The following is a 57,671-nucleotide window of genomic DNA, read 5'->3' as shown; positions in this document are numbered from 1 at the left end:
GACGCACGTTCCGCGGTCGGTTCGCGCGCGCGCGCGAGCGGCTGCGCGGCGGCAAATCTTGCCGCTCCGATAGGCCATTTTTTCCTACCCCGTGTGTTCAAGAAATGCCCGTTTGGCGCGGGTTTTTTGCATTTTTCGAGTCGCGCCGGATGGCGCAAAAACACAGCCTGATTTTCCGGCCTCGTCCGTTTCATCCCTGAACGGATTTCAGTCCCTCGCGCCTTTGCCATGGCGGCGCCGTCTGCGGGACCATACGGCCGGAGTTTCCCATGAGCGTCTCGTCCACCGCCGCGACGGTGCCGACCACCTCGTCCACTGCCACAGCCGCCAGCGTCGCGAACGCATCCAGCGGCATGACCACCAGCAGCTTCCTGTCGCTGCTGGTCGGCGAGCTGCAGAACCAGGATCCGCTTGATCCGACGAGCACCACCGACTTCATCAACCAGATGAGCCAGTACGCGACCTTCGACGCGACACAGCAGCTCGACAGCCAGCTCGGCTCGATGCTGACATCGCTGAACAGCCTGCTGACGATGAACTCGGTCAACTATATCGGCCACGACGTCATCGCCAAGGGTGACACCACGTCACTGCAGGATGGCACTGCGACGTACGGCTACTCGCTGACATCGGCGGCGAAAAGCGTGTCGCTCACCGTGCAGGACTCGTCGGGCAACGTGGTGTGGTCCGGCTCGGGGCCGACCGCATCCGGCATGAACTCGTTCACCTGGAACGGCCAGGACAGCTCCGGCAAGCAGCTCACCAGCGGCAGCTACAAGCTGACCGTTACCGCGACCGACAACAACGGCAACTCGGTCTACGGCTACACCACCGTCACCGGCAAGGTGTCCAGCGTCGACAGTTCCTCAGGCACCACGATGCTCAACATCGGCGGCTCGACCGTGAGCGTGAACAACATCGTCGGCGTTACGTCCTGAGTGCAAGAGTGGAGTAACGCAGATGAGTCTTACCGGTGCAATGACGTCGGCGATCTCGGGCCTGAATTCCCAGAGCCAAGCGCTGGCGATGGTGTCCGACAACCTCGCCAATGCTTCGACCACGGGCTACAAGACGACCAACGGCATGTTCGAGGACATGGTCACCAACTCCTCGAGCGCGAAGGAGTATTCGTCCGGCGGCGTCTCCGTATACGGCTTCGCCAACATTGCCCAGCAGGGCCTGCTCGCCACCACCACCACGGCGACCAACGTCGCGATCCAGGGCCAGGGCTTCTTCGTCGTCAACAGCAGCCCGTCGGGCAGCGGCACCACATCCTATACCCGCAACGGCGCCTTCACTGTCGACAATGCCGGCTATCTCGAAAACAACGGCAGCTACCTGATGGGCTGGCCGACGGACTCGTCGGGCAATGTCTCGGCCGGCGGCACGCTGCAGCCGATCAACACGGAGATTGCCGCGGTCAGCGGCGCGGCGACCACCGAGACGACCATGGCGCTCAACCTGCCGGCGGACGCGACCGCGGGCGGCAGCTTCACCAGCTCGATGTCGGTGTATGATTCCCTCGGCAACTCCTCCACCATCCAGGTGACCTGGACCAAGAGCGCGACCGCCACAGATACCTGGACCGCGTCGTTCGGCAATCCGACCGCGACCAACAATCCGTCGCAGCAGACCGGCACCATCAGCAGCGGCTCGCCGCTTACCGTGGTATTCAACAGCGACGGCTCGCTGAAGACCATCAACGGCAGCGCGCCGAGCACGACGAGCCCGGTGACGCTCGGCATCGGCAGCTGGACCACCGGTGCGGCGAACAGCTCCATCGCGCTCAACCTCGGCACCGCCGGCGGCACCAATGGCCTGACCCAGTATGCTTCGGGGCAGACCACGCCGGCGATCAGCATCACCGGCGTCAATTCCAACGGTCTCGCCTTCGGCAAACTCAGCAGCGTATCGATCGGCTCCAACGGCGTGGTCAACGCGACCTACTCCAACGGCCAGACCGTGCCGATCTACAAGATCCCGGTCGCGACGTTCATGGCGCCGGACCAGCTCGCCGCGCAGAGCAACGGCCTCTACGAGTCGACGGTGGGCTCCGGCAACGCGACGCTGCAGGCCTCCGGCACCAACGGCGCGGGCACGGTCTATGGCAGCGAGCTGGAGTCGAGCACCACGGACACCAACGGCCAGTTCAGCGTGATGATGTCGGCCCAGCAGGCCTACTCGGCCTCGGCGCAGGTCATCACCGCGGTCAACAAGATGTTCGACACCCTGATCTCGAGCCTGAGGTAAGCCGTGGCCCGCCCGGCGTCGCGACACGACGACCAGTTGTTTCGGCGAGTGCGCCGGAGCGTCGCGCGGGCCCGGCGTTTCGCTCCCGACAGGGAAGACCGCCGGCTGGCGCTGGTGCTCATCGCCGAGCTGCGCGCCGAGATCGAGGCGCTGCAGGCTGGCCTGCAGGCGGTCGAGAACGAAATGAAGGCATCGACCCGCCGGGTCACCGCCGCCACCGCGTACAACAGGTGCGCTGCGCTCATCCGGCGCTAGACAAACGTTGAGGAGGCCACAGCATGAACCGCGCGCTCAGTCTGCCGTCGATGATCGGCAAGGACGCCAACGTCCGCATCGAATACCTGATCACGCTGATCGACGAGTTGATCGCGGTGGTGGGTGAGGAGAATGCCTGGCTCGCGCAGGGCCAGCCGGCGTCGCGGTCGAAGCAGATCGCGCGCAAGACCGAACTCGCCGAGTCGTTCGAGGTCTGGGTCGCGGAGATCTCCGCCAAGAAGATCAGCGTGCAGACCGGCGACGAACGATTGCGCGCTCGCTTCGCCGAACGACTCGCCTGCCTCAAGGACGCGATGGACGAAAATATCGTGCAGCTGCGCGGCGCGATCGAGGCCAGCCGCCGCCGCATCGAGACGGTGATGTCGGCGATCCGCGAGCAGGTGTCGGATGCCAATCCCTACACCGCGTCGGGGCGTCTCGGCAGCCGCGCGGCGTCGATCGGAACCAACATTCGCGCCTGAGGGCCGCGATCGGCTTGTAAGTCGGGAGTCGAGCGATGTCGATCAACAGCGCCAGTTACATCGCCTACAGCTCGCTGATGGCGACCCAGGTGCAGATGACGGTGGCGTCGTCGAACATCGCCAACGCCGATACCACGGGCTATACCGAGGAGACCGCCAACCAGGCGCCGACCGTGACCGGCGGCGTCGGCGCCGGCGTGACCATTACCGGCATCACCGGCACCGTGGACAAGCTGCTGATGAAGTCGCTGGTCGGCGCGGCGTCCACAGTCGGCGGCGCCAATACCCTCAATACCTATCTCAACCAGTTGCAGCAGCTTTACGGCAGCACCGGCAGCGCCAACAGCTCGGGCACCTCGCTCGGTAATTCGCTGGCGTCGCTGGAAACGGCGCTGTCGTCGCTTGCCAACGATCCCGGCAGCGCGGCCCAGCAGGCTGCCGTGGTGGCGGCGCTGCAGACGGTGACCTCGCAGCTCAACCAGACGTCGAACGGCATCCAGACCCTGCGCGGCAATGCCGATCAGGACATCGGCACCGCCGTGAAGGACGTCAACCAGCAACTGCAGACCATCGCCAATCTGAACACCCAGATCGTCCAGCTCCAGGCGACGGGACAGTCGACCGCCAATCTCGTCGACCAGCGCAACGCCGCGCTGCAGGACGTCGCGTCCAAGATGGACGTCAGCTACTTCACCGCGTCCAACGGCAGCCTCCAGGTCTACACGGCGTCGGGGCAAGCGCTGGTGGACACAGCCGCGCACACGCTGAGCTATACGCCGGCCGCCTCGGTCACGGCGGGCACGACCTACAGCACGACGCCGCCGAGCGGCTTCGGCGGCATCATGCTGAACGGCCAGGACATCACCTCGCAGATCAAGTCCGGCTCGATCGGCGCGTTGATCAACCTGCGCGACAACGTGCTGCCGGGCGCACAGGCGCAGCTCGACCAGCTCGCGACCTCGCTGCAGAGTTCGGTCAACGCCGTCCATAACGCCGGCACGTCCGTGCCGCCGCCGGCAACGCTGACCGGCACCGCTACCGTCAGCGCCTCGACGCCGCTGTCGCCGCTCACCGGCACGGTGCGTCTCGCGGTCGCGACCAGCGCCGGCAATCTCGTCTCCTCCTACGACCTCAATCTCGCGACGGTCTCCGGATCGCCGCCGACCGTCGGCGATCTCGTCAGCGCCATCAACGGCACGACATCGACATCGGGTGTCTCGGCATCGATCAGCAATGGCCATCTCTTGCTCAGCACGGCGGCCAGCGGCGACGGCGTCGCCATCAACGAAATGACGAGCTCGATCGGCGCCGGCGAGGGCCTTTCGGACTACTTCGGTCTCAACGACCTGCTGACCGGAACCGGCGCGTCCAATCTCGCGGTGCGCAGCGACATCGCCGCCAATCCCGGGCTGCTCGCCACGGCGACGCTGAGTTCGTCGGCGTCGCCGAGCGTCGGCAGCCAGGTGCTGTCGTCCGGGTCGGCCACGGTCGCCAACAATCTCTCCAGCGCGCTGACCGGTTCGACGTCGTTCTCGTCGGTGGCCGGCCTTGGCGCCACCACCACCTCGTTTGCGAGCTATGCCGCCGACATCGTCGCCAGCGTCGCAAGCCAGGCGTCGCAGGCGTCGTCCAATTATACCAGCCAGCAGAGCATGCAGTCGGCGTTCAAGTCGTCGATGTCGTCGGAGTCGGGCGTCAATCTCGATCAGGAAACGGCGCGGTTGAGCACCCTGCAGAACCAGTATACGGCGTCCGCCGAGCTGTTGCAGGTGATCAATCAGATGTTCTCGGCGCTGATGAGTTCGGTGCAGGCGGCGGCGGCGTGAGGGTAGCGTGACATGACGATGCGCGTGGCGACATTCCCGCTGAGCGAGCAGATGATCAACTCCGCGCTGCGCACGCAGAGCGTGATGGCGACCGATCAGCTCGAGGAGGCCTCGGGCGTCAGCGCGCAGGACTACGGCGATCTCGGCGCCACGTCCAAGCAGGTCATCAACCTGCAGATCTCGGTTTCGCGCTCGGAAGCCTATTCCACCGCGGCCGCGGCCGCCGACAGCCGGACGCAGGTGATGTATTCGGCGGTGACCTCGATCTCCAACCTGCTGACCCAGTTCCGCTCGACTCTGACGGCGGCCTCGAACACCGCCAACACCAATTCGACCACCGTGACCCAGACCGCCCAGCAGTTGATGTCGGAAATGGGGTCGCTGCTGAACACCCAGTATGGCGGCGAATATCTGTTCGGCGGCTCCAACACCACGACGCCGCCGGTCAATGTGTCGAGCTCGGCCTATCCGCCGGTATCGGCATCGACCCCGAGCACCAGCTATTATCAGGGCAATGACGAGGCGGCGTCCGTCCGCGTCTCGGAGACGCAGACCGTGACCTATGGCGTGACTGCCGACAACACCGCCTTCGAGCAGGGGCTGCGCGCGCTCAATCTCGTCGCCAACAACTCGCCGCTGTCGACGGCGAACCTGACCGCGGCGCTGAATCTGACCGTGAGCGCAGTGAGCGCGACGTCGGCGGTGCAGGCGCAGCTCGGCCTGTCGTCGTCGTCGATGCAGACCGCGAGCGCGACCCAGTCGGATTACCAGACCTACGCCAGGTCGCTCAGCGACAACCTGACCGGCGTCGACGTCGCCGCGGTCACCGCGCAGCTCTCGAGCTACCAGGCCCAGCTCGAGGCCTCCTATTCGGCGATCGCCAAGATCCAGGGCCTCAGCCTGTCGAGCTATCTGCACTGAGGACAGTGGAACCGGTCGGGCTTGACCGGCCAGACCCCCTGCGCCAAATTGGCGCAGGAGGAGAATACGATGAGGCATCCCGTCGATGTGGCCGCGATGTTCGGCAGCCTGTGGCTGCTGGCGGCCATGGTGATCGACGCCGCGACACCGGCGGAGCTGACAATGGTCATGATCGGCGCGGCCACCGCGCCGGCGACGGTCATTGCCGCGATTCTGTACTGGTGGCGGATCCCGCGCATCGACTTCGCCGTGTCGTTTGCAACCCTGTGGCTGATGACCGCGATGGCCATCGAGCTGATCACGCCCAAGCCGTTGTCGCCGCTGGCGATGGTCATTGCGATCGCGCCGTCCCTCATTGTCGGCGTGGTCATCAACGTCGTGCTGTTCCGCGAGCGTGCCCGGCGCGTCGGCGCCAGCCAGGCATAGGACGAGCATAGGGCAAGCCCTGTCGCCATTGCCGATCGGATCGCTCTACGCGCTGACCATGGACACGTCGCGCCTGCAGCCGCTCCTGCCTGCAACTTTGTCTCGCATCCGGCTGCGGCCTGGGACATAGTCGGGCAGCTACCCGTGGTGGCAGTGCAAGGCGCGGATCGGCCGATGGATCGAAGCCCCGTCCTCATCGACCTGGCGCTCCAGGGCGGCGGCTCCCATGGCGCCTTCACCTGGGGCGTGCTCGACCGGCTGCTCGACGAGCCCTGGTTCCAGATCGCCGGCATCTCCGGCACATCCGCCGGAGCGATGAACGCCGCAGTGCTGGTCGACGGTTGGGCCGCGGGCGGGGCCGACGGCGCCCGCGCGGCACTGGACAAATACTGGCGCAGCGTATCGCGCGCCGCCGCGTTCAGCCCGCTGCAGCGCTCGCCACTCGACCGCATTCTCGGCCGCTGGTCGCTCGACACCTCGCCGGCCTACCTGTTCACCGACCTGATGTCGCGGGTGCTGTCGCCCTATGATCTCAATCCGCTCGGCTTCAATCCGCTGCGCGACATCCTCGCCGACAGCATCGATTTCGGACGCCTCGCGCGGGCGCCGATCAGGCTGTTCGTCACCGCGACACGGGTGCGCACCGGCCGCGGCCGCATCTTCCGCAACGCCGAGATCACCGCGGACGTGCTGCTGGCGTCCGCCTGCCTGCCGACGATGTTTCCGGCGATCGAGATCGACGGCGAGCCGTATTGGGATGGCGGCTATGTCGGCAACCCCACCATCACGCCGCTGGTGCGCGAGACCGATGCGCAGGACACCGTGTTCGTGCAGATCAATCCCACCGAGCGCGCCGAGCTGCCGCGCAGCGCCGCGGAGATCCTCAACCGCCTCAACGAGATCTCGTTCAACTCCGCGCTCGCCAAGGAACTGCGGATGATCGCGCTGCTGCGCCAGGTGGCCGACCCCGGCACGGGCGAGGGCGCGCGCTGGGCCCAGATGAAGACGCACCGTATCAAGAGCGATCTGCTGGCGGCGTTCGGCGCCTCGTCGAAGCTCAACGCCGAGTGGGCGTTCGTCGCCAAGCTACGTGACGAAGGGCGGCGCGCGGCCGGCGCCTTCATCGACGCCCACGGCGCCGACCTCGGCGCGCGTTCGACGGCCGATCTCGACATCCTGCTGGCGGAGTGCTGAGGCATGGGGCTGCTCGGCATCCTGGTCGGGCTCGGCCTTTTGATCTGGCTCGCGTTCCGCGGCTGGAGCGTGCTGCTGCTGGCGCCGTTGTGCGCGCTGGTCGCGGCCGCGTTCGGCGGCGCGCCGCTGCTGGCCAGCTGGACGCAGATCTTCATGGTCAGCGCGGCCGGCTTCCTCGCGCAGTTCTTCCCGATCTTCCTGCTCGGCGCGGTGTTCGGCAAACTGATGGACGACAGCGGCGCGGTCGCCGCCGTCGCCGGCTTCATCAGCGAGCGCCTCGGCGAGAAGCGGGTGATGCTCGCCGTCGTGCTCGCGGGCGCGCTGGTGACTTATGGCGGCGTCAGCCTGTTCGTCGCGTTCTTCGTCATCGTGCCGATGGCGCAGTCGCTGTTTCGCGCGGCGGACATCCCGCGCCGGCTGGTGCCGGCCGCGGTCATTCTCGGCACCTCGACCTTTACCATGTCGGCGCTGCCTGGCACGCCGTCGATCCAGAACGCCATTCCCATGCCGTTCTTCGGCACCACGCCGTTCGCCGCGCCCGGTCTCGGCATCATCGCCGCCATCATCATGCTCGGCGTCGGGCTGTGGTGGCTGGGGCGCGCCGAGAACGCAGCGCGCCGTGCCGGCGCGGGCTATGGCGACGCGCCGGCGGAGGCCGCCGCCAGTGCCGTGGATGACGAACTGGTGCGCGAGCGGGCCTCCACGGCGCGCGAGTTCGATCCCGCTGAGATGCGCCACGGCCATCACAGCGAGGCGGCGGTGCCCGTGCTCAACGCGCTGCTTCCGTTGATCGTGGTCGTCGTCGTCAACCTCGCGATGTCGCTGGCCGTGCTGCCGCGGCTCGACGTGGCGTATCTCGCCGAAGACAAGTGGGGCGGCACGTCGCTGGCCGCCGTCGCCGGCGTGTGGTCGGTGGTGGTGGCGCTGGCGGCCGCCATCGTCACGGTCATCGCCTGCAACCGGGCGCGGTTGCCGCAATTGCGGCGGACGATGGATGCGGGCGCCAATGCCTCGGTGCTGCCGGCGCTGAGTGTCGCGAGCCTCGTCGGCTTCGGCGCCGTCGTCGCCGCGCTGCCAGCCTTCGCGGTGGTGCGCGACGCTGTGCTCGGCATTGGCGGCGGCCCGCTGGTGTCGCTGGCGGTGGCGACCAACCTGCTGGCCGCGCTGACGGGCTCGGCGTCGGGCGGCCTCACCATTGCGCTCGATGCGCTCGGACAGACCTACATGGACATCGCCGCGCACAGCGGCATCGATCCCGGCCTGATGCACCGCGTCGCGGTGATCGGCTCCGGCACGCTCGATATTCTTCCCCACAACGGCGCCGTCGTCAGCCTGCTCGCGATCTGCGGGCTGACCCATCGCGACAGTTACAGGGATATCGTCATGGTCGGCATCGTCAGCTCGATCGCCGCGCTGGTCGCGGTGATCGTGATCGGTGGGGCGGTCGGGTCGTTCTGACGCAAGGTTTCGTATGCCGCGGGAGGAATGTAGCGCGGGCGGGCCGGCGATATCGGCAAAAGGAGTGTTCCGGCAGGATTTAGCGAGAGGTATCTTTGTTGCTGAATGATCAGCTTTGGTGCTGTCTCAGCACCGTATGTCTCGGCGATCGGCGTAATGTCCCCTTTCCGGTGTTGGTTCCAGATTTTTTGCTTTGTCTAAAGGACAACGATAGAAAATCGTATCGCATTTTCTGTTGTGAAGCCGAATAGCTGGAGCAGACATAAATGACTGATGTTTCTGACCCGACGGGCTTTACGTCGGAAAATGCTGGCGACGTTTCAGCGGCTAACTGCGATTTGTCGGTAGCACAGGCCGCTAGCACTTTGGGCGCTCCGGTATTGGCGCGGGCGCTCGATATAGTGACCAACCCATCAATCAAATTGGCAATGGCGGTCAAACAAGCCGTGCGTGCGTACAATAGCCCCGCTATGGCAGGTGCATTGAAGTTAGCCCGCGATTCGTCGATCAAGAGGGCGTTAAATGAATACAATGGCTATGTTGGTGCGGTGAAGTTGGCGAGTGATCCGTCGATCAAGCGCGCGATGGATGCGTTCAATAGCCCTGCTATGGCCGGAGTGCTGAAGTTGGCGAGCAATCCATCGCTCAAGCGTGCGATGGATGCGTACAACAGCCCTGCTGTGGCCGGTGCACTAAAGTTGGCGAGCGACCCGTCGATCAAGCGCGCGATGGATACGTTCAATAGCCCTGCTATGGCCGGAGTGCTGAAGTTGGCGAGCAATCCATCGCTCAAGCGTGCGATGGATGTGTACAACAGTCCTGCTGCGGCCGGTGCACTAAAGTTGGCGAGCGACCCGTCGATTAAGCGCGCGATGGATGTGCTAAAGACGCCAGCTTGGATCAGTGCAGTGAAGCTGGCGAACGACCCTTCAGTCAAGCTGGCGATGGAGGCATTGAAGACCCCAGTATGGGCGCGTGGATTTAGTGCGACGAATAATCCTTCTGTCAGACTCGCGGTTGAGGCGCTGAAGGCGCCAGGGTGGCCCGAGGCGCTGGACGCTTTTGGTAATCAGGGCCTGATTTCTGAGGACGCGTCGGATGATCCAATGTCTGCGCTCTCGGCGGCCTCCGCCGAGTTCAAGTCAGAAATGTCTGAGGCCGAGTTCGTGGCCGCTAGTTTGTCGTATTTGGAGCAGGTTGCTCAGATCATTAGGAATTGTCTTCCTACGCTGCAGTCACTACCCGCGCTGTTGGGCTTCAGCGAGCACATCATTCTTTTGGTGGCTACGGTACTTGCGGCCTATTACGCTTCGCAGTCCGCAACAAGCTCTGATATTGAGCGCCTTAAGGCGTCGACTGACTATCAGACTCAGGTAATTGAGAGTGCTGGCTTAAGAATAGAAACTAAATTCCAGGAAGTCCTTAGCCTTGCCGACCAACTGATCAAACAAAGGTTGTCTGAAATAGCTCCGCGCCACCTATATATTGCTAGAAGATCAATCAACGCGAAAGCAGCAAAGTCGATGAAGGCTCCAATTACAGGGACTATTATGGCGGGCAGCACCGCGGCCGTCCTCCGCTTTGATCGAAAATGGATCGAGGTTGAGTTCCTAGATCTTCTGTCGGGAAAGCCATCTCGTGGTTGGATCACAAAAAAGAATTTTCGACGGCAGATATAATTTTGGGAGGTTCCGCGATCTGCTGCCCATCAAACGAGCCGGTCAGCTTTGCAATAAGCACGGACTTCTTGCTTCTCCTCGATTAGTCTTCCAAATAAGGTTTTGCGAGCTGTCGCCATTCTTTCTCAGACGAGCAGCGCATTTCATTCACTACGCAGAAGACATAGGTGGGAGATGCGTCGGAATCGTAGTAATTGCCGTATTCTTTATTCTCATTCAGATCGAAAAGTCGCAGTTGTTTCGACCATTTTCCTTTCTCGATGAAAACACCGACCTCTAGAAAGAAGCATTTGTTGAGCTTCTGGCTGTAGTGATTTTCGTAGTTGAAGGTCCGGTGTTGTCCGTCCTTCGTCGTTTCGTTAGCTACATAATCTTTGGCGAAGGCTGCCGCGGCTTGTTTACCGCAACGTTCCTGCAGCAGGTATCGCTCGGTGGCAGTCGCGTTTTGGCCGTTCGCGAGAGTTGGGACCCCACAAAGCAATCCGATCAAGAGAGCCACATTCGCTCGCATGACAGTTCCTTTTCAGCCGCACCAGCATATTGGCGCCCTCCGTTAAGAAGGAGCTGATTCGTCAAATATGGACGGCATAGGAAAGGGGGAGAATGGTGCTGCCAGACAGGATTGAACTGTCGACCTCTTCATTACCAATGAAGTGCTCTACCACTGAGCTACGGCAGCACGTCCGGCGCGGGAATCTGCCATGGCAGGCCCGCTCGGCGGGGCGACCTTTGCCACATGACATGCGGCGGCGCAAGCGTCTGGGTGCATGGAAACGGTCATCCACACCCCGCTTTTTGTCAGCGGGCCGTTTCGGCGGTGGAAATCGGCGGGTTTCCCGCCGATCGGGCGCCGGAACCGGCCAGGTCGTGCGTCAGGCCGGCGCGCCGGCCTGCTTGAGGCGGGCGAGTTCCGGGCCGATCCGGCCGGTCATCGCGGCGTTGAGGGCCTCCAGCGCCTTGAACGGGCGCACCAGCACCTCGAACTCGACCATGCGGCCGTCGGCGTCGAACCGGATCAGGTCGAGGCCCTTGAGATCGAAGCGGTCGACCTTGGCGCTGAACTCCAGGGCGACGTCGTGGGCGCCCGCCACGAAGGTGCGATGATATTGAAAATCCTGGAAAATCTGCACCACGGCGCCGAGCACCAGCAGGGTGGCGGGCTTGCCCGGGATCGGGGTATGGACCACCGGCGAGCGGAACACGATTCGCTCCGACAGCAGCGGCGCGAGGTCGGCCTGATCGCGGCTGGCGACGAAACGGTGCCAGCCGTCGAGGGTGCGTTGCGCCTGGTCGGCGAGGGCATTGGCGGTCATTGGACGTAGCCTCCTGACGATCCCCTGCGGGACGGATTATCTCTCGGGTTCGGAAGATCTCCGGGCCGCCACTCTGCCATTGCTCCGCGTGCCGGATGAAGAGGTTCTGAATGTCCGACGATCCCAAACGGCGCGACCGCCTCAGTGCCGCGCTCCGCGAAAACCTCAGGCGACGCAAGGCCCAGGCGCGCGGCCGCGCGGAGGCGGCGCGCGAGGGGGCGGCGGATGCGCCCGCGGACGGCCGGGCGTCCGACGACAGCGGCGCCGGGGCGGGCGGTGCGGCGGCTGCCGGCCGCGAGGAGTGACACCGCCCGGCGGTCATCCGGCCCGGTTGTCGGGGGTGGGGACGTCAATACAGGGCTCCGGCCGCCCCAGCCGATCCGACTTTCGCCGTAATGGCCTGAGATCACTGTTTTTTCGGGGGCGGGCAGAATTCTCTGGAAAGCTTTTGCAAAGCGGCCCCCATGCGCTTAAGTCAGCGCGTGCAGCAACATGGCAGGGGGCGGCATGGATCGCATTCGCATCGTCGGCGGGAATAAGCTCAATGGCACTATCCCGATTTCCGGGGCCAAGAACGCCGCCCTGCCGCTGATGACCGCGGCGCTGCTGACCGACGAGACGCTGATCCTCGACAACGTGCCGCGCCTCGCCGACGTCGCGCTGCTGCAGCGGATCCTGAGCAACCACGGCGTCGACATCATGAGCGCGGGCAAGCGTTCGGGTGACCGCGCGTACCAGGGCCAGACCCTGCACATCTCCGCGGCCAACATCATCGACACCACCGCGCCCTATGAACTGGTGTCGCGCATGCGCGCCAGCTTCTGGGTGATCGCGCCGCTGATCGCCCGCATGGGCGAGGCGAAGGTGTCGCTGCCCGGCGGCTGCGCCATCGGCACCCGCCCGGTCGACCTGCTGATCATGGCGCTGGAAAAGCTCGGCGCCGACATCCAGATCGACGGCGGCTATGTCATCGCCAGGGCGCCGAAGGGCCTCATCGGCGCCGAGATCGAATTCCCCAAGGTCACCGTCAGCGGCACCCATGTCGCGCTGATGGCGGCGACGCTTGCCAAGGGCACGACCGTCATCACCAACGCGGCCTGCGAGCCCGAGATCGTCGACGTCGCCGACTGCCTCAACAAGATGGGCGCCCGCGTCAGCGGCGCGGGCACCCCGCGCATCGTCATCGAGGGCGTCGCCAAGCTGCATGGCGCGCGCCATGAGGTGCTGCCGGATCGCATCGAGACCGGCACCTATGCCATGGCGGTGGCCATGACCGGCGGCGACGTGCTGCTCGCCGGCGCGCGGCCCGAGCTGCTGCAGTCGGCGCTCGACGTGCTGACCGAGGCCGGCGCCGTCGTTACCCCGACCAATGAAGGCATCCGCATCGCCCGCAACGGCGCCGGCATCAACCCGGTGACGGTGTCGACCGCGCCGTTCCCCGGATTCCCAACCGACCTGCAGGCGCAGCTGATGGCGCTGATGTCCCGCGCCAAGGGCCGCTCGCAGCTGACCGAGACCATTTTCGAAAATCGCTTCATGCATGTGCAGGAGCTGGCCCGGTTCGGCGCCCGCATCCAGCTCGACGGCGAGACCGCCACCATTGACGGCATCGACAAGCTGCGCGGCGCGCCGGTGATGGCGACCGACCTGCGCGCCTCGGTGTCGCTGGTGATCGCGGCACTGGCAGCGGAAGGCGAGACAATGGTCAACCGCGTCTACCACCTCGACCGCGGCTTCGAGCGGCTCGAGGACAAGCTGTCGGCGTGCGGCGCGACCATCGAACGGATCAGCGGCTGAGACAACGGCGGAGAGACCATGGCGCAGGCGGCGGCACGGCGAAAACTGGCGGCACTCGACGCTGACGATCTCTGCGTCATCTCGGCCCATGTCCAGGATGCCCGCGTTGCTGTCCGCGACATCGTGTGGCGGCCGCGCGAGAAGCGTCTCGTGCTCGGTATGCGCCGGCTCGACTGGGACGAGGCGCTTGACGGCATGCCGCAGGCAAGCCGGCTGGTGTCGGCGTTGCGGTTCGACCGGGTGCTGGGCTGCCAGGCGCGCAAGATCGACCTCGACGCGCCGCAGACCGTGCTGGAGCTGATCGGCATCGAGTTCAATCCCGGCCAGTCGCCGTCCGGCACCGCCCTGCTGCTGTTCTCCGGCGGCGGCGCGCTGCGGCTGGAGCTGGAATGCCTGGAGTGCGAGCTCGCCGACCTCGGCATCGACGCGGACGCCATGAGCGAGACCTTGGGCGAAGCCGCGCCGCCGCTCGGCCCGACCGGTTCCCCCGAGCCGCCGGCCAAGGGGTAGCCGAGACGGTCATCGAGGCGCGATCCGTGGCCCGACCGGGCCGCGGCCGCGCCCGGCGCGAGGGTTGACGCCGCCGGACCGGCGCGCCATTGAGCAAGGGCCCCCGGGGCATTTCCTGCGCCCGTGACGGGCGTGACGTTTTTTCGGAACACCTCCATGCCGATCCGCATCGACAGCCGAAGCGCCGATTTCGCCGAGCGCTTCAAAGCCTTCCTCGCCGTCAAGCGCGAGGTCGCCGCCGACATCGAGGCCGCGGTGCGCGCGATCGTCGGCGACGTCGTCGCCCGCGGCGACGCCGCGCTGCTGGAAGCGACCGCGAAGTTCGACCGCCTCACACTCGACGCCGGCGGCCTGCGCATCACTGCGGCCGAGATCGAGACCGCCGTGAAGGCGTGCGATCCGGAGACCGTCGCGGCGCTGACGCTGGCGCGCGACCGCATCGAGGCCTTCCACCGCCGCCAGATGCCGAAGGACGACCGCTTTACCGACGCGCTGGGCGTCGAGCTCGGCCATCGCTGGACCGCGATCGAGGCCGTCGGCCTCTATGTGCCCGGCGGCACCGCCGCCTATCCGTCCTCGGTGCTGATGAATGCGGTGCCGGCGAAGGTTGCCGGCGTTGACCGCGTGGTCATAGTGGTGCCGGCGCCGGACGGCAAGCTCAACCCGCTGGTGCTCGCGGCCGCCCATCTCGGCGGCGTGTCCGAGATCTACCGCGTCGGCGGCGCCCAGGCGGTGGCTGCGCTGGCCTATGGCACCGCGACCATCCGTCCTGTCGCCAAGATCGTCGGCCCGGGCAACGCCTATGTCGCTGCCGCCAAGCGGCTGGTGTTCGGCAAGGTCGGCATCGACATGATCGCCGGGCCGTCCGAGGTGCTGGTGATCGCCGATCGCACCGCCAATGCCGACTGGATTGCCGCCGACCTGCTGGCGCAGGCGGAGCACGATACCGCGGCCCAGTCCATCCTGATCACCGATGACAGGGATCTCGCCGACCGCGTGATCGCCGCGGTCGAGGGCCAGCTCAAGACGCTGCCGCGCGCAGACATCGCGCGCGCCTCCTGGGCCGACTATGGCGCGGTGATCGAGGTCGCCTCGCTGGACGATGCCGTACCGCTGGCCAACGCCATCGCCGCCGAGCATCTCGAGATCATGACCGCGGATCCCGAGGCGTTCGCCGCGCGCATCCGCAACGCCGGGGCGATCTTCCTCGGCGGCCATACCCCGGAGGCGATCGGCGACTATGTCGGCGGCTCCAACCACGTGCTGCCCACCGCGCGCTCGGCGCGGTTCTCCTCGGGCCTCGGCGTGCTTGACTTCATGAAGCGGACGTCGATCCTGCGGTGTGGTCCGGATCAATTGCGCGCGCTGGGTCCGGCCGCGATGACCCTCGGCAAGGCCGAGGGGCTCGACGCCCATGCGCGCTCGGTCGGACTGCGCCTCAACCAGCAATGACGAACCCGCCCGCCCCGGACGACAGCCAGAAGCGCATCGTCGCGGTCACGCTCGACGAGGAGTCGATCGGCCGCTCCGGGCCGGATATCGAGCACGAGCGGGCGATCGCCATCTACGACCTGGTCGAGAAGAACCTGTTCGCGCCCGAGGGCGCGGACGGCGGGCCGTTCACGCTGCATCTCGGCATCACCGGCAATCGCCTGATGTTCGACATCCGCCGCGAGGATGCCAGCCCGGTGGTGGTGCACCTGTTGTCGCTCACCCCGTTCCGCCGCATCGTGAAGGACTACTTCATGATCTGCGACAGCTACTATCACGCCATCCGCACCGCGACGCCCGACAAGATCGAGGCCATCGACATGGGCCGACGCGGCATCCACGACGAGGGTTCGCATACGCTGATGGAGCGGCTGGAGGGCAAGGTGCGGATCGATTTCGAGACCGCGCGCCGCCTGTTCACGCTGATCTCCGTCCTGCACTGGAAGGGGTGAGGCGTTGACGGGCGCGCCGCCACGCGGACGCAACCCGCAGGCCGTGCTGTTTTCATGCGGGCTGAACAGCGTGCGCTCGCCGATGGCCGAGGGGCTGCTGCAGGGCATGTTCCCCAACACCCTCTATGTCCGCTCCGCCGGCGTGAAGAAGGGCGAGCTCGATCCGTTCGCCGTCGCGGTGATGCAGGAGATGGGCCGCGACATCTCCCGCCACAAGCCGCAGACCTTCGCCGAGCTGGAGGACTGGGAGGGGCTGAACTTCGACCTCATCATCACGCTGTCGCCGGAGGCGCACCACAAGGCGCTGGAACTGACCCACACCATCGCCGCCGACGTCGAATACTGGCCGACCCCCGATCCCACCGACACCGAGGGCAGTCGCGAGCAGCGCCTGCAGGCCTATCGCGACGTCTGCGACGGCCTCCTGCTGCGCATCCGCCGCCGCTTCGGCTCCGCCGGCCGCGGGCAGGCGTAGGGAGCGTGTGGGCGGGAAGGGCAGGGCGTCGCGCGGGGCGGGCAGAGCGGCGCAGGCGTGAGATCCGTCACCCTGAGGCGGGCCCGCGCAGCGGGACCCTCGCAGGGCGACGGCCCGAGCCTCGCCGCCATCCTTCGAGGCTCGCTTCGCTCGCACCTCAGGACGACGGCGCTAACGGCGTTCCGCAGGCTACTCCGGCCTCTGTCCCGGTTGTGGAACGTCCCCCGTTCCGATAATTTCCGCCGCGCCATCAAGTCCGTGGGCGATCACCTCGCGGCAGTCCCCTCGTTCGGAACAGATCCCGCCGCATGTTAGGCCGTCCCAAGCTCGTTCTCGCGTCCGGTTCGCCCCGCCGTCTCGGCCTGCTCAACCAGGCCGGCATCGAGCCCGACGCCCTGCGTCCGGCCGATGTCGACGAGACCCCGACCAAGGGCGAACTGCCGCGCTCCTGCGCCACGCGCCTCGCGCGCGCCAAGGCGGAAGCGGCGCTGAAGTCGATCAACCTTGACGACGAGCTGCGCGGCGCCTTCATCATCGCCGCCGACACCGTGGTGGCGGTCGGCCGGCGCATCCTGCCCAAGGCGGAGCTGGTGGACGAGGCCTCGCAGTGCCTGCGCCTGCTGTCCGGCCGCAACCATCGCGTCTACACCGCGATCTGCATCGTCACGCCCAAGCAGGCGTTCCGCCAGCGCCTGATCGAGACGCGGGTGCGCTTCAAGCGCCTCACCGAAGACGACATCCAGACCTACATCGGTTCGGGCGAGTGGCGCGGCAAGGCCGGCGGCTATGCGGTGCAGGGCATCGCCGGCTCGTTCGTGGTCAAGCTGGTCGGCTCCTACACCAATGTGGTCGGCCTGCCGCTCTACGAGACCGCCACGCTGCTTGGCGGCGAGGGCTATCCGATCCGGCATGGTTGGTTGAATGCCTCCTGACGACACTGCGCGATCGCTGAAAAAGAAAGGCTGTCCGATCTGCGGCAAGCCGGTGGTGCCGGAGGCCGCGCCGTTCTGCTCGGAGCGCTGCCGCAAGATCGATCTCGGCCGCTGGCTGTCCGGCTCCTATGTCATCCCCGGTGACGACAGCGACGACGAGGCCGACAGCATCCCGCAGGCGTGAGGCGGGGCCGGCGCGGCGGGCACCGGCGCTGCCGGCTCCGTGCCCGGAGGGGCAGGGTTACTCAGTTGCCCTGGCGCACCACCACGCCCACCGCGTCATGCGCGGGCAGCGCGATCCGTCTTCGACGGATCACCAGGATCAGGGTCACCCGCGCATCCAGCTTGCTTTCAACACGACGGGTGTCGGCCGGATCATGGCGCGGAGCTCGTCATCGGGCCGCCCCCTATGTGGAGGCGTGGGTGTGAGGAGAGCGACAACACGGACGGGTCGCGCTCTGCAGGGGGGGGGCTCCCGTGGCCGCAGGTTCCGCGTCAGGTCCCCAAATCCCGGGCGTTCGGCGGCCTCCACAGCTCCATCCGCGGCCGCCCGACGGGGCTTTTCTCCCTGCGCCGAGGCCGGTGGAAAGAAACCGTTCCCGGCCAAGGCCTTGCGCCGGACCTGCGGCTGGGGACCATGACCATTTTTTGTCAGTCCGTGACTGGACAGGGCCGGCCCGGCTCTCTATAAACCGCCCCGCTTCCCGGCTTTCGTCCGGGCAAGTCGCCCAGGTAGCTCAGTTGGTAGAGCATGCGACTGAAAATCGCAGTGTCGGTGGTTCGATTCCGCCCCTGGGCACCATACCGGTGTTCGCCTTTGTTCGCTCAGGTCCGCCTACGTCTCTTTTCGGAAACGATTTCAATAGCTTAAATCCGTAGTAGTTGGCACTCATTCGGGCGCGTCGGTTGGTGACTGCTGGCACCGCTGGTACATTTGCTGGCGCCGGATTCCGTTTTGTTCTGCTGTGCCAGCACGAGACCCCCATGCTCAACCACACCAAGATCCGCAACGCCAAGCCGGGCGAGCGGGATTACAAGGTCACTGACTTCGATGGACTGTACCTGCTGGTGCGCCACAGCGGCAGCAAGCTGTGGCGCTTCGCCTACCGCTTCGATGGCAAGCAGAAGCAGGTTGCGCTCGGCGCCTATCCGCAGGCCACGCTCGCGGGAGCCCGAGAACGGCGCGACGTCGCCCGGAAACTGCTAGCCAACGGCAAGGACCCGAGCCTCGAGCGGCGGTTGGCGAAGATCGTGAGGGCTGCTGGCGGCAACTCCTTTCGCTAGGTTGCCGACGAGTTTTTGGACAAGCAGCGACGTGAGGGGCGAGCGAAGACTACCCTTCGCAAGAACACCTGGTTGTTTGAGCCAGCGAACGAGGCCTTCGGCGATCGCCCGATCGGGGAAATCACCGTACCCGAACTTTTGCATGCGCTCCGAAAATTTGAACTGCGCGAGCGGTACGAGAGCGCGCGCCGGCTGCGCGCCGTTGTCAGCATGGTCTTCCGGTATGCGATCGCGACCGGGCGCGCCACCCGCGATATCTCGGTCGATCTGCGCGGTGCATTGATAACCCCGAAGGTGAACCATCGCGCCGCCATCACCGATCCTGCTCAGCTTGGTGCGCTCCTGCGAGCCATCGAGAACTACAGTGGGCAGCCGACCACCCATCTCGCGCTGCAGCTCTCCGCGCTATTGTTCGTCCGGCCCGGCGAGCTGCGGCTAGCGCGGTGGATAGAGATTGATTTCGGCAAGGCAATCTGGATTGTGCCAGCCCGCGACGATGAAGATGAAACGGCCGCATCGCGTGCCACTGCCACGCCAAGCGCTCGTCATCCTGCGTGAGCTGCACGGGATGACCGGGCGGGGTGAGTTTATCTTTCCGGCTGTCGACTCGGTTCGACGCTGCATGAGTAACAACACACTGAACGCCGCGCTGCGCCGAACGGGCTACTCAAAACAAGAAGTCAGTGTATCCGGGTTCCGGGCAACGGCCTCAACCTTGCTCAACGAGATGAGCCGGTGGAATCCAGATGCGATCGAGCGACAGCTGGCGCACATGGAAGAGAACGATGTCCGTCGCGCCTACATGCATGCGGCGGAGTTCTGGAACGAGCGAGTCGAGATGATGCACGTGTGGGCAGACTACCTTGATCAGCTTTGGCACGGATCATCGGTGGACAAAGTGCGACCGTTCGCGTCCTCTCAAGGCTGAAATAGGGGTTCGATTCCCTAGGGGGCGCCAGCCATTTCAATAACTTGCTGAACGCCTTCTAAACTCGTCAAATATCCGTCGAATAAGCATCTGCGTATCCGAAGGCGGGCGAGATCGACAAAGAATGACGTTCGCCATTACGTGGGGGCGACAATCCACCACGCGTCCATGACGTGCAGGGCGTACTTCGCCGGCCTGATGGCGGCGCGCCTGAGAACCGCTCCGCCATCAGGAGTGCGTTAGAAGCCCGACCTTCGTGGGCTGCGACTTCGGACACAGACCCTTCGTCATCCGCCGCCAGACTCCGCGAGACCGATCCCAAACTCCACGATGATTCCTGGCGGCGGGTTGTCGATCGAAAAGCTCGAGGCGCCGTCCTCGTGATTACTTTGGCGAAATGCGCGACATAGTTGCAGTCACCATTGACAGCATCCTTAGATTACAATTGACTTCGTTTGAGGCTTTCTCGGGGGGGGGGGAGTTGGCATGTCGTTCGAGAAGCGAGTTGCAGCCGATCTGGATGATATCGACGGCGGCGGAGTGGAGCGCCGTCCCCCTCTCGGTGATTAGCCATCATGGCCCGCTCGCTCTACGCGCGGCTCGACCAGCGTTTCGGTACGAGGACGCCGGCGATCCAAAGACAACGGGACCTGCGGAACCGCATCGCCAACTTCTCGCAGAAGTTCGATGCGGACATCATGTTTGCGCCGGCGCGGGCCAACAAGAAGACGCGCGTCGCCGTCGTCGGTGCCGGCTTCGCTGGCCTGATGGCCGGTCATAACCTATCGCGGACATGCGCAGTCAACGTTTTCGAGGCGCGGGATCGCGTGGGCGGCCGCGTTTGGACCCAATTCCACGCGTCGTCACATCGCGCGATCGAAGCCGGCGCGGAACTGATCGGGTATATCCATCCCACCTGGCTGATGCTGGCGAAGGAGTTCGATCTGGGATTGACCGTGCTGACGACCGAGGATGCGTTCTCGTCCCTAGACCTGGAAATGCCGTTGTCGTTGGATGGGCGGCTGTTGTCGACCAAGGAAACGAAGCAAGTATACGACGAGATGGAGCCCGCGATCGCGAACATGTGTGCGGAAGCAAGGAAGCTGTCGGATCCGTACAAATGCTGGGATGCTCCCGATGCGGAAAGTCTCGACAACACGAGCCTGGCGACTTGGATAAAACTGCAGGACTGCAGTGATCTCGTGAGACGGGCGCTGGAGACTCAGTTCGCCAATACGAACGGCGCGCCAACCGATCGGCAGAGTTTGTTGGCTAACCTCGCCGCGGTTCGTGGAGGTGGACTTCATGGAAAGCCAGACGACTACTTCACTCAGTCGGAGACGGTTAAGTGCGAACAGGGCAACCAAACATTAGCGACGAAGTTGGCGGAGAGCATCACCGCAGCCGGCGGCGAGATATTGACGGGAACGCCGATTACATCGGTCGACATCCGCGCTGATAAAGTCGTCCTCACATCCGCGGCCGGAAAAGAAACGGAGTTCGACTATGTCGTGTTCGCCGTTCCGCCGAGCCTGTGGGCGACCACGTCGTCTCCCGGCGAGATCAGGATCAATCCGCCCATTGCGCCCGAGTTTCGCGTCTCGATGGGCGTCGCCGTCAAGTACTTGAGCGAACTCAAAAGTCGCTTCTGGTTCGGCGCCGGTCAATCTCCGAATGGTACCTCCGAGACGATCGGATTGACGTGGGACGGCACGGACAATCAGATTCAGTTATCGGACCAGACGGTGGAGCTTAGTCTGTTTGCAGGAGGGCATGCCGCGGAAGCCGCGATTGACCTTCTTGCCAAGTCGGACGAACGTCAACTGAATGCCTACTACGCTTCCGAGCTAGACAAACTCTTCGCAGGCTATTCAGCTAATCTGGCCGCTGAGCCGAAGTTCGTATCGTGGCCCGGCGAACGGTGGACGAAAGCCGGTTATTCCTGTCCGGCGCCTGGTGAGGTCAGGCGCATCGGGCCGTTTCTCAATCGGCCATTTCACGACCGACTGGTGTTCGCGGGCGAACACTGTTGTCTCCCTTTCTTCGGTTACATGGAAGGCGCGCTCCAGTCGGGATTGACGGCTTCATCGGCCATCGTTCGCAACGAGGGTCTCATTTGATGGGCGCGTCGCGGCTTCGGGGCGCCAGCGTATGACGGAAAGCTCTTCCGGAACGATTCTCGTGCTGACGCACCTGAAAAGGTTCGGGATGTGGTTGGCGATCGTTCTTCCCGTCCTTCTGTGTGCGGAAGCACTCCGATGGGCCGTAGTCTGGGGGCAACGCGGCGATCCCGTCCTGCATTATTGTATCGCCGCCATCGCTGCCCTCGCGATCGCATTCCTATTCTACGTATTCGAATTGATCGTCGCCTGGTTTCCCGATGTCGCATGGCTCGCAAGGCTTCACGTCCCGCGGTGGACGGCCTTGGAGCCGTTCTTCAAAAGCTCCAAGATACCGCTGACGATCGTCTTTCTTTCCTACCTACTCTTCTACGTCACTCAGGGGGTCGACGAAGAGACGCGTTGGGCAATCTGGGTCAATAGGCACGTTTTCAACTTCGATCTGTTCTGCAGACATTTCTCCGCAATCGACACGATCCGCATCGAAATTGTGGGGTATGTGCTCTACTTGGCGCTCCACGGCATCTACAACTTCTTCTGTCCTCCCATACTGGCTCATACCATCCGCAAGAGCGGCGGGCTCGCTCGCGAGGACGCCGCTCTTGTCCTGGTACGGACGATCGAACGGCATGGCCAGGCCATTCCCCAGTCGGATCTGGCGAAGACAATTTACGGCTTTGCAGACGAGAACCGCGGACTGCTCGATGAAGAGAGTAGGAAGGTTCTGGACGAGCGGCTGAAGTTGCTCGTCCAGTTTGCAAACCCACAGCCCGACGAGCCTCCGCCAGGCGAACCGGAGGCGAAAGTCGGCGTTTCGTCTTCCGCGGTCGCAATGGCCGCCGCGGGCGATGCGGCGGCCGTCGCGCGGCTATTTCCATCCGAACGAGCTACCGAGACTTATTATCTCGGGGTCGACCTTTTCGATATCCTCTATCTGCCCGTCCGCGTGCTGCTCTGCGTAGGACTGGTTGCTGCCATTCTGGCCACCAGTCTGCCGGTAGCCGCGAAGTTGTTGTGGGTCGCATTTCCGCGACTGGGAGAAGCATGCATGACCGATCTGAACCAAGTGCCTGTCGATTTTCGCGATTCGGAGTGGGTCGAATTCGAAGGAGTCATCCAAACGGCTGGCCCGGACACATCTGTGCTCGTTCCTGCAGACGATGCGAACGAGCGCTGGACGCTCGAGAACAAGAACGTCACGGTGGCCAAGGGTGAAAAGGAGCAGCGGATCTTCCTCCGCATCGGCTCGGTCGTAGAGATCGACACGATAGGGATGGGGGCGAGCACTGCTCCACCGTATTCGCCGGCTCCGAATGCCCGAATGAGCAAGCAGTGCAGCCCGGCGGGAAGCCGATGCTCCAATCACGTCGAAATCTGCTGCGGCAGCAACGTGATCAAAGGAAAGTGTTACGGCCGATGGCCGTGTCCGAAGCAGCCCTGAGGCTGCGGATCGGGGCCTCTCCAGAATCTCGGCGAGCCTCTGCAGGCGCGAGAATTGCGATCGCGCTGGCGACCATGGACTCGCCGACGTCGGCGACGATTTCCTTGCCTGTCCACCACCCACGCCGTGAAAGCTAATGTTCGGAGCGTTTGCAGGCTTCACAACCGCTGCGTTTAGTGGCCTACTGTTTCCCGATAGTTGTTACCTGCATGGCGCGAAACTCGTGTGGGCCTGTTTGTGACGCCATTTGAAAGCCAATTGAATCTGCGAGCCGTTTTCGAACTTGGGAGGAATTTATGATGCTACTTCGCACACCGGCCGATATCGGTACCACTGATTTCAAGGATGCTAAGAACACGGCGCCACAGGATCTCGCGCAGAACTGGAACGACTACCTAGTCCAAAATCTCCAAGGTTATGACGAAGACGGCAAACACGTGCCGGGCGCATTCGACAAGAGTCCAAACTATTTCGACACTCGTAAGGATCACGGCGACGCGACGGCACCGATTCCCTGGAACGGATTTCCTCGAGCCCTTGATCGTTGGCATAAGGTACTAGCAGATCCGACGCCGGCGAAGCAGGCGCTTGCCGAGGCGACCGCGGATACTGTCGTTGAGTATTTGATGTTCTGGTATCCAGACGAAGACGGGAAGCCGGAGCTCCACAGAATTCCCGCGCACCTCGTCAGCCTTCTGCCTGTGGATCAACAGAAACTTGCGCGCCGGGCGCGGCTGGGTTCAGGTACGGGCGCCGAGATCACGATGTGTTACCGGCAACAAGACGAATACTGCGAGTGGCACGCCGACCGAGACACTCGAGGAAAACTTGTCCGCCTGTCATTTACCGCCGAGCCGCCGGAATATTGGACCTATCTCGCTGACAAGGAGCCAGATCTCGTGTTCGGCCTCTACAAGATGTTGGTTGGCAATGACGTTCAGAGGGACGACATCTTCTATCCCAGTGATGTGGTGGTTTACGGAGAGAATGCCAACGGCGTGGCGAGGTGGCTGAAGTTTGCCCGCAAGGGAGGCTACAACAAATTCAACAAGTGGAACTCAACCCACGGCGCAGTCCATCTCACGCACCCGGCGAACACCCTTGGTGCGGAGATCGATCTCGCAGCCCGCGCTTCGAACGTTTGGCAGTCGGACATCGATGGACCGCGCCCGGATTTGGACGATGATCCCGCACTGACGCGCATCGCGTGCGCAGGATATGGCGGCATCAATCGAAGTAGCGATCCAAACATTGGCGAACAGGTTGGCCTCCAGGTCGTTGCGGGAAACCGCGTGTCGTTGACCGACCCAATAGGACTTTACATTGCGTCGATCGATCTTTCGAAGCTTGAGCGTCAAACGCCGACAGGTCGTGTTCCTGTGGCTGAGGCAGATGTGCTTACAATCTTGCGAGGTGACGCGACGGATGCGGCGCATCCACGCAAGCTTCATCTCAAGCTTGAGGCTCCGGCGGGCGCTGATTGGACGCTCGGAGACTGCTATATCGACAATCGGTTGCTTGAGCGTGCAGGTCAAGTGGCGCGCAAGATAACCATGTCGCTGTATGCCGATGTCAAGAACGGCGGTGCCGACAAGGCTTCCCAAGGATGCAAGCCGAATCTCGTCTGCCGCAACCCGACTAGTCCAGGCTTCTTCGGCACGTTCGATCCCAAGGAGGTGCCGTCCTGCGCGAAGGCGAAAGCGGATGACTGGCTGCAGGAAGTCCCTCTTGCAGCGCCAGCCGCTCAACTCGCGGGGCACATCAGCACTTTCGAAGTGAAACTTGACTTGGATCCGACGTTCGTAGCGAAGGCGACCGAAGACAAGGCGTCGACTGCGCCCGTGGGGAACGAAGTCATATCAGCGCCGCCAATCTCGCCGAGCCGCGCCAAATTCCAATGAGTATCCAGGAACCACGCCTCGACGCCGATGACATCCAAGGCCACATCCTGACCGGCTTTGGCAGAGCCTATGAGCTTTTGCTCGGAATAAAAGTGACGCCGGAAGGGCTTGATGCAGCGAAGACGGCGTTGCGGACGATAGCCCTCGACGTCACGCCAGTGCGTTCGTCTTCCAGTGCCAAAACGCAGCGGCGCATCGCCGCGTTGGCCGGGAAAGTGCCGGTCGCGACGACGGCGTCGAATGTCGCCATGGCCTTGTCCGGGAGCGGGCTTTCGAAATTGGGAGCCGATCCTGGCAAGGTCCTTGATCCGATCTTCCACATGGGCGCCGGCGGCAGCGCGAGCGCGTTGGGAGACGAAGTCGACGATAAGGGTAAGCCGCAGGGCTGGCATTTCGGCGATACACCAGACCGAGAACCGGACGTTCTGGTCCTCATCGCCTCGGCGGACGAGCATCAGGTTCTCGCGACGGCTGCTCGTTATCTCGCTCTGCTCGGGAATGCAGTGACCGTCTTGGTCAACGATTGCGGCCGCCGTATAGCCCGCGACGCGGAGCATTTCGGCTTCGTTGACGGCATTTCCCAACCTGGCGTCCGCGGCATGATAGATGACGAGACTTACCTGACGCCGCGGGCGTACAGTGACGCGGATCCTCAGAGTCTGCTTTGGTCCCGCCCGGGGCAGCGACTCACCTGGCCGGGGCAGTTCGTCTTCGGCTATCCCGGCCTCAACCCCGACGACATGCAGCATGCTGGCGACATCGTCGGTGGCGACCCATTCCTGCGCAATGGCTCGCTTCTTGTAGTCCGACGCTTGAGCCAAGACGTAGGGTTGTTCTGGAAAACGATGGCGGATCTTGCCCGGCAATTCTCGACGGCTACGGGCGTCACGTGGTCGACGGAGAAGGCTGCAGCCAGATGCGTCGGGCGATGGAAGGACGGGACGCCCGTCTCGCTTTCTCCAGATCGAGAAGACCCAACTATCTCATCCGACTTCTATAAGCGGAACGGCTTCAAATTCGTCTCGCCCATCGCGCCGACGACGTTGGCCGACGCTGATGGCAACCACGCGTTTCCGGGGGCTACTCCCGATCCTCTGGGTAAGTCATGCCCTTTCTTCGGACACATCAGAAAGGTGAACCCGCGAGATCAGAGTCACGATTTCGGCGGCGTAGGCAGCACGCTCAGTAGCCAGATGCTTCGTCGCGGTGTGCCGTTCGGACCTGACTGGACGGGCGTGGAGGACGGTGCTGATCGCGGGCTGATGTTTATGAGCTACCAGACCTCGATTCAACACGGCTTCTACCGACTGATGACTGAATGGGTGAAGGACCCGCTTCGTCCCATCCCGGGCGGGATCGACCCAGTCATTGGGCCATCGCCGCCTGGCGGTCGAAACCTAGCTGCGCTCATTGGCGCAGAGCTGAAGAGCCTTAACCTTGTCGGACAGTTCGTTCGCGCTACGGGAGCGGGGTATTTTTTCGCACCTGGCATTAAGACGCTAAATTCTCTGTTCGCGCCGTCACCCGCAATCGCCTGATGGCGGTCGTGAAGTGGCGCGTCGACATCGATGTGACCGGCAACGCGGGGTTGTCTCCGGGGTGCGCGTTCTGCCAAGCAACGAATTGAGCGTTTTCCGCATCGCTGTCGAACACGATGATCTCGGCTTCCTTTTGGACTTCGCCCCGATCCTCGGCGCCTCGACGGTTGACGCGCATCGCTTTTATGAAAGCGGTCTCACGCGTCGCATTGCGCGCTTTATGCCGGCCGCGACGCATGCGGCTCATTGCGAAGTCAGCTTCATGAGCTTGTCTAGCGAGCCGTCCCCGCCTTTGTCTGAAGCAGGCAACTTCTGTCGAACCATTGCCCGAAGCCACCGCTTGGATGCTTGATCGAGCAGCTTGTCGCCCGGAGACGTGTTTCCGATTTTCGAGTTCGGGCGTCCAATGCCCCTTGCTAGGCTCTTCATTGATGAATCTCGCCAGGTTCGGGTATATCCGGTACTGAAGCGGCGCGATCTCCACCTTGCTTCCATTTTTCCAGTAGAAGCGGTCGATGACCTTGTCGTACCCATACTTCCGGGGATCGGTCGGAGTCTCGTACGGCACGTCCGATATGCTCCCATGCGTCTTACGAAGTTCGGAGTTGTCCCTCGTGGATTCGTCCGAGACCTCGTCGTCTTCGTAGATCCAAACATACGTATTCTCCCTGACGATCTTGCCGTCGGGGGCGTTCCCGGCGCTTCAAGAGCTCGTCGACGCCGGTCGCATCGATCGCTGCGGGGCGTTGATGATCGCCGGCCGCAGTCTCGGCGTGCCGTCGACAGCGGTCGTCGCGGCCGCGATCCAAGTCGCACTGCAGACGCTATCGACCGTCCGATCGGTCGAATCCTTGTTTTTGGCCCTTTCAAAAGGAAGGCCGCCCGCTTATAGGTCGCCTCCCCGCCGCGGTCGCGTAGGGCGCTGCCGCCGGGTATGGAATCAACATCGCCATGGCTTCGAAACCCGCAACCCCGCCTGAGACGCTCGGCCGATACATCCTATCGACGAAGATCGTCCGACCGGGCGGGCAGGCCATCGTGACCCAGGCGTATGATCCGGTCGAGAGCAAGATGGTTGCCATCAAGCGGATGCGGTTCGGCCCGGAGGACGAACGCGCGAAGGAGGGGTTCCGGCGCGAAGTGCAAATGCTTCAGGACCTGCGCCATCCCAATATCGTGGAGATGATCGAGGTCGACCGCGACAACGACGGCAACTGGTACCTCGTTCTAGAATGGTTGCCGGACAATCTGGACACCGTGATCGAACGGGACGGGGCCGGCACTTGGGACGACTTCCTGCGGCGTTTCGGTCGCCCGATCCTGGATGCCGTGATCTACGGCCAGAAGAAGCAGATCGCGCACCGCGACATCAAGCCGAAGAACATATTGGTGTCCACGGACGGCGTGCCGAAGCTCGCCGACTACGGGATCGCCAAGCTATTGGACAACGCCGGCAGCTGGGCGCCAGTCAAGGGTCCCACGTTCAGGTTCGACTACACCAAAGGCTATACTCCGGCAGAGGCCGACACCGCCGGAACGATTCTGTCCCGGGACTGCTATGCCTTCGCCGCGGTGGCGTTGTCGTGCGTCACGGGCAGGAACTTCGACCGCGAGGACGATCCGCATATCGCCCTGCAGGAGGCGGCCCTGCCGAACAACATCCGCGCCATCCTGGAGCGATGCCTCCACAGGGACGCTTCCAAGCGACCGCCGCTGGCTTCGGCGCTTCTTAGCGAGATCGAAAGGGCTGAGGAGGAGACTAGGCGCGAGACGGCAGCCGTTCCGCTTTGTCACCTGTCCCTATCGTCCCTGGTCCAGTCGAGGATCTGCTCGCGGATGGAGCTGCAGGAGCGGAAGGACGCGGAACGCTTCGTGCTGGAAGTGCTCGGCGAGGTCGCCGGGCTGATGCCGGGCGACGTGCCGGCGGGGCAGGACAAGGCCGATGTCGACCTCGTCGGCGCGACATGGCGGTTTCGTTGCCGCTTCAGCGGGCGCCATAAGGAAGTCCTCGAACTGGCGAACGTGCTCGAAGTGGACGCGTCTCTCGCCACCAGTCTAAGGGAGCGCTGCCTGACCCGCCCGATGCAGTTCACTTTCGAGCGGCCGCGCGATCCGGAGACGTCCGGGCAGCAGCTCGGATTGCTTCTGGCCGAGGCAGCTGAGGTCCAGCGGCAGCTGGCCGAGGAGCGCAAGGCGAAATCCAGCCAGCGCATCTTCCGCATCTGGCGCGGCTACCTGCGCGACCGGGCCGATTTCGAAGCGAAGCGTACGAGCGCCATCAAATACGTCGATCGGAACGTGCTAGAAGATCGCGTGGTGCTGACGACCGAAATCGCGCAGACCGAGGACCTCGTCGGCCAGGAACGTGTGATCTCTATCCCGTCCGGAGGACGGCTGACGGGCACCGTGGCCGCGGTCGCCTTCAACAAGATACTGCTGAACGTGACGTTCGGCGACGCGTCTCGGCTGCCCCGACGCGGAGAGCTTGCCATCAACACGTTGGCGGCACAGCGGGCGCTCGACCGTCAGAGCGCCGCACTCGATGCTGTCCTCTACGACAGGGCCGAAAGCGAACGGTTGAAGGGCATCATCATCGATCCGCGGACGGCGGAGCCGGTCGAGAAGGTGGAAGACGTAGTTCCCACAAGCGACGACTTCGACGAGGAAAAAAAGGAGATCCTGGCTAAGGCGCTGGGCGTGCAGGACATTCTCGCAATCGAGGGCCCTCCCGGGACTGGGAAAACGAAGCTGATCGCGGAAATCGTGGTTCAATGGCTGAAGCGCCATCCGGGCCACAGGATACTGCTGTCGTCGCAGACCCACATCGCCCTCGACAACGTGCTGGAGCGGATCACCGAAACGGGGCTGCCGCTCGAGATGATCCGCATCGGACGAAGCGACGAAACGCGCATTTCCGACCTCGGCCAAAAGCTCCTGCTGGAGAAGCGTGTCGAAGCCTGGATCAAGGAGGTACGCAAGGCCGCCGAGGCGGACATGCAAAGGTGGGCCACTGAGAAGAACGTGGACCGCGAGGCCGTGGCGCTGGGCATGAAGGTTGAGCGTCTCCTGCAGCTGCTTGCGGTTCAGAAGGGCCTGCGGGAGGCTATCTCTAGGCAGGAGGCCGATCGGGTGAGCGTCGAGAAGGCAGGCACCGACACCGCCGGCGGACCCGCCGATCAGGGCGAGGTCGAGGAGGAGACCACCCAGATCGACAGCGAGATCGGCATCAGTAAGCAGGCGCTCAAGCAGGCGGTGGCGCAGGAGAAGGACCTGCGCTCCGAAATGGAGAAGATGGGCGAATACGCCGCATACCTGTCCCAGTCGAAGGACCCCGACGAACTGGGCGAGTGGGCCAAGCATTTCCTCGCGGACACGCCGATGATCACTGCATGCCGCGATCGCCTGAAGTTGCTGGAGGACTGGCTGCTGAGGGTCGGCCGTTCGTCGGATTTCAACACGGCTATGCTGTCGTCAGCCCAGATTATCGCCGGCACATGCGTCGGCATCGCCGGCGTCCGCGGCATGGAAGAGGTCGGCTACGATCTCTGCGTCGTCGACGAGGCCTCCAAGGCGACCGCGACCGAAATCCTCATTCCGCTGTCCCGCAGCAAACGATCCATCGTTGTCGGAGACCCCGAGCAGCTTCCGCCTTTCTTCGAGCAGTTGAGCGACGAGCTGCTTGACGAGTTCGAGGTCGGCGAGGTCAAGGCGACCCTGCTTGACCGATTGCTGGACGAGCACGCGGGCCTTCCCGCGGGGTGCCGCGCGGGTTTGAAGAACCAGTACAGAATGATCAAGGCTATCGGCGATCTCGTAAGCGCCTGCTTCTACCAGAAGAAGCTTAAGAGTCCGGTGACATCGCATGGCCTCAAACTGTCGATGGCCTTCCCGAAGCCCGTAACGTGGTACTCGACCCAGAATCTTGATTCCCGATTCGAGGAGCGCGATGGGTTGACCTACACGAATCCCACTGAGGTCGCGCAGATCCGCCAGATCCTGCTGCGCCTCGAGTTCGTCGCCAAGGGGCAGAACGAGCGCATCTCCGTCGCGGTGCTGTCCGGCTATACGGGGCAAGTGAAGCTCCTCAGCGAGATGGTCCAGCGCGGCATCGCCGAATGGCCCTCTCTCGATGTCGCCTGCTCCAGCGTGGATGCGTTCCAGGGGCGGCAGGCCGACATCTGCATTTACTCGGTCGTCCGATCGAACGATCAGAAGAGCCTCGGTTTCCTGCGCGAACGTCCCCGGCTCAACGTCGCGCTTTCAAGAGGCAAGAGCGGTCTCCTCATCGTCGGAGACAACTATTTCTGCCGCAACGCTCGCGGCCAGAATCCGTTCAAGTCGGTGATCGACCATATCGACAACAACGAGAGCACCTGCACGGTGGAGGAATTGCAGTGACCCCGGAGCTCGCAGCGAGAAAATTCCAGTTCCGCGAGGGTTTCCATCTCGTCGACTACGGCGAGGTCGGACTGCCGATCTTTCGGCTGACGCTGGAGGCGATCACGATGTCTCCCCGCTTCATGCCGACCATCCAGGAATTCGCGTTGCGCTGCTTGGATCTCGGCGAAACGCATGAAGTAGATGTCGCGAAGATGCTCGGCCTCAAGCTCGACGTAGTCGTCAGCGCGATGAACATGCTGATCTCCGACGGGTACGTCGCACGCGAACCCAACAGCGACGTTGCCGACGAATTCCATCTCACCGACGCCGGAAAGTCGCGGTTGCTCGTCGATCGGTTGGATGTCCCCCAGGAAGAGATGGTGGTCGTCGATTACGACGGCGTGCGTCGAATGCCTCTGCGTCTGACAGGCGAGAGCGTCGTGCGTCCAGCCATGCTTCAAGGAACCGGGGCGATTCAGATCCGGCCGTACCCAGCGGAGGCGCCTGGAGTCGACGATCTGGCAATCCCGGAGATTTCGAAAGTCATCCGTCGGCAGAAGAGCGAGGATTTCCGGCGCACAGTGCTTTCGCTGAAACGCATCGTGAGGCGCAGCAGCCTCTTTCGGGAAGGCGTCGCGCTTGTCTACGCGGCGGACAAGTCAGACGAGGTCCAGGTCGCGTTCGTCATCGACGACAAGCTGTCCGATGCATACGAACTCGCCTTCGCCCAGCATGACGGGCCAAAGAAAATGGGCTTCGTGCGCGCGATCGCGGAAAACGATCTGAGCAAGAAGCTCGAAAAGATGATCGGTCGCCCCATGTACAAAAGCATGGCCGGTCGAGACGCGATGAAAGCGGCACGCAAGCTGGAGGTCGATGGGCTGTTGGAGATCGATGCCGTCCGACGGGCGGCGGCCGGTACGTCTCTGCGGAGATCGGATCCCGTCGCCGTCGCCTTGGCTACGGCAGAGGAACGATTGAAAAGCGCAAGGCGAGATATGGACGCCTTCGAAGTCCGTCCCCTCGCATGCTACGAGCAGACCGAGCTTCTCGATATCGGTTTGAAGAAGGCGCGCAAATCGCTGGTGATCACAAGTGCCGGCGTTAAGCCTCACATCGTCAACCCGGCCAGACTGCGCGAAATCGATCTGCTGATCGGAGGAGGTGTTCAGATCGAGATCGAATCCTACCTGGCGACGCCGACGGAGGCGCGTAGCGGCGGCAAATACGATCCCCTTTGGGAGTTGGCCCGTCGCGCCGCAAAGGCCGGATTGACGCTCCGCAAAAGTGGCAAGCAGGACTTCTTCTTCCTGGTGCAGGACGATGAGCTGGCCGTCATCTCAACGCGACCGTTCTTCGGCGAAGCGTCCCGCCGGACGGGATTTATGCGCGTGCAAGGAGTCGTGACGCGCAAGCGGGAGTTTGTGGAAGAGATCAGGAGCATCGTGCGCGGTAGCAGCAGTCGCCCGGTAAGACGAAATGGCAACTGACCGACCCGTTTGGACCGCAACGCATGTCGGCCGCGTTCGATGCGCGAACGAGGATCTGTATCTCGTGGACAAACGGATAGGTGCCGGACCGGTGGAAAGCTGGTCCGGAACGATGGCTGGCGATCACGGCTGGGCCGTGATCGCCGACGGCATGGGCGGACATGAGGACGGCCAGATCGCCAGCCGCATCGTCATAGAGACGATCGCAGGATCGATCGAGAACGTGCGAGAAGAAGCCGACGTCACTACGATGATCGAGAATGCCCATCGAAAATTGTTCGAAGCCATGTATTCGGGCCAAGGCAGGCCCGGCATGGGCTCGACCATCGTCGGCGTAGTGTTCTTCGATCATGAAGCCCTGGCCTTCAACGTCGGAGACAGTCGCGCTTACGAACTCAGGCGTGGTCAGCTGCTCCAATTGAGCCGGGATGATACATTGGGCGGAGATCGGGGACGTCGAGGCGGGCACGCACTCACTCAGTCGCTGGGCGGGACAGCGACGCCACAGCCGGTAACTCCCCGTATCCGACGCTTTCGGCTTGAGGATCACGTCGGCGTACTGCTTTGTTCGGACGGTCTGACGGACATGGTTCAAGAGAGCCGAATTGCCACTTTGCTCGCCGAGCCCACCACCAATCCGGCAGAACACCTCGCGACAGCCGCGAACGATGCCGGCGGGAAGGACAACATCACCGTCGTCGTAATCGGTACGAAAGCTAAGATCGCGCCGAGCGTCAGTTGAACGCAATGAAGCTAGTAATCGACTTCCCGACGATCTGGGCGTTTATCTCCCGAGTGCCTTCATAGGAGTAGAGACCGCCTAGGTGTCCGCGACGGAACGGCCGATTGTCCGAATTGCCGAGACCCGACCCTTTCCCTATGGTTGTGTGTCGTGCGAAAGTCGCGTCCATTGGACGAGCCGGAACCGGCGATATTATTTTACGGGTTTTCATTGCTAGGTGGCGGGGGCAATTCGTCGGGCGGAACGATCCTGTTGATATTGTTCGGCGCTATGGTCGCCGCGGTATCGGCCGCCTATCGCTTTACGGTGGAGAATGCGGCGGCAGTCGGGGCCCTAGCCCTGATCTGCGGCTTGATTGCCATGCGTTTCCTCTTCTCGTGTGCGAGGTCGGCGAAAAGTGGCGATCCTACCGGTCTCAGGCCACCGCCCTTGGATACCGGGCTCCGGATCCGCACCCAGGCTCCCTCCGGACCCGTTGAGCGCTTGCCGCCCGCACAGTTGATCCGGAGCGGCGAGACCGTGAAATTCGGTAGTACCGGCCTATCCACCGGGATGTTCTACTGCGGCGGTTGGCTGCCGCTTGCGGAAGGCGCCACTCGCCAATATTCCATCAACCCGCGACTTTCGGCCTCGGGATCGGCAGACGTCGAGGGCCGCTCGATGCCCTACTGGCCGTCTTATGCCGACATTTCTCCCGGGGCCCGCCTTGCGTTCCTCGATTGGATGGCCGGAGGCAGGCGGGATCCGTCCTACGGCATCGGGCTGGTGTTCATCTTCCTATACGGTCTGGAGCACCGTCTGTTCCTGGAGGCAGGCGACGACGCGCCCTTGCTTGTCCGAGAGGTCGAGAGGCTTCTGGCGATCTACGGCGCTAACAGTTCGTTCTACGGCTACGCGAGCAATTTCCTCGATTTCGCCAGATTGGCACAAGGTGAACGCCCCGAATTGCGCGGGCTCTCTCCGGAGCGGAGCGGCGGGACCGAGATGGACCTGTCCACTCGTGTCTACCTCGGCGACCGCCTTGTCGAGACGCCTGCGCTGTCGGCCGAAGACGCATTGCGCTGGGCTCTTGCGGTGCCTGACACGTATTTGAGGACGCCGGGAGTCCGTTGCTTCGATGAGTTCGTCGCGCTGTGGCGGTTGCCGTTTGATCGCATCTATCCCGCGGGCCTTTCGGTGGACGGCCGGGATCGGATCTCGTTGCGCTACCGGGCGGCAAGCGGTGCGTTCGAAGTGGCGGTAAGCGGCCGGCACGAGCAGCACATCGATGTGGCCCGCGTCACGAAACTGTTGCCCGGACTGCAAAAGCTGGTGACCGACTGCACCGACGAGTTGGACGCCTTCAGCCGTTTCGTCGGCCGAAAGCCTTCGGCCAGGAACTCGATGGCTGCGGCGAAATTGCTGCCCGCCGATCTGCAACAAAGCACGACCGCGGGTGCAGTCGTCGATTTCCGGCGTCGCATTGAAGCCGTCATGGGCGACCACGGACGCGGAAGCAGCACGGCGCAGATACTGCTGGAAATGGCCGGAATCGAAGTGCCCGTGGACGGTAAGATCTCGGCCGCGTTTGCCGACGAACTTGGACGTGTGTTGGATTCGATTGGGGTGGCTATCGAGCCCGACCGCCGATATGGAAGCAGCGTCCCGCGTGCCGACGAACAGGTATTCGTGTTCAAGGCCCCAAACGGTGGTCCCGTCGACCCGGCGCGGGCATCGTTCCGAGCCGTAAGGGTGCAAGTCGAGGTCGCGGTGCTGGCTGCCGCAACTGACGGAGATGCATCCTACGAGGAGCTCCAGCGCACGATCGCACGAATACGCGAACCGTCGGATTGCTCATCACGACCGATCCCATTCACGGACTCCGCAAACCGAAAGACAGCGTGCGCGAGCACCGGCCTACGCAGTCGAAGGACGGGCGGTCGGACGACTGTAGCGCCCGTCCGCTACTGGCTCGCCCACCAGCGCTGGGTACGTTGGTGGGCACACTGGAGCCCCATCAATGGAAAACCAACGCTATTCCAAGTGGATAGGCGAAAAGATTGATTCTGCCCCTGGGCACCATCCTGCTCCGCGCGCTGACGCGGTTCGCAGGATTGCTCTCCTGAATATAGTTCCGATCTAACGCCCCGTTTGATCAAGCGATGCGCGCGGTTTGCCGCGACCGCAGATAGCCTCCGGCCGCGCCGAGCGCGGGGCTCAGGGGCATGTAGAGCAAATGCAGCCAAAGGTGGCCTGAGCCGTTGATCGCGGCATAAACGCCAAAGCCAACACACAAGATCGACGACAGCGTCCCGTTCAGCGCTTCGTCATGCTTTGCAACGCGCGCCGCAACATACCCGCCAAGGATCGAGCAGAGTCCGCCGAGGACGCGCGACGCGGTCAGAAAAACCTGACTTGTCTTCAGGATTTCGGTGAAAGAGCCGGCGTCGTTGCCGGGGATGCCAGCGTCCTTGCCGAAGCCAAGACGTAAATCATGACAGGTCGCATCACAATATTCGTGGCGACGATGTCGACAACATTACCGATCGCAACACTCTTGAAAAGATACGCGCATTATGTCTGCTCTCTGAGCAATCCCTGCTTGGCGGATCGGATTGTTATACCTTGATGTGTACGCTCCGCTGTTCCTTCGCCGGCCTGATGCCCATTCTGTTGAAGACACCGGCCGTTCCAGACACGCCCTGAGCATCCTCCTCTCTCAACTCCCGATCTCAGCTGAATGACACCTGTCCAACCCGCATTGCATGCGTGGCACGCGCAAATTGCTCTACGCTTCGGCGCACATCTCGGGCAAACCCGCATGTGAATACCGTCAACGCGTGGTCGTATCGCCGCTCTGCCGTGCCGTTCCGCTGAGCAGGCGCTGGGCACAAGGCCGGCCATCAAGAAATACGGAAACAAGATGGATCAGCAGAGTGCCGCTCCCGGTGGGATCGGCTTCGTCCTGTTCGCATTGGCTGTGGGCAGCTTTGCGATCGGCACCACCGAATTCGCGACCATGAGCCTGTTGCCGTATTTCGCCGCCGATCTGCGCATCGACGAGCCGACGGCGGGCAATGTCATCAGCATGTATGCGCTCGGAGTCGTCGTTGGCGCGCCGGTGCTCGCGGTGCTCACCGCGCGCATGGCGCGGCGCAACGTCCTGCTGCTGCTGATGGCGCTGTTCGCCGTCGGCAATGGCTTGAGCGGTTTTGCGCCGAGCTATCGCTGGATGCTGGCGTTTCGCTTCCTGAGCGGCTTTCCTCACGGCGCCTATTTCGGCGCCGCGGCGGTGATGGCGGCGTCGCTGGTTCCGTTCAACCAGCGCACCCAGGCTGTCGGAAAAATGTTTTTGGGGCTGACCATCGCGACCGTGCTGGGCGTTCCGCTCGCCAACTGGCTGGGGCAGGCGGTCGGCTGGCGCTGGAGTTTTGGCGTCGTCGCGGCGCTGGCGATCGCCACCTTCGTGCTGATCGCATGGTGCGCGCCGCATGATCGGCCCGATCCCAAGGCGAGCCCGCTGCATGAGTTGAGCGCGCTGATGCGCGGACAGGTCTGGCTGACGCTTGCCATCGGCGCCATCGGCTTCGGCGGCCTGTTTGCGGTTTACACCTACACGGCGACGACCCTGATGGAGGTGACAAAGGTCTCCGCCGCGTTCGTTCCGGTGGTGCTGGCAGCGTTCGGCCTTGGCCTCACCATCGGCAATCTTGTCATCCCGCGGTTCGCGGACCGCGCGGTGATGCCGACGGCCGGTGGGCTGCTGATCTGGAGCGCCGTGGCGCTGGCCGCGTTTCCCTTCGCGGCATCGAACATCTGGGCCGTCATGATCGATGCCTTTCTCATCGGCCTCGGCGGCGCGCTCGGTGTGGTGCTGCAGACGCGGCTGATGGACGTGTCCGGCGAAGCGCAGGCGCTTCCGGCCGCGCTCAATCATTCGGCGTTCAATACCGCCAACGCGCTCGGGCCCTGGCTCGGTGGCCTTGCGATCTCCGCCGGTTATGGCTGGACGTCGACCGGCTGGGTCGGCTGCGCACTGGCGCTCGCCGGATTCGTCATCTGGCTGGTCGCGGTCGCCTTCGAAGGCAAGGGCGACCGGCGCGCGGCGAGGTCGGCGGAGGCGTGACCTCCCGGCGGCGGAGCCGCAATGGCGGGCGCGACGCACCCCCATACGAAAGTACTGTCTTCCACCGAGCGAATGTAGGGGGCCGGGATCACCGCCAACTGACGTTATATCGCGCCCAAGCCGCGCAACTGAAAACGCGCGTCGTTCTCCATCAGACATGGGAGGGAAGCTTGGTGCGCCTGCTGTTGCTGCTGCCGTTCATCGGCCTGATGATCGTGCCGTTCTATAACGTTCACGATCCCGTTCTGTTCGGCTTCCCGTTCTTCTACTGGTACCAGCTTGCCTGGGTGCCGCTGACCTCGCTCCTGACCTACATCGTCTACCGGAGCGCGCGCCATGCTGACTGATGTCGACGTTCCCGCGCTCGCGGTCTTCATCGCCTTCTTCGTTCTCGTCACCGGCATGGGCTTCGTCGCGTCGCGCTGGCGCAAGCCCGAGACGCTGGCCCATCTCGACGAGTGGGGCCTCGGCGGCCGCAAGTTCGGCACCTGGATCACCTGGTTTCTGGTCGGCGGCGATTTCTACACCGCCTATACCGTGATCGCGGTGCCGGCGCTGGTCTATGCCGTCGGCGCCTATGGCTTCTTCGCGCTGCCCTACACCATCATCGTCTATCCCTTCGTCTTCGCGGTGATGCCGCTGCTGTGGAAGGTTGCGAAGGACAAGGGCCACGTCACCGCCGCCGACGTCGTGCGGGGCACCTACGGCTCCCGTGCGCTGGAGCTCGTGGTCGCCGCCACCGGCGTGCTCGCCACCATGCCCTACATCGCGCTGCAGCTGATCGGCATGGAGGTGTCCATCAAGGCGCTCGGCGTCCACGGCGAGATCCCGCTCATCCTCGCCTTCCTGGTGCTTGCGCTCTACACCTATTCGTCGGGCCTGCGGGCGCCGGCGCTGATCGCCTTCGTCAAGGACATCATGATCTACATCGTGGTCATCGCCGCGATCGCGATCGTGCCGTCGAAGCTCGGCGGCTATGGTGAGATCTTCGCCGCGGCGGATACCGCATTCAAGGCCAAGGGCGCGGGCGGCATCGTGCTGTCGCCGGCGCAGATCGTGCCCTACGCCTCGCTGGCGCTGGGGTCGGCACTCGCGGCCTTCATGTATCCGCACACCCTGACGGGCATCTTCGCGGCAGCGAGCGGCAACACCATCCGCAAGAATGCGGTGCTGCTGCCGGCCTACACGCTGCTGCTCGGCCTGCTGGCATTGCTCGGCTACATGGGGCATGCCGCCGGGCTGAAACTGGCGAGCAACAACGACGTCGTGCCTGCCCTGTTCAAGACGCTGTTTCCGGGCTGGTTCGCCGGCTTCGCGTTTGCGGCGATCGCGATCGGTGCGCTGGTGCCCGCGGCGGTCATGAGCATCGGCGCGGCCAACCTGTTCACCCGCAACTTCTGGAAGGTCTGGGTCGATCCGGCCGTGACGCCGGCCGGCGAGGCGCAGGTCGCCAAGATCACCTCGATGCTGGTGAAGGTCGGCGCGCTGCTCGCGATCCTGCTGATGCCGACGCAGTTCGCGCTCGACCTGCAGCTGCTGGGAGGCCTGTGGATCCTGCAGACGCTGCCGGCGCTGGTGTTCGGCCTCTACGTCGGCTGGTTCACCAGTCCCGCGCTGCTCGCCGGCTGGGCCGCCGGTTTCGCGGGCGGCTCGTTGCTCGCCTGGCTCGACGGACTGAAGCCGCTGCACACCATCGACTTCGGCATGGGCCCCGTCGCGGTGTACACCGGGCTGCTGGCTCTGGCGCTCAACGTGGTGGTCGCGGTCGTGGTCAACCTGCTGCTGAAGGGGTTGCCGCAGGGGCGGCTGTCACGCGAGTCGGCGTGACCGACGATCTGCCCGCATGATCTGTGCGATGGCCGGTCCGCAGGGGCCGGCCATCGGCATTCATGGGACCGGTCCGCCGCCGATCCCACATGGGTGGTGAGTGGCTGCTCCGGTGTCGAAACATCGCCCACGTCGCCGCGAAACGCCCTAATATCCCGCCGGATCGCCTCGAACGGCGAAGGCGATGAGAGATCCTGAGTGAGGAATTCTTGCAGGGGTGGTTCGTTCTCGCGGTCGCGGCAGCCTATGTCACGACGCTGTTTCTGGTCGCCTGGTGGGGCGATCGCCGGGCCGGGAACGGTCCGCTGGTGGCGCCGACATCGTGGATGGCGGCGGTCAGCTATTGCCTGACGCTCGCGGTCTACAACACCTCCTGGAGCTTCTACGGCTCGGTCGGCCGCGCGGCGACCACGGGGCTCGACTTCGCGACGATCTATGTCGGCCCGACGCTGGTGCTGCTGTTCGGCCAGCGCTTCCTCGCCAAGGTGATCGCCATCGCCAAGGCCCAGAACGTCACCTCGATCTCGGACTTCATCGCCGCGCGCTATGGCAAGAGCCAGTCGCTGGCGGCGTTCGTCACCGTGGCGTCGCTGCTCGGGGTGCTGCCCTACATCGCGCTGCAACTGAAGGCGGTCGGCAAGAGCTTCGACTACCTGACCCTGCAGCCGGAGCGGGCGGGCGGCGACGTCCTGCATTTCTGGCAGGACTCCGCCTTCGGCGTCGCCGCATCGATGGCGCTGTTCGCGATCGTGTTCGGCGTGCGCCATGTCCATGCCAGCGAGCATCATCGCGGGCTGATGCTGGCGATCGCGTTCGAGAGCGTGGTCAAGCTGCTGGCCTTCCTGGTGGTCGCGCTGTTCGTGCTGTTCGGCCTCTCCGGCGGGCCTGACGGACTGCTGCAGCACTTTCACGCCGATCCGCAGCTCGGCCGCGTCCTGACCTTCGAGCCGACCCAGCCGGTCTGGCCGTCGACCATCATCATTTCGATGATCGCCTTCCTGTGCCTGCCGCAGGCGTTCCATGTCGCGATCGTGGAGAACGAACGGCCGGATCACACCCGCGCCGCGGCGTGGCTCTATCCCGTCTATCTCCTGACGTTCAGCGTCCTGATCCTGCCGATCGCGGCGGCCGGGATCGCGCGCTTCGGCGCCGTCATGGATCCCGACACCTATGTCATCTCGCTGCCGATCGCGGCGAATGCGCAGGCGATCAGCCTGATCGCGTTCGTCGGCGGGCTTTCGGCCGCGACCGGCATGGTGATCATGACGGCGGTGGCGTTGAGCACGATGCTGTGCAACGACGTCATCATGCCGCTGCTGCTGCGCTGGCGCTTTCTCGGCCGGCGGGCCGCGACGTGGTCGGTGTCGTCCGCGCTGGTGACGGTCCGCCGCATCTCGATTGTCGGCATCCTGCTGCTCGCCTATCTGATGCATCGCCTGGTCAACCAGAGCTATCCGCTCACGGTGATCGGGCTGCTGTCGTTCGTGGCGGTCGCGCAGCTCGGGCCGGCGTTCGTCGGCGGGTTGTTTTGGCCGCGGGCCAACAAGGCCGGTGCATCGGTCGGCATCACCGTCGGCTTTCTGGTGTGGGCCTATACGCTGCTGCTGCCGGCGGCGGCGCCGCTGTGGCCGGCCCTTGGCGAGATCGCGCGCGATGGCCTGTGGCACCTGCCGTGGCTGCGGCCCGACGCGCTTTTCGGCCTCGAGGGGCTCGATCCGATCTCGCACGGCACGCTGTGGAGCCTCAGTGGCAATGTCGTCTGCTTCGTGCTGTTCTCGCTGCTCGGCCGGCAGTCGACCGTCGAGCGTAACCAGGCGGCGGTGTTCACGCGCGGCGCGGCGCTGGAGGCGGTGCCGCAGCTGTCGTCGCGCGTCGTCGTCCGGCTCGACGATCTGCGCTCCCTCGCCATTCGTTTCGTCGGCGCCGAGCGCGGCGCCGCGGCGTTCGATCAGTACGTCGCTGCGCGGCGGTCGGGAACGGGACCGCGGCTCGACCAGTCGGGCCTCGTCGACCTCGATTCGATCCGCTTCGCCGAGAACCTGCTGGCCGGCGCCATCGGGGCGCCGTCGGCGCGGGTGGTGATCGCCGCGTCGCTGGAGGGCCACTCGCTGTCGCGGCGGGCGGCCATGGCCATGCTGGACGAGGCGTCGGAAGCGCTACGCTTCAACCGCCGCCTGCTGCAAAGCGCGCTTGAGAGCGTGCCGCAGGGCATCTGCGCGTTCGATGCGGACTTCAACATCACCGCCTGGAACGGCCGCTTCATCGAGCTGCTGGACCTGCCGCGCGACCTCGTCCATGTCGGACTGCCGCTCGCCGAGCTGATCGCGTTCAACGTCGACCGCGGCGAGTATGCGGCGGCCGAGCTCGGAGCGCTGCTGGTCAATCGCGACCTCACGACCCAGAGCTTTCCCTATACCTACGAGCGGACACGACCGGACGGCACCGTGCTCGAAATCGTCTATGACCGGATCGCGGAAGGCGGCTACGTCTCGACCTACACCGACGTCACCGAGCGTCATCGTGCCGCTGACGCCCTGCGCCGCGCCAACGAGGATCTTGAACAGCGGGTCACCGAGCGCACCGAGGCGCTCGAGCGCGCGCGGGCCGAGGCCGAGCAGGCCAATCTCGGCAAGACCCGGTTTCTGGCAGCCGCCAGCCACGATCTGCTGCAGCCGCTCAACGCCGCGCGTCTGTTTTTGTCCGCGCTCGACGAAAGCCTGCGCGCATCGCCGGCTGACGCGGCAAAGCCGGGCGGCAAGGATCAGATGCTGGTCGGCAGCGCGATCACGGCGCTGCGCTCCACCGAACGCATGCTCGACACCTTGCTCGACATTTCGTCCTACGATTCGCGGGCCGTTCAAGCCGAGCTCGGCGATTTCGCCATCGCCGAACTCCTCGCGCAACTGACCATCGAATTCTCGGCCCTCGCCCGCGAGCGCGGGCTGTCGCTGCGGGTGATCGGCTGCAGCCTCGCCGTCCGCAGCGATCCGCATCTGCTGCGCCGCATCCTGCAGAACCTCTTGTCGAACGCGGTGCGCTACACCCCGCGGGGAGAGATCCTGCTGGGGTGCCGGCGCCGCGGCGCGGACCTGCGGATCGAGGTGTGGGATACCGGCGTCGGGATCGCGGCGGAAGATCAGGCCCGGATCTTCGAGGAGTTCCAGCGCCTGACGCCGGGGCGGGACAAGGGCCTCGGCCTTGGCCTTGCGATCGTCGATCGCATCTCCCGCCTGCTGGGGCATGCGGTCGATGTCCGGTCACGCCACGGCCATGGCTCGTGCTTCGCCGTCACGGTTCCTCTGGCGTCCGGAGGGGGCGCGGCATTGCGGCCGGAGCCGGCGTCGGAGCCCGCCCTGCCTGGGGCAGGGGAGCTGTCGCTGACCGTGCTGTGTCTCGACAACGACGCCATGATCCTGCAGGGGCTGACGGCGCTGCTGGCGGGCTGGGGGCATCGCGTCGTCGTCGCGGAGGATCCTCCGGCCGCGCTGGCGGCCGCTTCGGCCTGCCGGCCCGACGTGGTGCTGCTCGACTATCATCTCGACGGTGGACGAAACGGCCTCGACGTGCTCGATGATCTCAGGCAGAGCAGTCGCGGCCGCTTCCGGGCGCTGGTCATCACCGGCGACCGCAGCGAGGAAGTGCGGCGCTCGGCCAAAGCGCGGGGCTGCGACGTGCTGCTGAAGCCGGTCAAGCCCGCCGCGCTGCGGCGATTTCTCGGGGGCGAGGCCTTGAGCCGCCAGCTTGCAGCGAACCAGGGGAGCGATCAGGCGTGACCACGCGCATTGTCATCGGTGACGATCATCCGCTGGTGCAGGCCGCGCTGCAAAGCGCGCTGACGGCGGTCATGACCGATCTCGACGTCATCGGCTGCCAGTCGCTGGCGGACGTCCTGGCGGCGCTGGGCGACAGGCCGGAGGAGATCGACCTCGTGCTGCTCGACCTGACGATGCCCGGCATCGAGGGGTTCGCGGCGCTGTTCATCCTGCTGGCGCAGTTTCCGACGACGCCGGTCGCGATCATCTCCGCCCGGCAGGATGCGGCAACGATTCGCCGGGCGATTGCCTATGGTGCGTCCGGCTACATCCCGAAGTCGCTGAGCCTGCCGGCGATGGCCGAGGCGATCATGAAAATTCTCGCGGGCGAGATCTGGATGCCGCCGAATATCGGCGGTCGCGGTTCGGTGCAGGCCGCCGATGTCGAGCTTGCGGCGCGCCTGTCGTCGCTGTCGGCGCAGCAGATGCGCATTCTGGCGATGATCGTCGAAGGTCGGCTCAACAAGCAGATCGCCGGCGAACTCGATATCGCCGAGCAGACCGTCAAGGGACACGTCTCGACCATCCTGCGCAAGCTTGGCGTCGGATCGCGGACCCAGGCCGCTGTGCTGGCGGAGCGGTTGTCGTTCGGGCGGCCGGCGGCCGATCAGCCCTCCAGCGATCGGCCTCTTTAGCTGCCGCGAAAGACGTTGTGCAGGTGCTGCTTCGCGCCTTCACAAGGCCGAGGCGCGTGCCTCCGGTCGTGCCGCCAGCGATGCGCAGGCGCTCTGCGCCATCGGAAACCGGGCTGCACGGACATAGTCGCGCGGCGTCAGTCCGTAGCGGGCGCGGAACGCACGGTTGAAATTCGACAAATCACGAAAGCCCGAGGCGAAGGCGATGTCGGTGATGCGGACGTCGCGACCGCTGCGCCTTGCAAGTTCGACGAGGTTGCACGCCAGCTTGAGCCGCTGCTCGCGCAGCAGCTGGACGAAGCTGGTCTCGTGGGCCTGAAAGTCGCGCTCGAGCTGGCGGGCGGAAATGCCGATGCGATCGGCGAGCCAGGTCAGCGACAGTTCTGGGCGTGCGACGAACGTCTCCATCTCGCGGATCGCCAGTTCGAAGCGGGCGCTTTGCGACAACGTCCTGCCGGCGATGCCTGCGCCATCGCCGGCGGCGAAGGCGAGATGGGTCAGGTTGATGAGGTAGTCCGGCCGGACCTTCTCCGCGGCTTCGCGATGGCTCAGGGCGTCGAGAACATAGCGATGGAGCCGTCGCGCCGCGGGCGTCGTCACGCTGATGGCCTCGCCGACACGCAGCGGCGCGGTCGCGTCGGCCAGCGAGGCGGCGCGCGGCAGATGCAGGGACACGCTGTGCGGCCGGGAGTCATCGAAGACGATCTGCATGGGCTTGGTCGAATCCAGCAGATACAGGGTGCCGGGCACGAGGATGGCGCTGTCGTCACGCTGCTCGATCCTCGATGAGCCGGCGAGCTGGATGAGCAGGAAGAGATGTTCCTGATCGTCCTGGCGAATGCCCTGGCGGGTGCGGTCGATGCGGCGGATTCTGCCGGCCAGATTGGCGATGTCGAGGCCACACAGCCGCTGCGCCAGGAAATGACCATCGACCGTGCGCTGATCATCGTGGGGAACGGCATAATAGTGCCCGCAGGTGGACCGCAGGGCATCTTCCCACGCTTCGAAAAGCATGACCTCGTTCCTCCGTTTCGCGCGTCCTCCGGCGCCCTGTTCGACCACGGCGTCCTTTTGTCTGTCGCATCCTATCGCCGAATGCGGATATGGGAAGCAGCGGACTGCGCCGTGACGACCGGAGTTTGGCGGAAAAGTCCAAGTCAGGCAGGGGTGCTCCATTCCAGGATGGCCAAAACGCCACCAATGGAGGAAATGCATATGCCCGGCTACAGGCTGCTGATCGGCGGACGTCTCGTGGATGGCGATTCCAGCATGGATGTCATCGATCCGGCGACGGAGGAGGTGCTCGCCGTCTGCCCGCGCGGCTCGGTCGCGCAGATGGATGCCGCGGTGGCGGCGGCCAAGGCCGCGTTCCCGGCCTGGGCGCGCCGCCCGATCGGCGAGCGCCGCGCCATGCTCGAGGCTCTCGCCGGCGCGATCGAGGCGAAGCAGGGCGATCTGGCGCGCCTGCTGACGCAGGAGCAGGGCAAGCCGCTGGCGGAGGCCGCGGCCGAGATCATCTACACCTGCGCGTTCATTCGCCATCTCTCGGGCCTCGACCTGCCGGTCAAGGTGATCGAGGACAACGAGACGCGCCGTGTCGAGCAGCACCGCCTGCCGCTCGGCGTCGTCGGCGCGATCATTCCCTGGAACTTCCCGGTGCTGATCGCCGCCTTCAAGATCCCGCCGGCGCTGCTGGCCGGCAATACCGTGGTGATCAAGCCGGCCCCGACCACGCCGCTGACGACACTGAAGATCGGCGAACTGATGGCCGGGATCTTCCCGGCGGGTGTCGTCAACATCGTGACCGACCAGAACGATCTCGGCGGACACCTGACGCAGCATCCCGACGTCGCGAAAATCTCGTTCACCGGATCGTCGGCGACGGGTCAGAAGGTGATGGTGAGCGCGGCGAGCACGCTCAAGCGCCTGACGCTCGAACTCGGCGGCAATGACGCGGCCATCGTGCTGCCCGGTGCCGATCCGGAGGTCGTCGCGCCCGGCATCTTCGGCGGTGCCTTCATGAACGCGGGCCAGGTGTGCCTCGCCATCAAGCGCGCCTATGTCCACGAATCGATCTACGACGACGTGGTGGACCGTCTGGCGAAGCTTGCGGACTCGGCCGTGGTCGACAATGGCCTGCAGCAGGGCGCGACCATCGGCCCGCTGCAGAACCGCATGCAGTACGAAAAAGTGAAGACGTTTCTCGCAGATGCGAAGGCCGATGGCCGCATCGTCGCCGGCGGCGAGGTCGAGGATCGGCCGGGGTTCTTCATCCGTCCCACCATCGTCGCCGACATCGACGACACCTCGCGGCTGGTGCGCGAAGAACAGTTCGGTCCGATTTTGCCGGTGGTGAAGTATTCCGATCCGGAAGATGCGCTCACGCGCGCCAATGCCTCGCCCTGGGGCCTTGGCGGATCGGTGTGGGGCAAGGATCGCGAACAGACCCGCGACATTGCCCTGCGAATGGAGTCGGGCACGGCCTGGATCAACAAACATCTCGATTTCGGCCCGAATATTCCGTTCGGCGGCGCAAAGCAGTCGGGCATGGGTGTCGAGTTCGCCGAAGAGGGCTTGGCTGAATTCACTCAGATCCATATCGTGAATGAGGCGCGCTGAACCGGCGGCTGCTGCCGTCGGGACGTCGAATGCCCAGCCGATCCGGCGTCGGGCCTGCGGGATGTCGCAGGCCCGCGCCGGACGAAACATGACAAAGAAGCGATTGGGAGGAATGCATGAGACGATCAGAACCCCCGCGTGAGATGTCACAACGGGCTGAGGGACGCGCGCCATGGCGGCGATCGTTGCCGGTCGTTGCGGCGATCGCGGCCACTGTCGCGACGTTCGCGATGGCGCAGATGGTCCGGGCGGAATCTCCGGCGAAGGGATCGCCCGAGTTCGTCAAGAAAGTGACGTCGGCAGTCGACGACGCCGCGATCCAGGCCAATGGCAAGACAACCAAAGACTGGTTGTCCTACGGCCTCGACAACGCGGGCACGCGCTACAGCAAGCTCGACCAGATCAATACCGATACCGTCAAGAAGCTCGGCCTGAAGTGGTCCTACAATCTGCAGTCGATCCGCGGTGTCGAATCCACGCCGATCGTCGTCGACGGCATCATGTACGTGACGGCGTCGTGGAGTGTCGTGCATGCGCTCGACGTGCGCACCGGCAAGCCGTTGTGGACGTTCGATCCCGAGGTGCCGCGCTCGATCGGCTACAAGGGCTGCTGCGACGTCGTCAATCGCGGCGTCGCGCTCTACAAGGGCAAGGTCTATGTCGGCGCTTATGACGGCCGCCTGATCGCACTCGATGCCGCCACCGGCAAGAAGCTGTGGGAGAAGGATACGGTCATCGACCACAGCCGCTCCTACACGATCACCGGCGCGCCGCGCATCGTCAAGGGCCGGGTGCTGATCGGCAATGGCGGTGCCGAATACGGCGTGCGCGGCTACATCACCGCCTACGACGCCGAGACCGGTGCGCAGGCGTGGCGCTGGTTCGTCGTGCCCGGCGATCCGGCCAAGCCCTATGAAGACGACTCGATGGCGAAAGCCGCCAAGACCTGGGATCCGTCAGGCAAGTACTGGGTCGCCGGCGGCGGTGGAACGCCGTGGGAAACCATCACCTACGATCCTGACCTCAACATGGTCTATATCGGCACGGGCAACGGCTCGCCGTGGAATCGCAAGTTCCGTAGCCCCGGCGGCGGTGACAATCTCTATCTTGCTTCCATCGTCGCGCTGAACGCCGATACCGGCAAATACGTCTGGCACTATCAGGAGACGCCCGGCGATTCCTGGGACTACACCTCGACCCAGCCGATGATCCTTGCCGACATCGCCATCGACGGCAAGCCGCGCAAGGTCGTGATGCATGCGCCCAAGAACGGCTTCTTCTTCGTCATCGATCGCACCAACGGCAAGTTCATCTCGGCGAAGAACTTCGTCGATGTGAACTGGGCGACCGGTTATGACAAGGACGGCCGGCCGCTGGAGGTGGCGGAGGCGCGCGGCGATGCGCCGTTCGACGCGATCCCCGGGCCCTATGGCGCCCACAACTGGCACCCGATGTCCTACAATCCGAAGACGGGCCTCGTGTACCTGCCGGCGCAGAACGTGCCGATCAACCTGACGTCGGAGAAGTCGTTCACCTTCAACGAGGTCGCGCCAGGCAAGGCGCAGAGCGGCACGGGCTGGAATCTCGGCTACTCCGTCAACGCGGTGCCGCCGAAGAGCAAGCCGTTCGGCCGGCTGATCGCGTGGGATCCGGTCAAGCAGAAGCCGGCCTGGACGCACGACTTCGAATCGCCGTGGAACGGCGGCACCACCACCACCGCCGGCAACCTCGTGTTCCAGGGCACCGCCGACGGCCGCTTCGTCGCCTACAACGCCACGACCGGTGACAAGCTGTGGGAGGCGCCGGTCGGAACGGGCGTCGTTGCGGGTCCTGCGACCTACATGGTCGACGGCACGCAATACGTGTCGATCGCGGTCGGCTGGGGCGGTGTCTACGGCGAAGCGGCGCGCGCCACCGACGTCGAGATGCCGGGCACGGTGTACACCTTCGCGATTGGCGGCGATGCCAAGCCGCCGGTGTTCGCCAAGATGGCGCCGCAGAAGCTGCTGGAAGGCGTCGCCTACAAGCCGGAGGACGTCGGCCCGGGCACGCTGCTCTATGTCTCGAACTGCGCCTTCTGTCACGGCGTTCCCGGCGTCGACAAGGGCGGCAACATCAAGAACCTCGGCTATTCCGCGCCCGAGACCATCGGCCATCTCAAGGACATCGTCTTCAAGGGGCCGTTCATCGATCGCGGCATGCCGGACTTCACCGGCAAGCTCTCGGAAGATGACGTGACCAAGATCGCGGCGTTCATCCAGGGCACGGCGGACGCCATCCGGCCGAAGAAGTAGGGCGCGCGTCACGCGCCATCGCGACGGAGGCGGCCTGTCACCTCCGTGGCCGATCGCCAGACGGTCAAGGCCGCATCGAACCGCTCGGTCGAGCATGTTCGATGCGGCCTTTTTCTTTCGCGCATCGTGCTGCGTCGTCTTGGCGCCTAAGTCGCGCTCCGCAGCGGGCGTCCGGCGTCAGCTCCCGGTCGGGGCGTTCAGTGTCACGACCGTCTTCCGCGCTTGCTCGTTGACGGTCAGCTGGAAGATGTCCGGGCGGGCATAGTGGCCGTTGACGTCGAGGTCGAAGTGCGCGCGGGTGATGTCGTCGATGTCGATATCAGCCGTCAGGATGGTCTCGCCGTCGTAGTTAGGGCCGGCGATGACATTGCCCAGCGGGCCGACGATCATGCTGCCGCCGCGCAGCAGGATCGCCTCGGGATCGTCGGTGATGGTGTTGCGCATGTCGCTGGGGTACTGCGCCCGCGTCAGGTGCTGACAGGCCGACAGCACGAAGCAGCGGCCTTCGAAGGCGACATGCTGCATCGTCGTCGCCCACATGTCGCTGTCGTTGGCGGTTGGCGCGCAGTAGATGGTGATGCCCTTGTCGTACATCGCCATGCGCAGCAGCGGAACATAGTTTTCCCAGCAGATCACCGCGCCCATCGGGCCCCACGGCGTCTCGATCGCGGTGAGGGTCGAGCCGTCGCCGAAACCCCAGATCAGCTTCTCGCCGGCGGTCGGAATGGTCTTGCGATGCTTGCCGAGCAGCGTGCCGTCAGGCCCGAAGAACAGCGCGCAGCAGTACAGCGTGCCGCCGGCGCGCTCGATGATGCCGACGACCAGGAACAGGTTCGCGTCGCGCGCCGCCGCTCCGAGCCGCTCGGTCTCGGCGCCTGGCACAACGATCGCCCGCGAGGCGTAGTTGAGATATTCCTGGCGCGTGCCGGGACGCCGCATCCCGACGCAGATCTCGAGGTCGGCGCCCTTGGGGTAGCCGCCGATGAACGCTTCGGGAAAAACGGCGATGTTCACGCCCTGCCGGCCGCATTCCGCGATCAGCGTTTCCGCCTTGCGCAGCGTCGCTTCGCTGTCCGTTCCTTCCGTTGCGGCCTGTACGACCGCGACCTTCAATGTCGTCACGTCATTCCCCTTGTCGTCTGTCCCGGTTGGGTGCCGTTGCCCGGTGCGGCGTCGCCGCCACACCGGTCGCAGGCTCTCGCTTGTCGTTGGCCGTCGATTTGAGCGGCTGCGGTCAGCCGCGTGCGATGTCCTTGTCCCTGGTCTCCGGCAGCATCAGCCAGAGGACGACGAGGCACACGAACGACACGCCGGCGAGGTACCAGGCCGGAATGTTCGGATCGCCGGTGGCGCGAATCAGCGCGGCGGCGATGAACGGCCCGGGACCAGCGAGGATGGCGAGGGCGACGTTGTGGCCGACGGCGGCGCCGGTGGAGCGGATCGAGGCCGGAAAGACCTCGACCAGCAGGACGACGTCCATGACCGCGGTGATCGCGACCAGGAGGCCAAGCACGGTCAGCGCCAGCAGGATAGCTACGCTGTTGCCGGTGTTCATCATCATGAAGACGGGATAGGCCAGCACCGTCAGACCGGCCGCGGACGCAAGGACCAGCACGCGGCGCCCGATGCGATCGCTGAGCATGCCGACGAGGGGATGGGCGATCGAATAGATGACGAGAGCGATGCTGCACAGCCACAGCGAGCTCGATTTGCTGAGGCCGACAGTCTGGGTCAGGTGGTTGTTGGCGTAGGTGATGAAGTAATACAGCGAGACGCCGAACAGGGCGGAGAAGGCGAAGCTGATGACGAAGGCGCGGAGCTTCTCGCCGGGGGCGATCTTCTCGACAGTCCCGCTCGCCCGGCGGTGCTCCAGCTCGGCATACACCGGCGTGTCGGTCAGCTTGCGGCGGATGTACATCGCGACAACGGCCATCACGATCGACGCGACGAACGGCAGGCGCCAGCCCCAGGTCGCCATCGCCTGTTCGGACAGGCTGGCCGACAGGGCCGCCGCGATCGCCGTTCCGACGAGAAACGCGAGGCCGGCCGTGCCCGTGATCACGCTCGCCGCGGTCGCCCTGCGGTCGTGCGGTGCGCTCTCGACGATATAAATGCCGGCGCTCGACCACTCGCCGCCGACCATCATGCCCTGCAGGAAGCGAAGGACCACCAGCAGCACGGGGGCGGCGAGGCCGATGCTGTCGTAACCGGGCAGCAGGCCGACCAGCGTCGTGATCGCGCCCATGCCGAAGACGGTAATGATCAGCACCGCGCGGCGGCCGAGCCGGTCGCCGAGCGGGCCGAGCACGAACGCGCCGATCGGCCGCGACAGGAAGCCGACCGCGAACACGGCAAGTGACGACAGCAGCGAGACGCCCGGCGCCGCCGACGGGAAGAAGGTCTGGCCGATGATCGCTGCGAAATATCCGTAGATCGCGAAATCGAACCATTCCATGAAATTGCCGATGCCGACGGCGATCGCCCGTTTCCGCAGATCGACATTCCCGATCGCGCGCGGCGGCTGCGTGGCCGCCGTACTCGCAAAGCTGATGTTGGCCATCTCGAAATCCATATCCCCCGTGCGCGCCCTTGATGATGTGTGCCGGCGACGATAGGGGGGATCGACAAAATTAATCAAAGGAATAATATAAATGGCAATGATTAATGTAGCTAATATCAATAAGCTCGACATGAATCTGCTGCTGGTCTTCCACTGCCTCATGACCGAGCGCAGCGTGACGCGGGCGGCGGCGATCCTGCATGTCACCCAGGGCGCGGTCAGTTCGGCGCTGAACCGCCTGCGCCATCACTTCGGCGACGATCTGTTCGCGCGGTCCGGCGTCGGCATGGTGCCGACGCGGCGGGCGCTGGAGCTGTCGCCGAAGGTGACGGAAGCGTTGACCGCGATCTCGGGGCTGACAGGCGGGCCATCGGGCTTCGCCGCCGAAACCTCCCACCGCATCTTCAATATCGCGCTGTCCGACGACATCGAGGGCTATGTGTCGCCGAAGCTGGTCAGCGAGGCGCGCGCACGCGATCTCGGGGTGTCCTTCGCCTTTCACCAGACCAACAGCCTGTTGTGGAAGCAGGCGCTGGCCGATCCCGACACGGACCTGGTGCTGTGTTCCGAGCCCAAGGAGATGACGTCGCAGTATTCCTCGCAGGTGCTGTTCTCGTCGTCCTATTCATGCCTCTATGACGGGCCGCGGCTGAAGCTGCCGAACCCGATGACGCGCGAGGCCTACCTGTCGCATGACCATGTCCGGATTGCGTTCGATGGACGTCGCGGCTTTGTCGACGATCTGCTGGAGCGGGAGGGCATTCCACGGCGGGTCTCGGCGTCGTTCACCCACTTCGCCGGGGTGCTGCCGCTGCTGGCGGCAGGCGACGCGATCGCGACGCTGCCGACCTTCGTCGCCGAAACCTATGCGAAGCTGGCCCGGCTCACTGTCAGCCCCGTGCCCATCCACGTGCCGGCGTTCCGCATTTTCATGATCTGGAAGATCGAGCGCAATGAGGACGTCAACAACCAATGGCTGCGGCGGTTCATCGTGGAGATGACGCAGGAGCTTCAGTCGGGTGTCCGGAAAGAGGCCGATGCACGGAAGACCGGCCGTCCGCGATCTTCACGCGCACCGTCCGCGGCCGTGCCGGAGCGCGCGGGCGGCACACCTGCCCGCGAGAGCAGCCTCATGACCGGGCGGCGAGGCGGGCGCTGATCGCGCGTATGCCAGCGACGCCGGCGTGATGGCGATGTGGTCACGCCGTCGTCAGTTCATGTCGCGGAAGGCGTGGCCGTTGCTCTCGATCTGTTCGACGAGTTGGGGCGGCAGGCTGGCCTCCGCCGCAGTGCCGTCGAACGTCCAGTCGGCGGCATCGTCGAGGTCGGGAAGGCCGGCGCCCTGGCGCACATAGAGGCCGACCGACGCTTTCTTCGCGTTCAGGTAGAGATCGTATGTCCGCATGTCATCCTCGCCGGCTGCCCGGATGCCGCAGCATCTGACGACGCAGGACGCCTGTCCGATGGACGGTTCGGCGAGGCCGGTGGTTCGCGTGTTCCGGTTCGCACGCTAGCCGGGCTTTGCCTTGTCCGCCGGTGCGAGGGCGACGGACGCCTCGCTCGTCTGCATCAGGAAGGTAATGCTTTCCTGGAAATAAAGTTGCACCGCTGTCGCGGTGTGGCCGAGATAGCCGATCGACAGGTCCTGACCGACGGTGAGCGAGAAGTCGCCGCCCCGGGTGGTCAGCACGACGCCTCCCTCGATGGCCGGAGCCCAGATGATCTTGCCGTCGACCAGGCGCTGGATGTGCTGCAGGACGGGGTAGCCGTCATCGGTGGCGCCGCCGATCGCGGTATAGGGGGCGGAGCCGAGCAGCAGCGCATAGGGGCCGTCCACGCCCGCCAGCCGCAGCTGGCTCACGGCCTGCGCGACGACGCCGGGATAGCCCTTGACGTTCGACGGCAGCGTCAGCACGGGGTTGCTGGTGCCCTGACGGATGCCCTGAATGCCGGCGGCGGCGTAGCCATCGAACACGGCGCGATCTTCCGCGAAGGCGATCCTGCGTGCCGCGTCCTTCAGCGGATCCCAGTCGGAATCATTGGAGCCGCGCTCGACATCGTCGATCGCCTGGCGCGACAGCTCGAACGGCACGCGCAGTTCGACCAGTGCCCGGACGTCGCGCTGTGCGGCCTCGACGCCATCGCCCGGCGTCTGGATGCCGCGCTGGTGGCCGGTCCCGATCGCAGGAAATGCGGTGCCCTTGGGGCCATCGACATCGACCACGCGGCGCGCCGCGAGATGCCGCTTGAGCGTGCGCGAGGCCTCTTCCTCGATCTGGGCCCAGGCTGCGTCCGAGATGGGGGCGAGCCCCCGATGAAGATTATTCATGTCCAGCCTCTCCTTTGAGTGAGCCGATGCCGAGGGAGCCATCGGATGGCGGCGGCGACGATGCGGGGGCGGCGGCCTCCGGAGCCCGTGCTGCGGCAGGCTCCACGGGCGATGCAGGCGCGGTGTTGGGGGCGTCCTCGAGGAACGTCGCCGACGGGACGAAGAACAGGATGCCGGTGACGGCCCGGCTGACGTCGAGGAGGCGATCATAATTGCCGGGCGGCCGGCCGACGAACATGTTCTCCAGCATCAGTTCGATCCGGCGCGGGGATTTGGCGTAGCCGATGAAGTAGGTACCAAACTCGCCCTGGCTGACATGGCCGAACGGCATGTTGTCGCGCACGATATCGAGCTCTTCGCCGTTCTCCACGATGGTCGTCAGTGCGTTGTGGGCGTAGCTCGGCTTCACGGTGTCATCGAGCTCGATGTCGGACAGCTTGGTGCGGCCGACGATCTTCTCCTGCACTTCGACTGGAATCTCATTCCATTTGGCGAGGTCGTGGAGATATTTCTGCACGATGACATAGCTGCCGCCGGCGAAGACGGGGTCCTCGTCGCCGATGACGGTGGCGTCGAGCGCCGCCTGGTCCACCGGGTTTTCCGTTCCGTCGACGAAGCCGAGCAGGTCGCGCTCGTCGAAATACTTGAAGCCGTGGACCTCGTCCGCCGACGCGATGGCGTCGCCGAGCCGCGTCACGATCTGGCTGGCGAGCTCGAAGCACAGGTCCATCGGCACGGCGCGGATGTGAAACAGCAGGTCGCCGGGCGTTGCGACAGCGTGATGAACGCCATGGATTTCGCGGAACGGATGCAGCTCCTTCGGCCGCGGCGTGATGAACAGGCGATCCCAGGCGTCCGAGCCGATCCCCATGACACAGGACAGCCGGCCCTCGAGATCGCGGAAGCCGACGGCGCGCACCAGCGCGGCAAGGTCGCCGCACAGCGAGCGGACCGTCACATCATGGTCCGGGTCCGGCTTGAGTGTGACGGTGAGAAAAATCGCGGCGCGCGTCAGTTTCGCAGCGACCGGTTGCGGAACGGCGGATGGCACGCGTCTCTCCTGCTGGACTGTTCCACCATCGCGACCGCGAAGAGATCACAACGACGAACGAGCGATCATCAGAGGACCATGCAACGGTCGCCTTGACAAGAGCCGCGAGAGGCTTGGGACGGGGGTGATCGGTCTTGCAAAAGCCCCTGATTTGCGCCCTCATATTAGCCGGCGGGTACTTTGAGCGGAGACGGTCGTGAGAGATCCGTACGAGATTCTCGGCGTTGCCCCGACGGCGTCTGCGGCAGAGATCCAGACGGCCTACCGTAAGCTCGCGAAGAAGCTGCACCCCGATCTCAACCCCGGCGACAAGGCGGCCGAGGACAAGTTCAAGGAGGTGGCCGGCGCCTACGACCTGCTGTCTGATGCCGACAAGCGCAAGCGTTTCGACGCCGGTGAAATCGATGCCTCCGGCGCGGAGCGGCCGCAGCATCCCTACTATCGGGATTTCGCCAATGCGGATGCGGGGCATCCCTATGCCGATGCATCAGGTTATGCCGACTTCATGCATGCCGACGACGCCTTCGCCGAATTCCTCAGGCGTGGCGAGAAGGCGCGCGCGAATCGGCGCGGGCGTGATCTGCACTACAGCCTCGAGATCGACTTCGCAGATTCCATCACTGGCGCCAGCAAGCGCCTGACATTGCCTGACGGCAACATTCTCGACGTGGCGATCCCGCCGGGGCTGGTCGACGGACAGATTCTCCGCCTGCGCGGCAAGGGGATGCCTGGCGCCGGTCAGGGCGAGCCGGGCGATGCGCTGATCGAGGTCGAGGTTCGGTCCGATCCGCGGTTTGTTCGTGACGGGGACGACATCTCGCTGGAATTGCCGATCTCGCTGGCGGAAGCCGTGCTTGGCGGCAAGGTGCGCGTGCCGACCCCGACGGGGGCCGTGACCATGACGATCCCGAAGGGAGCGAATAGCGGGACGACGTTGCGCCTGAAGGGCAAGGGGGCGCCGCGTGCCGGCGGCGGCAGTGGCGACGAACTCGTCCGGCTGAGAGTGGTCCTGCCAAAGGGGCCGGATCCCCAACTCGAGGCATTTGTCGAGACATGGGATCGGCGGACCTTCAACCCGCGTGAGGACAGCGCATCATGAGCATGACCAAGCAGCAGTTTCTGGTCAGCGCGGACCTTCAGGTGCAGACCCTGGAGCTCTGGATCGAGCATCAGTGGCTCATTCCGGACAGCACGGCCAGCGAACAGGTCTTTTCCGATGCCGATGTGGCGAGGGCCCATCTCATCCGTGATCTCAAGGGCGATTTCGGCGTCAATGACGAGGGCGTCGACGTCGTTCTGCATCTCGTCGATCAGCTTCACGGCCTGCGTCGCGCGTTCGAGCAACTGCAACGGGACATGCAGGAACGTTCGCGCTAGGGCACGATTGTCGCTTACATTCGCGCGCGAAGCACCGGGAGATGAACACGATGGAAAAGCCGACGGCGCTCGCGCATGGTCGCATCGACGCCCTCATCCTGCAGGCGCTGGTCCGCAGGCTCGTCGCCAAGGGCGTGCTGTCGCCCGACGATGTGCGCGCCCTGTTGCTGGAGGCGGCGGGCCACCTCGATCTCGTCGGCAGCGCGCTGACGCCTGAGGCCGCCGCGATCGTCGTGCAGGAGGATCTGCTGCCGGCGTTTCTCGGAGCGGGTGGGACACAATGACAGAGCGGCGCAGGCGACAGGGAGATAGCAGATGCATGCGATATCGCGGGGCATGAAGGGGCAATCGACGCTCGTCGTGGCGCCGGAGCATCTGGCCAACCGCTTCAAGGATGCGATGCTGCCCCCGGTGCTGGCGACGCCGATCATGGTGCTGGTGATGGAGAACGCCGCGCTCGCTGCGATCAGGAGTGGCCTTGAGCCAGGCGAAAGCGCGGTCGGGACCATGATCGATGTCAGGCACACCGCGGCGACTCCGGTCGGGCACCGTGTTACGGCCGAGGCGGAAGTCACCGAGGTCGACGGTCGGCGCATCGTCTTTACGGTCCTCGCCCGCGACGAGATCGAGGAGATCGGCCGCGGCACCGATGAGCGGATGGTGGTCGATCTGCAGCGTCTCGGTCAGCGCCTCGCAGCCAAGAGCCGCCGGTGAGCGTCACCGCGGGCGTATCGGCCGACGGCGACATGCCATGGGGCGGTCGTTTGCAGGTCCGGGCACTGCGGCGGAGCGATCGGCCGGAAGAACAGGCTCGGCGATCGCTCCGCAATGGGAGGGTTAGAACCCGCTGGTCTCGCCCGGAATCTGCCGGGTCGCGACATTGATGCGGTTGAACATGTTCGTGGTCGCGATCCACAGCACCAGCGCCGACAACGCTTGGTCGTCGAAATGGGCGCGCGCCATGCCCCGGATATCGTTCGGCGCCGTGTCGAAGCGGTCATTCAAGCGGAACTCGGCGTCCGAAAACAATAGCGATGAACGCGAGCTGCGATCATCGCGCGGTGTGACGGCCGCTTGCGCCGCGGCGACCGTCGAAGGGCTTAACAATTCCTTAAGCCACCGCCATCGTTTCGAGGCGGGCGAGAAGCATTCAATCAACTTTGCCGCCCGGAATGCGCTGACAGAACAAATTTCGTAACCCTCGCTGGCGTAATCAGGCACACCGTCCCCCGACGATGTCGCGCCATGCCCCTCGATCAATTCTCCCTTTTCGTTGCCATCGGCTTCTCCGGCGCTTCGCTCGGGTTCACGCTCTTTTTGATGTGGAGCGTGGGGCGGTCGGAGAATCACCTGCTGATCTGGTCCGCGGCGCTGGGCTCGCTTGTCGCAGGGGTGGTTGCGTTTATCGGGGTGATCGACAAGTACGATTCCCGCCTGCTGCTCGCCTCCTTCGTCCTGCTCATTCCCGGCTTCGCTTTCCTGTATGCCGGCTCCGCCAGGTTCTGCTCGCGGCGATCGAACTGGATCGTCGCATGCGCAGTCACGACGGGTGCAGTTGTCGCGACGTCGGCGGCGTTCGTATCGGGCTACTCGGGTACCGGCACGATCATCGCGAATGTCGCGATCGGCCTCCTGCTCGCTCTCGCCGGACACCAGTACTGGACCGCACGCGCCGAGTTTCCGCTGCTGATGGCAGCGAATGCCGCATTGTATGGTCTCGCGGCTGTTTCGTTCGTTGCATGCGGCTATGCGCTCCTGGCGGAAGGCCAGTTCATTC

The 57,671-nt window shown here is 64.4% G+C and carries 52 protein-coding genes and 2 tRNA genes (1 of these 54 only partly in view); 43 read left to right on the top strand and 11 right to left on the bottom strand.

Going from position 1 to position 57,671, the window contains the following annotated elements; all coding sequences use genetic code 11:
* The first annotated feature begins 269 nt into the window (after positions 1–269).
* The 10 genes from JQ639_RS21065 to JQ639_RS21020 all read left to right on the top strand — a co-directional run bounded on the left by JQ639_RS21065 (position 270) and on the right by JQ639_RS21020 (position 10,491).
* Entirely contained in the window at positions 270–938 is a 669-nt protein-coding gene (locus JQ639_RS21065) for a flagellar hook assembly protein FlgD (RefSeq protein ID WP_211968215.1), read from the top strand.
* A gap of 22 nt (positions 939–960) precedes the next feature.
* Positions 961–2,250 (top strand): flagellar hook protein FlgE, encoded by a 1,290-nt coding sequence (gene flgE / locus JQ639_RS21060; protein WP_211968214.1) that lies wholly within the window; start codon positions 961–963, stop codon positions 2,248–2,250.
* A gap of 3 nt (positions 2,251–2,253) precedes the next feature.
* The gene (locus JQ639_RS21055) at positions 2,254–2,505 is read left to right on the top strand and encodes a hypothetical protein (RefSeq protein ID WP_211968213.1); all 252 of its coding nucleotides are present in this window, start codon (positions 2,254–2,256) and stop codon (positions 2,503–2,505) included.
* Between the two features lie 23 nt (positions 2,506–2,528).
* On the top strand, positions 2,529–2,987 hold the full coding sequence (locus JQ639_RS21050; RefSeq protein ID WP_249123365.1) for a flagellar protein FlgN: 459 nt from the start codon (positions 2,529–2,531) through the stop codon (positions 2,985–2,987).
* Between the two features lie 35 nt (positions 2,988–3,022).
* Positions 3,023–4,813, top strand: a complete 1,791-nt coding sequence (gene flgK / locus JQ639_RS21045; protein ID WP_211968212.1) for a flagellar hook-associated protein FlgK — start codon at positions 3,023–3,025, stop codon at positions 4,811–4,813.
* A gap of 12 nt (positions 4,814–4,825) precedes the next feature.
* Complete coding sequence (locus tag JQ639_RS21040; protein WP_211968211.1) at positions 4,826–5,734, top strand: flagellin; 909 nt, start codon at positions 4,826–4,828, stop codon at positions 5,732–5,734.
* Between the two features lie 69 nt (positions 5,735–5,803).
* Positions 5,804–6,160 (top strand): hypothetical protein, encoded by a 357-nt coding sequence (locus JQ639_RS21035; RefSeq protein ID WP_211968210.1) that lies wholly within the window; start codon positions 5,804–5,806, stop codon positions 6,158–6,160.
* 174 nt (positions 6,161–6,334) lie between these two features.
* On the top strand, positions 6,335–7,354 hold the full coding sequence (locus JQ639_RS21030) for a patatin-like phospholipase family protein (RefSeq protein WP_211968209.1): 1,020 nt from the start codon (positions 6,335–6,337) through the stop codon (positions 7,352–7,354).
* Positions 7,355–7,357: 3 nt separating this feature from the next.
* Complete coding sequence (locus JQ639_RS21025; RefSeq protein WP_211968208.1) at positions 7,358–8,812, top strand: GntP family permease; 1,455 nt, start codon at positions 7,358–7,360, stop codon at positions 8,810–8,812.
* Between the two features lie 266 nt (positions 8,813–9,078).
* The gene (locus JQ639_RS21020) at positions 9,079–10,491 is read left to right on the top strand and encodes an SH3 domain-containing protein (protein WP_211968207.1); all 1,413 of its coding nucleotides are present in this window, start codon (positions 9,079–9,081) and stop codon (positions 10,489–10,491) included.
* A gap of 82 nt (positions 10,492–10,573) precedes the next feature.
* Here JQ639_RS21020 and JQ639_RS21015 read toward each other — a convergent pair whose 3' ends face one another.
* The 3 genes from JQ639_RS21015 to JQ639_RS21005 all read right to left on the bottom strand — a co-directional run bounded on the left by JQ639_RS21015 (position 10,574) and on the right by JQ639_RS21005 (position 11,804).
* The gene (locus JQ639_RS21015) at positions 10,574–11,002 is read right to left on the bottom strand and encodes a hypothetical protein (protein WP_211968206.1); all 429 of its coding nucleotides are present in this window, start codon (positions 11,000–11,002) and stop codon (positions 10,574–10,576) included.
* 93 nt (positions 11,003–11,095) lie between these two features.
* Positions 11,096–11,170, bottom strand: a tRNA-Thr gene (locus JQ639_RS21010).
* A gap of 193 nt (positions 11,171–11,363) precedes the next feature.
* Positions 11,364–11,804 carry a nuclear transport factor 2-like protein gene (locus tag JQ639_RS21005; RefSeq protein ID WP_211968205.1) on the bottom strand — a complete coding sequence of 147 codons (441 nt, stop codon included), beginning with the start codon at positions 11,802–11,804 and terminating at the stop codon, positions 11,364–11,366.
* Positions 11,805–11,914: 110 nt separating this feature from the next.
* Here JQ639_RS21005 and JQ639_RS21000 point away from each other — a divergent pair, with 110 nt between their 5' ends.
* The 16 genes from JQ639_RS21000 to JQ639_RS20935 all read left to right on the top strand — a co-directional run bounded on the left by JQ639_RS21000 (position 11,915) and on the right by JQ639_RS20935 (position 26,673).
* Positions 11,915–12,109: a hypothetical protein gene (locus tag JQ639_RS21000; protein ID WP_211968204.1), complete on the top strand. Its 195-nt coding sequence runs from the start codon at positions 11,915–11,917 to the stop codon at positions 12,107–12,109.
* Positions 12,110–12,311: 202 nt separating this feature from the next.
* Positions 12,312–13,601 carry a UDP-N-acetylglucosamine 1-carboxyvinyltransferase gene (murA, locus tag JQ639_RS20995; RefSeq protein ID WP_211968203.1) on the top strand — a complete coding sequence of 430 codons (1,290 nt, stop codon included), beginning with the start codon at positions 12,312–12,314 and terminating at the stop codon, positions 13,599–13,601.
* Positions 13,602–13,619: 18 nt separating this feature from the next.
* Positions 13,620–14,111, top strand: coding sequence for a DUF2948 family protein (locus tag JQ639_RS20990; protein WP_211968202.1), 492 nt, complete (start codon positions 13,620–13,622; stop codon positions 14,109–14,111).
* Positions 14,112–14,267: 156 nt separating this feature from the next.
* The gene (gene hisD, locus JQ639_RS20985; RefSeq protein WP_211968201.1) at positions 14,268–15,563 is read left to right on the top strand and encodes a histidinol dehydrogenase; all 1,296 of its coding nucleotides are present in this window, start codon (positions 14,268–14,270) and stop codon (positions 15,561–15,563) included.
* Positions 15,560–16,054, top strand: a complete 495-nt coding sequence (locus JQ639_RS20980) for a UPF0262 family protein (RefSeq protein WP_211968200.1) — start codon at positions 15,560–15,562, stop codon at positions 16,052–16,054. The genes hisD and JQ639_RS20980 overlap by 4 nt, the downstream gene beginning before the upstream one ends.
* 4 nt (positions 16,055–16,058) lie before the next feature.
* Positions 16,059–16,529: an arsenate reductase ArsC gene (locus JQ639_RS20975; RefSeq protein ID WP_211968199.1), complete on the top strand. Its 471-nt coding sequence runs from the start codon at positions 16,059–16,061 to the stop codon at positions 16,527–16,529.
* A 308-nt stretch (positions 16,530–16,837) separates the two neighbouring features.
* The gene (locus JQ639_RS20970; protein WP_211968198.1) at positions 16,838–17,461 is read left to right on the top strand and encodes a Maf-like protein; all 624 of its coding nucleotides are present in this window, start codon (positions 16,838–16,840) and stop codon (positions 17,459–17,461) included.
* Positions 17,451–17,645: a DNA gyrase inhibitor YacG gene (yacG, locus tag JQ639_RS20965; RefSeq protein ID WP_211968197.1), complete on the top strand. Its 195-nt coding sequence runs from the start codon at positions 17,451–17,453 to the stop codon at positions 17,643–17,645. The genes JQ639_RS20970 and yacG overlap by 11 nt, the downstream gene beginning before the upstream one ends.
* A 542-nt stretch (positions 17,646–18,187) precedes the next feature.
* Positions 18,188–18,263 (top strand) — tRNA-Phe (locus JQ639_RS20960).
* A gap of 182 nt (positions 18,264–18,445) precedes the next feature.
* Positions 18,446–18,745 carry an Arm DNA-binding domain-containing protein gene (locus tag JQ639_RS35705; RefSeq protein ID WP_349644593.1) on the top strand — a complete coding sequence of 100 codons (300 nt, stop codon included), beginning with the start codon at positions 18,446–18,448 and terminating at the stop codon, positions 18,743–18,745.
* A 15-nt stretch (positions 18,746–18,760) separates the two neighbouring features.
* The gene (locus tag JQ639_RS35700; RefSeq protein WP_349644594.1) at positions 18,761–19,303 is read left to right on the top strand and encodes a tyrosine-type recombinase/integrase; all 543 of its coding nucleotides are present in this window, start codon (positions 18,761–18,763) and stop codon (positions 19,301–19,303) included.
* Positions 19,242–19,673, top strand: coding sequence for a tyrosine-type recombinase/integrase (locus JQ639_RS35695; RefSeq protein ID WP_349644795.1), 432 nt, complete (start codon positions 19,242–19,244; stop codon positions 19,671–19,673). Before JQ639_RS35700 ends, JQ639_RS35695 begins: the two co-directional genes overlap by 62 nt.
* Positions 19,674–20,248: 575 nt before the next feature.
* A complete protein-coding gene (locus tag JQ639_RS20950; protein WP_211968196.1) occupies positions 20,249–21,793 on the top strand; it encodes a flavin monoamine oxidase family protein in 1,545 nt (514 codons plus the stop codon).
* A gap of 31 nt (positions 21,794–21,824) precedes the next feature.
* Positions 21,825–23,234 carry a hypothetical protein gene (locus tag JQ639_RS20945; protein ID WP_211968195.1) on the top strand — a complete coding sequence of 470 codons (1,410 nt, stop codon included), beginning with the start codon at positions 21,825–21,827 and terminating at the stop codon, positions 23,232–23,234.
* A gap of 296 nt (positions 23,235–23,530) precedes the next feature.
* Positions 23,531–25,135, top strand: a complete 1,605-nt coding sequence (locus JQ639_RS20940) for a DUF8225 domain-containing protein (protein WP_211968194.1) — start codon at positions 23,531–23,533, stop codon at positions 25,133–25,135.
* A complete protein-coding gene (locus JQ639_RS20935; protein WP_211968193.1) occupies positions 25,132–26,673 on the top strand; it encodes a Dyp-type peroxidase in 1,542 nt (513 codons plus the stop codon). Before JQ639_RS20940 ends, JQ639_RS20935 begins: the two co-directional genes overlap by 4 nt.
* Here JQ639_RS20935 and JQ639_RS20930 read toward each other — a convergent pair.
* Positions 26,627–27,241 (bottom strand): hypothetical protein, encoded by a 615-nt coding sequence (locus JQ639_RS20930; RefSeq protein ID WP_211968192.1) that lies wholly within the window; start codon positions 27,239–27,241, stop codon positions 26,627–26,629. The two genes, JQ639_RS20935 and JQ639_RS20930, sit on opposite strands and share 47 nt — an antisense overlap.
* A gap of 383 nt (positions 27,242–27,624) precedes the next feature.
* Here JQ639_RS20930 and JQ639_RS20925 point away from each other — a divergent pair, with 383 nt between their 5' ends.
* The 9 genes from JQ639_RS20925 to JQ639_RS20885 all read left to right on the top strand — a co-directional run bounded on the left by JQ639_RS20925 (position 27,625) and on the right by JQ639_RS20885 (position 43,664).
* Complete coding sequence (locus tag JQ639_RS20925) at positions 27,625–31,071, top strand: AAA domain-containing protein (protein ID WP_211968191.1); 3,447 nt, start codon at positions 27,625–27,627, stop codon at positions 31,069–31,071.
* Positions 31,068–32,543 carry a helix-turn-helix domain-containing protein gene (locus JQ639_RS20920; protein WP_211968190.1) on the top strand — a complete coding sequence of 492 codons (1,476 nt, stop codon included), beginning with the start codon at positions 31,068–31,070 and terminating at the stop codon, positions 32,541–32,543. Before JQ639_RS20925 ends, JQ639_RS20920 begins: the two co-directional genes overlap by 4 nt.
* 112 nt (positions 32,544–32,655) lie before the next feature.
* Positions 32,656–33,285: a PP2C family protein-serine/threonine phosphatase gene (locus JQ639_RS20915; RefSeq protein WP_211968189.1), complete on the top strand. Its 630-nt coding sequence runs from the start codon at positions 32,656–32,658 to the stop codon at positions 33,283–33,285.
* A 168-nt stretch (positions 33,286–33,453) separates the two neighbouring features.
* Positions 33,454–35,328, top strand: coding sequence for a TerB N-terminal domain-containing protein (locus tag JQ639_RS20910; RefSeq protein WP_211968188.1), 1,875 nt, complete (start codon positions 33,454–33,456; stop codon positions 35,326–35,328).
* 859 nt (positions 35,329–36,187) lie between these two features.
* Positions 36,188–37,390, top strand: a complete 1,203-nt coding sequence (locus tag JQ639_RS20905; protein WP_211968187.1) for an MFS transporter — start codon at positions 36,188–36,190, stop codon at positions 37,388–37,390.
* A 170-nt stretch (positions 37,391–37,560) separates the two neighbouring features.
* Positions 37,561–37,737: a DUF3311 domain-containing protein gene (locus JQ639_RS20900; protein WP_211968186.1), complete on the top strand. Its 177-nt coding sequence runs from the start codon at positions 37,561–37,563 to the stop codon at positions 37,735–37,737.
* Positions 37,727–39,217: a monocarboxylate uptake permease MctP gene (mctP, locus tag JQ639_RS20895; RefSeq protein WP_211968185.1), complete on the top strand. Its 1,491-nt coding sequence runs from the start codon at positions 37,727–37,729 to the stop codon at positions 39,215–39,217. The genes JQ639_RS20900 and mctP overlap by 11 nt, the downstream gene beginning before the upstream one ends.
* Positions 39,218–39,426: 209 nt before the next feature.
* Positions 39,427–42,990 (top strand): hybrid sensor histidine kinase/response regulator, encoded by a 3,564-nt coding sequence (locus JQ639_RS20890; protein ID WP_211968184.1) that lies wholly within the window; start codon positions 39,427–39,429, stop codon positions 42,988–42,990.
* Entirely contained in the window at positions 42,987–43,664 is a 678-nt protein-coding gene (locus JQ639_RS20885; protein WP_211968183.1) for a response regulator transcription factor, read from the top strand. The genes JQ639_RS20890 and JQ639_RS20885 overlap by 4 nt, the downstream gene beginning before the upstream one ends.
* Before the next feature lie 39 nt (positions 43,665–43,703).
* On the opposite strand, the gene JQ639_RS20880 is transcribed toward JQ639_RS20885, so the two are convergent.
* Positions 43,704–44,678 (bottom strand): helix-turn-helix domain-containing protein, encoded by a 975-nt coding sequence (locus tag JQ639_RS20880; protein WP_211968182.1) that lies wholly within the window; start codon positions 44,676–44,678, stop codon positions 43,704–43,706.
* 201 nt (positions 44,679–44,879) lie between these two features.
* On the opposite strand from JQ639_RS20880, the gene JQ639_RS20875 reads away from it, so the two are divergent.
* The gene (locus JQ639_RS20875; RefSeq protein ID WP_211968181.1) at positions 44,880–46,283 is read left to right on the top strand and encodes an aldehyde dehydrogenase family protein; all 1,404 of its coding nucleotides are present in this window, start codon (positions 44,880–44,882) and stop codon (positions 46,281–46,283) included.
* 230 nt (positions 46,284–46,513) lie between these two features.
* A complete protein-coding gene (locus JQ639_RS20870; RefSeq protein WP_371745155.1) occupies positions 46,514–48,577 on the top strand; it encodes a PQQ-dependent dehydrogenase, methanol/ethanol family in 2,064 nt (687 codons plus the stop codon).
* Positions 48,578–48,754: 177 nt separating this feature from the next.
* Here the strand turns inward: JQ639_RS20870 and JQ639_RS20865 are convergent, their stop codons facing one another.
* Together JQ639_RS20865 and JQ639_RS20860 are read right to left on the bottom strand one after the other, a co-directional pair.
* The gene (locus JQ639_RS20865; protein ID WP_211968179.1) at positions 48,755–49,699 is read right to left on the bottom strand and encodes a carbon-nitrogen hydrolase family protein; all 945 of its coding nucleotides are present in this window, start codon (positions 49,697–49,699) and stop codon (positions 48,755–48,757) included.
* Between the two features lie 112 nt (positions 49,700–49,811).
* Positions 49,812–51,137 (bottom strand): MFS transporter, encoded by a 1,326-nt coding sequence (locus JQ639_RS20860; RefSeq protein WP_211968178.1) that lies wholly within the window; start codon positions 51,135–51,137, stop codon positions 49,812–49,814.
* 130 nt (positions 51,138–51,267) lie between these two features.
* On the opposite strand from JQ639_RS20860, the gene JQ639_RS20855 reads away from it, so the two are divergent.
* Entirely contained in the window at positions 51,268–52,296 is a 1,029-nt protein-coding gene (locus JQ639_RS20855) for a LysR family transcriptional regulator (RefSeq protein WP_211968177.1), read from the top strand.
* A 51-nt stretch (positions 52,297–52,347) separates the two neighbouring features.
* Here JQ639_RS20855 and JQ639_RS20850 read toward each other — a convergent pair whose 3' ends face one another.
* The 3 genes from JQ639_RS20850 to JQ639_RS20840 all read right to left on the bottom strand — a co-directional run bounded on the left by JQ639_RS20850 (position 52,348) and on the right by JQ639_RS20840 (position 54,517).
* Entirely contained in the window at positions 52,348–52,542 is a 195-nt protein-coding gene (locus JQ639_RS20850; RefSeq protein WP_211968176.1) for a hypothetical protein, read from the bottom strand.
* Positions 52,543–52,647: 105 nt separating this feature from the next.
* Positions 52,648–53,466: a family 1 encapsulin nanocompartment shell protein gene (locus JQ639_RS20845; protein ID WP_211968175.1), complete on the bottom strand. Its 819-nt coding sequence runs from the start codon at positions 53,464–53,466 to the stop codon at positions 52,648–52,650.
* Positions 53,459–54,517: a Dyp-type peroxidase gene (locus JQ639_RS20840; RefSeq protein WP_211968174.1), complete on the bottom strand. Its 1,059-nt coding sequence runs from the start codon at positions 54,515–54,517 to the stop codon at positions 53,459–53,461. Before JQ639_RS20840 ends, JQ639_RS20845 begins: the two co-directional genes overlap by 8 nt.
* A 196-nt stretch (positions 54,518–54,713) precedes the next feature.
* Here JQ639_RS20840 and JQ639_RS20835 point away from each other — a divergent pair, with 196 nt between their 5' ends.
* The 4 genes from JQ639_RS20835 to JQ639_RS20820 are packed head-to-tail and all read left to right on the top strand — an operon-like array spanning position 54,714 to position 56,608.
* Positions 54,714–55,616, top strand: a complete 903-nt coding sequence (locus JQ639_RS20835) for a DnaJ C-terminal domain-containing protein (RefSeq protein ID WP_211968173.1) — start codon at positions 54,714–54,716, stop codon at positions 55,614–55,616.
* A 2-nt stretch (positions 55,617–55,618) separates the two neighbouring features.
* The gene (locus JQ639_RS20830; protein WP_211968527.1) at positions 55,619–55,894 is read left to right on the top strand and encodes a chaperone modulator CbpM; all 276 of its coding nucleotides are present in this window, start codon (positions 55,619–55,621) and stop codon (positions 55,892–55,894) included.
* 50 nt (positions 55,895–55,944) lie between these two features.
* Entirely contained in the window at positions 55,945–56,178 is a 234-nt protein-coding gene (locus JQ639_RS20825) for a hypothetical protein (protein ID WP_211968172.1), read from the top strand.
* A 31-nt stretch (positions 56,179–56,209) separates the two neighbouring features.
* Positions 56,210–56,608 carry a thioesterase family protein gene (locus tag JQ639_RS20820; RefSeq protein WP_211968171.1) on the top strand — a complete coding sequence of 133 codons (399 nt, stop codon included), beginning with the start codon at positions 56,210–56,212 and terminating at the stop codon, positions 56,606–56,608.
* Between the two features lie 123 nt (positions 56,609–56,731).
* Here the strand turns inward: JQ639_RS20820 and JQ639_RS20815 are convergent, their stop codons facing one another.
* Positions 56,732–57,154, bottom strand: a complete 423-nt coding sequence (locus JQ639_RS20815; protein WP_211968170.1) for a carboxymuconolactone decarboxylase family protein — start codon at positions 57,152–57,154, stop codon at positions 56,732–56,734.
* Between JQ639_RS20815 and JQ639_RS20810 the strand changes: the two genes are divergently transcribed.
* Positions 57,140–57,671 carry the 5' portion of a GGDEF domain-containing protein gene (locus JQ639_RS20810; RefSeq protein WP_211968169.1) on the top strand. Its footprint extends 815 nt past the window's final position, so the window shows 532 of its 1,347 coding nt (coding positions 1–532); the start codon lies at positions 57,140–57,142; its stop codon lies beyond the right edge, outside the window. The two genes, JQ639_RS20815 and JQ639_RS20810, sit on opposite strands and share 15 nt — an antisense overlap.

The sequence above is a fragment of the Bradyrhizobium sp. U87765 SZCCT0048 genome, from assembly GCF_018131225.1.
GTDB lineage: Bacteria > Pseudomonadota > Alphaproteobacteria > Rhizobiales > Xanthobacteraceae > Bradyrhizobium_A.
Note: the sequence above shows the minus strand (reverse complement) of the source record. Positions and strands in the feature narration are given on the sequence as shown.

Excerpts from the sequence above, each read along its gene's own strand:
- JQ639_RS21065 (WP_211968215.1), top strand. The coding sequence starts at position 270 with ATGAGCGTCTCGTCCACCGCCGCGACGGTGCCGACCACCTCGTCCACT.
- flgE (WP_211968214.1), top strand. The coding sequence starts at position 961 with ATGAGTCTTACCGGTGCAATGACGTCGGCGATCTCGGGCCTGAATTCC.
- JQ639_RS21050 (WP_249123365.1), top strand. The coding sequence starts at position 2,529 with ATGAACCGCGCGCTCAGTCTGCCGTCGATGATCGGCAAGGACGCCAAC.
- flgK (WP_211968212.1), top strand. The coding sequence starts at position 3,023 with ATGTCGATCAACAGCGCCAGTTACATCGCCTACAGCTCGCTGATGGCG.
- JQ639_RS21040 (WP_211968211.1), top strand. The coding sequence starts at position 4,826 with ATGACGATGCGCGTGGCGACATTCCCGCTGAGCGAGCAGATGATCAAC.
- JQ639_RS21035 (WP_211968210.1), top strand. The coding sequence starts at position 5,804 with ATGAGGCATCCCGTCGATGTGGCCGCGATGTTCGGCAGCCTGTGGCTG.
- JQ639_RS21030 (WP_211968209.1), top strand. The coding sequence starts at position 6,335 with ATGGATCGAAGCCCCGTCCTCATCGACCTGGCGCTCCAGGGCGGCGGC.
- JQ639_RS21025 (WP_211968208.1), top strand. The coding sequence starts at position 7,358 with ATGGGGCTGCTCGGCATCCTGGTCGGGCTCGGCCTTTTGATCTGGCTC.
- JQ639_RS21020 (WP_211968207.1), top strand. The coding sequence starts at position 9,079 with ATGACTGATGTTTCTGACCCGACGGGCTTTACGTCGGAAAATGCTGGC.
- JQ639_RS21015 (WP_211968206.1), bottom strand. The coding sequence starts at position 11,002 with ATGCGAGCGAATGTGGCTCTCTTGATCGGATTGCTTTGTGGGGTCCCA.
- JQ639_RS21005 (WP_211968205.1), bottom strand. The coding sequence starts at position 11,804 with ATGACCGCCAATGCCCTCGCCGACCAGGCGCAACGCACCCTCGACGGC.
- JQ639_RS21000 (WP_211968204.1), top strand. The coding sequence starts at position 11,915 with ATGTCCGACGATCCCAAACGGCGCGACCGCCTCAGTGCCGCGCTCCGC.
- murA (WP_211968203.1), top strand. The coding sequence starts at position 12,312 with ATGGATCGCATTCGCATCGTCGGCGGGAATAAGCTCAATGGCACTATC.
- JQ639_RS20990 (WP_211968202.1), top strand. The coding sequence starts at position 13,620 with ATGGCGCAGGCGGCGGCACGGCGAAAACTGGCGGCACTCGACGCTGAC.
- hisD (WP_211968201.1), top strand. The coding sequence starts at position 14,268 with ATGCCGATCCGCATCGACAGCCGAAGCGCCGATTTCGCCGAGCGCTTC.
- JQ639_RS20980 (WP_211968200.1), top strand. The coding sequence starts at position 15,560 with ATGACGAACCCGCCCGCCCCGGACGACAGCCAGAAGCGCATCGTCGCG.
- JQ639_RS20970 (WP_211968198.1), top strand. The coding sequence starts at position 16,838 with ATGTTAGGCCGTCCCAAGCTCGTTCTCGCGTCCGGTTCGCCCCGCCGT.
- yacG (WP_211968197.1), top strand. The coding sequence starts at position 17,451 with ATGCCTCCTGACGACACTGCGCGATCGCTGAAAAAGAAAGGCTGTCCG.
- JQ639_RS35705 (WP_349644593.1), top strand. The coding sequence starts at position 18,446 with ATGCTCAACCACACCAAGATCCGCAACGCCAAGCCGGGCGAGCGGGAT.
- JQ639_RS35695 (WP_349644795.1), top strand. The coding sequence starts at position 19,242 with ATGAAGATGAAACGGCCGCATCGCGTGCCACTGCCACGCCAAGCGCTC.
- JQ639_RS20950 (WP_211968196.1), top strand. The coding sequence starts at position 20,249 with ATGGCCCGCTCGCTCTACGCGCGGCTCGACCAGCGTTTCGGTACGAGG.
- JQ639_RS20945 (WP_211968195.1), top strand. The coding sequence starts at position 21,825 with ATGACGGAAAGCTCTTCCGGAACGATTCTCGTGCTGACGCACCTGAAA.
- JQ639_RS20940 (WP_211968194.1), top strand. The coding sequence starts at position 23,531 with ATGATGCTACTTCGCACACCGGCCGATATCGGTACCACTGATTTCAAG.
- JQ639_RS20935 (WP_211968193.1), top strand. The coding sequence starts at position 25,132 with ATGAGTATCCAGGAACCACGCCTCGACGCCGATGACATCCAAGGCCAC.
- JQ639_RS20925 (WP_211968191.1), top strand. The coding sequence starts at position 27,625 with ATGGCTTCGAAACCCGCAACCCCGCCTGAGACGCTCGGCCGATACATC.
- JQ639_RS20915 (WP_211968189.1), top strand. The coding sequence starts at position 32,656 with ATGGCTGGCGATCACGGCTGGGCCGTGATCGCCGACGGCATGGGCGGA.
- JQ639_RS20905 (WP_211968187.1), top strand. The coding sequence starts at position 36,188 with ATGGATCAGCAGAGTGCCGCTCCCGGTGGGATCGGCTTCGTCCTGTTC.
- mctP (WP_211968185.1), top strand. The coding sequence starts at position 37,727 with ATGCTGACTGATGTCGACGTTCCCGCGCTCGCGGTCTTCATCGCCTTC.
- JQ639_RS20880 (WP_211968182.1), bottom strand. The coding sequence starts at position 44,678 with ATGCTTTTCGAAGCGTGGGAAGATGCCCTGCGGTCCACCTGCGGGCAC.
- JQ639_RS20875 (WP_211968181.1), top strand. The coding sequence starts at position 44,880 with ATGCCCGGCTACAGGCTGCTGATCGGCGGACGTCTCGTGGATGGCGAT.
- JQ639_RS20870 (WP_371745155.1), top strand. The coding sequence starts at position 46,514 with ATGGCGCAGATGGTCCGGGCGGAATCTCCGGCGAAGGGATCGCCCGAG.
- JQ639_RS20860 (WP_211968178.1), bottom strand. The coding sequence starts at position 51,137 with ATGGCCAACATCAGCTTTGCGAGTACGGCGGCCACGCAGCCGCCGCGC.
- JQ639_RS20855 (WP_211968177.1), top strand. The coding sequence starts at position 51,268 with ATGAATCTGCTGCTGGTCTTCCACTGCCTCATGACCGAGCGCAGCGTG.
- JQ639_RS20850 (WP_211968176.1), bottom strand. The coding sequence starts at position 52,542 with ATGCGGACATACGATCTCTACCTGAACGCGAAGAAAGCGTCGGTCGGC.
- JQ639_RS20845 (WP_211968175.1), bottom strand. The coding sequence starts at position 53,466 with ATGAATAATCTTCATCGGGGGCTCGCCCCCATCTCGGACGCAGCCTGG.
- JQ639_RS20830 (WP_211968527.1), top strand. The coding sequence starts at position 55,619 with ATGACCAAGCAGCAGTTTCTGGTCAGCGCGGACCTTCAGGTGCAGACC.
- JQ639_RS20825 (WP_211968172.1), top strand. The coding sequence starts at position 55,945 with ATGGAAAAGCCGACGGCGCTCGCGCATGGTCGCATCGACGCCCTCATC.
- JQ639_RS20820 (WP_211968171.1), top strand. The coding sequence starts at position 56,210 with ATGCATGCGATATCGCGGGGCATGAAGGGGCAATCGACGCTCGTCGTG.